At 35.4% G+C, this 57,671-nt stretch carries 42 protein-coding genes (1 of these 42 running past the window's edge); 19 read left to right on the top strand and 23 right to left on the bottom strand.

From position 1 onward, the window contains the following. A partial coding sequence (locus HHU12_RS08910) for a hypothetical protein (RefSeq protein WP_169656394.1) occupies positions 1 to 237 on the top strand: 237 nt, incomplete at its 5' end. 150 nt (positions 238 to 387) lie between these two features. Here HHU12_RS08910 and lepA read toward each other — a convergent pair. Both lepA and HHU12_RS08920 read right to left on the bottom strand, forming a co-directional pair. Continuing rightward, complete coding sequence (gene lepA / locus HHU12_RS08915; protein WP_169656466.1) at positions 388 to 2,181, bottom strand: translation elongation factor 4; 1,794 nt, start codon at positions 2,179 to 2,181, stop codon at positions 388 to 390. Between the two features lie 1,395 nt (positions 2,182 to 3,576). Further along, complete coding sequence (locus tag HHU12_RS08920; protein WP_169656395.1) at positions 3,577 to 4,620, bottom strand: dimethylarginine dimethylaminohydrolase family protein; 1,044 nt, start codon at positions 4,618 to 4,620, stop codon at positions 3,577 to 3,579. A gap of 188 nt (positions 4,621 to 4,808) precedes the next feature. Between HHU12_RS08920 and HHU12_RS08925 the strand changes: the two genes are divergently transcribed. Continuing rightward, positions 4,809 to 5,450 carry a peroxiredoxin gene (locus HHU12_RS08925; RefSeq protein WP_169656396.1) on the top strand — a complete coding sequence of 214 codons (642 nt, stop codon included), beginning with the start codon at positions 4,809 to 4,811 and terminating at the stop codon, positions 5,448 to 5,450. 320 nt (positions 5,451 to 5,770) lie between these two features. Here the strand turns inward: HHU12_RS08925 and HHU12_RS08930 are convergent, their stop codons facing one another. From HHU12_RS08930 to HHU12_RS08940, 3 genes are all read right to left on the bottom strand, one after another. Further along, positions 5,771 to 6,685, bottom strand: a complete 915-nt coding sequence (locus tag HHU12_RS08930; protein WP_169656397.1) for an oxidoreductase — start codon at positions 6,683 to 6,685, stop codon at positions 5,771 to 5,773. Between the two features lie 197 nt (positions 6,686 to 6,882). Continuing rightward, complete coding sequence (locus HHU12_RS08935) at positions 6,883 to 8,487, bottom strand: ThuA domain-containing protein (protein ID WP_169656398.1); 1,605 nt, start codon at positions 8,485 to 8,487, stop codon at positions 6,883 to 6,885. 19 nt (positions 8,488 to 8,506) lie between these two features. Then, positions 8,507 to 9,400: a 3-keto-disaccharide hydrolase gene (locus tag HHU12_RS08940; RefSeq protein ID WP_169656399.1), complete on the bottom strand. Its 894-nt coding sequence runs from the start codon at positions 9,398 to 9,400 to the stop codon at positions 8,507 to 8,509. Positions 9,401 to 9,499: 99 nt separating this feature from the next. On the opposite strand from HHU12_RS08940, the gene HHU12_RS08945 reads away from it, so the two are divergent. Beyond that, complete coding sequence (locus tag HHU12_RS08945; RefSeq protein WP_169656400.1) at positions 9,500 to 10,489, top strand: helix-turn-helix transcriptional regulator; 990 nt, start codon at positions 9,500 to 9,502, stop codon at positions 10,487 to 10,489. Between the two features lie 68 nt (positions 10,490 to 10,557). Here the strand turns inward: HHU12_RS08945 and HHU12_RS08950 are convergent, their stop codons facing one another. From HHU12_RS08950 to HHU12_RS08970, 5 genes are all read right to left on the bottom strand, one after another. Next, the gene (locus HHU12_RS08950; RefSeq protein ID WP_169656401.1) at positions 10,558 to 11,130 is read right to left on the bottom strand and encodes a lysozyme inhibitor LprI family protein; all 573 of its coding nucleotides are present in this window, start codon (positions 11,128 to 11,130) and stop codon (positions 10,558 to 10,560) included. An 8-nt stretch (positions 11,131 to 11,138) separates the two neighbouring features. Beyond that, on the bottom strand, positions 11,139 to 12,101 hold the full coding sequence (locus HHU12_RS08955; protein ID WP_169656402.1) for a hypothetical protein: 963 nt from the start codon (positions 12,099 to 12,101) through the stop codon (positions 11,139 to 11,141). Positions 12,102 to 12,106: 5 nt separating this feature from the next. Next, positions 12,107 to 14,095, bottom strand: coding sequence for a phospholipase D-like domain-containing protein (locus tag HHU12_RS08960; protein ID WP_169656403.1), 1,989 nt, complete (start codon positions 14,093 to 14,095; stop codon positions 12,107 to 12,109). 140 nt (positions 14,096 to 14,235) lie between these two features. Then, complete coding sequence (locus HHU12_RS08965) at positions 14,236 to 15,600, bottom strand: protein kinase family protein (RefSeq protein WP_169656404.1); 1,365 nt, start codon at positions 15,598 to 15,600, stop codon at positions 14,236 to 14,238. A gap of 316 nt (positions 15,601 to 15,916) precedes the next feature. Next, positions 15,917 to 16,270: a DUF2147 domain-containing protein gene (locus HHU12_RS08970; RefSeq protein WP_169656405.1), complete on the bottom strand. Its 354-nt coding sequence runs from the start codon at positions 16,268 to 16,270 to the stop codon at positions 15,917 to 15,919. A gap of 143 nt (positions 16,271 to 16,413) precedes the next feature. Here HHU12_RS08970 and HHU12_RS08975 point away from each other — a divergent pair, with 143 nt between their 5' ends. After that, a complete protein-coding gene (locus HHU12_RS08975) occupies positions 16,414 to 17,199 on the top strand; it encodes a hypothetical protein (protein WP_169656406.1) in 786 nt (261 codons plus the stop codon). On the opposite strand, the gene HHU12_RS08980 is transcribed toward HHU12_RS08975, so the two are convergent. Beyond that, the gene (locus HHU12_RS08980) at positions 17,196 to 17,654 is read right to left on the bottom strand and encodes a MarR family winged helix-turn-helix transcriptional regulator (RefSeq protein ID WP_169656407.1); all 459 of its coding nucleotides are present in this window, start codon (positions 17,652 to 17,654) and stop codon (positions 17,196 to 17,198) included. The two genes, HHU12_RS08975 and HHU12_RS08980, sit on opposite strands and share 4 nt — an antisense overlap. 105 nt (positions 17,655 to 17,759) lie before the next feature. On the opposite strand from HHU12_RS08980, the gene HHU12_RS08985 reads away from it, so the two are divergent. Continuing rightward, a complete protein-coding gene (locus HHU12_RS08985; RefSeq protein ID WP_169656408.1) occupies positions 17,760 to 18,152 on the top strand; it encodes a DoxX family protein in 393 nt (130 codons plus the stop codon). Positions 18,153 to 18,289: 137 nt separating this feature from the next. Here HHU12_RS08985 and HHU12_RS08990 read toward each other — a convergent pair whose 3' ends face one another. Together HHU12_RS08990 and HHU12_RS08995 are read right to left on the bottom strand one after the other, a co-directional pair. Then, entirely contained in the window at positions 18,290 to 21,925 is a 3,636-nt protein-coding gene (locus HHU12_RS08990; RefSeq protein WP_169656409.1) for a tail fiber domain-containing protein, read from the bottom strand. A gap of 88 nt (positions 21,926 to 22,013) precedes the next feature. Next, entirely contained in the window at positions 22,014 to 22,499 is a 486-nt protein-coding gene (locus HHU12_RS08995; RefSeq protein WP_169656410.1) for a T9SS type A sorting domain-containing protein, read from the bottom strand. 461 nt (positions 22,500 to 22,960) lie between these two features. Here HHU12_RS08995 and HHU12_RS09000 point away from each other — a divergent pair, with 461 nt between their 5' ends. Further along, the gene (locus HHU12_RS09000) at positions 22,961 to 24,481 is read left to right on the top strand and encodes a DUF4625 domain-containing protein (protein WP_169656411.1); all 1,521 of its coding nucleotides are present in this window, start codon (positions 22,961 to 22,963) and stop codon (positions 24,479 to 24,481) included. 65 nt (positions 24,482 to 24,546) lie between these two features. Here HHU12_RS09000 and HHU12_RS09005 read toward each other — a convergent pair whose 3' ends face one another. Together HHU12_RS09005 and HHU12_RS09010 are read right to left on the bottom strand one after the other, a co-directional pair. Next, positions 24,547 to 25,059: a hypothetical protein gene (locus HHU12_RS09005; protein ID WP_169656412.1), complete on the bottom strand. Its 513-nt coding sequence runs from the start codon at positions 25,057 to 25,059 to the stop codon at positions 24,547 to 24,549. Between the two features lie 25 nt (positions 25,060 to 25,084). After that, positions 25,085 to 26,596, bottom strand: coding sequence for an MFS transporter (locus HHU12_RS09010; protein WP_169656413.1), 1,512 nt, complete (start codon positions 26,594 to 26,596; stop codon positions 25,085 to 25,087). A gap of 353 nt (positions 26,597 to 26,949) precedes the next feature. Between HHU12_RS09010 and HHU12_RS09015 the strand changes: the two genes are divergently transcribed. The 8 genes from HHU12_RS09015 to HHU12_RS09050 all read left to right on the top strand — a co-directional run bounded on the left by HHU12_RS09015 (position 26,950) and on the right by HHU12_RS09050 (position 36,535). Further along, positions 26,950 to 27,954 carry an XdhC family protein gene (locus HHU12_RS09015; protein ID WP_169656414.1) on the top strand — a complete coding sequence of 335 codons (1,005 nt, stop codon included), beginning with the start codon at positions 26,950 to 26,952 and terminating at the stop codon, positions 27,952 to 27,954. Next, positions 27,947 to 28,537, top strand: a complete 591-nt coding sequence (locus tag HHU12_RS09020) for a nucleotidyltransferase family protein (RefSeq protein ID WP_169656415.1) — start codon at positions 27,947 to 27,949, stop codon at positions 28,535 to 28,537. Before HHU12_RS09015 ends, HHU12_RS09020 begins: the two co-directional genes overlap by 8 nt. Before the next feature lie 18 nt (positions 28,538 to 28,555). Further along, positions 28,556 to 29,035, top strand: coding sequence for a (2Fe-2S)-binding protein (locus HHU12_RS09025; protein WP_169656416.1), 480 nt, complete (start codon positions 28,556 to 28,558; stop codon positions 29,033 to 29,035). A gap of 17 nt (positions 29,036 to 29,052) precedes the next feature. Then, a complete protein-coding gene (locus tag HHU12_RS35795; RefSeq protein ID WP_169656417.1) occupies positions 29,053 to 31,143 on the top strand; it encodes a xanthine dehydrogenase family protein molybdopterin-binding subunit in 2,091 nt (696 codons plus the stop codon). Between the two features lie 359 nt (positions 31,144 to 31,502). Beyond that, positions 31,503 to 33,137 (top strand): hypothetical protein, encoded by a 1,635-nt coding sequence (locus tag HHU12_RS09035; protein ID WP_169656418.1) that lies wholly within the window; start codon positions 31,503 to 31,505, stop codon positions 33,135 to 33,137. A 44-nt stretch (positions 33,138 to 33,181) separates the two neighbouring features. Next, positions 33,182 to 33,754: a hypothetical protein gene (locus tag HHU12_RS09040; RefSeq protein ID WP_169656419.1), complete on the top strand. Its 573-nt coding sequence runs from the start codon at positions 33,182 to 33,184 to the stop codon at positions 33,752 to 33,754. A 5-nt stretch (positions 33,755 to 33,759) separates the two neighbouring features. Continuing rightward, positions 33,760 to 34,737 carry a hypothetical protein gene (locus tag HHU12_RS09045; RefSeq protein ID WP_169656420.1) on the top strand — a complete coding sequence of 326 codons (978 nt, stop codon included), beginning with the start codon at positions 33,760 to 33,762 and terminating at the stop codon, positions 34,735 to 34,737. Between the two features lie 262 nt (positions 34,738 to 34,999). Continuing rightward, positions 35,000 to 36,535, top strand: coding sequence for a hypothetical protein (locus HHU12_RS09050; RefSeq protein ID WP_169656421.1), 1,536 nt, complete (start codon positions 35,000 to 35,002; stop codon positions 36,533 to 36,535). 84 nt (positions 36,536 to 36,619) lie between these two features. On the opposite strand, the gene pepT is transcribed toward HHU12_RS09050, so the two are convergent. Then, positions 36,620 to 37,846 carry a peptidase T gene (gene pepT, locus HHU12_RS09055; RefSeq protein ID WP_169656422.1) on the bottom strand — a complete coding sequence of 409 codons (1,227 nt, stop codon included), beginning with the start codon at positions 37,844 to 37,846 and terminating at the stop codon, positions 36,620 to 36,622. A gap of 205 nt (positions 37,847 to 38,051) precedes the next feature. Here pepT and fabG point away from each other — a divergent pair, with 205 nt between their 5' ends. Next, complete coding sequence (fabG, locus tag HHU12_RS09060; RefSeq protein ID WP_169656423.1) at positions 38,052 to 38,798, top strand: 3-oxoacyl-[acyl-carrier-protein] reductase; 747 nt, start codon at positions 38,052 to 38,054, stop codon at positions 38,796 to 38,798. Between the two features lie 44 nt (positions 38,799 to 38,842). Here the strand turns inward: fabG and HHU12_RS09065 are convergent, their stop codons facing one another. The 3 genes from HHU12_RS09065 to HHU12_RS09075 form a co-directional block, all read right to left on the bottom strand. Then, positions 38,843 to 39,439 (bottom strand): outer membrane beta-barrel protein, encoded by a 597-nt coding sequence (locus HHU12_RS09065; protein WP_169656424.1) that lies wholly within the window; start codon positions 39,437 to 39,439, stop codon positions 38,843 to 38,845. 220 nt (positions 39,440 to 39,659) lie between these two features. Next, a complete protein-coding gene (locus HHU12_RS09070; RefSeq protein ID WP_169656425.1) occupies positions 39,660 to 40,829 on the bottom strand; it encodes a multidrug transporter in 1,170 nt (389 codons plus the stop codon). A gap of 86 nt (positions 40,830 to 40,915) precedes the next feature. Then, positions 40,916 to 43,687, bottom strand: coding sequence for a TonB-dependent receptor (locus HHU12_RS09075; RefSeq protein ID WP_169656426.1), 2,772 nt, complete (start codon positions 43,685 to 43,687; stop codon positions 40,916 to 40,918). 242 nt (positions 43,688 to 43,929) lie between these two features. Between HHU12_RS09075 and HHU12_RS09080 the strand changes: the two genes are divergently transcribed. The 4 genes from HHU12_RS09080 to priA all read left to right on the top strand — a co-directional run bounded on the left by HHU12_RS09080 (position 43,930) and on the right by priA (position 49,101). Continuing rightward, the gene (locus HHU12_RS09080) at positions 43,930 to 44,700 is read left to right on the top strand and encodes a peptidylprolyl isomerase (RefSeq protein ID WP_169656427.1); all 771 of its coding nucleotides are present in this window, start codon (positions 43,930 to 43,932) and stop codon (positions 44,698 to 44,700) included. Positions 44,701 to 44,856: 156 nt separating this feature from the next. Then, positions 44,857 to 45,402: a transposase gene (locus tag HHU12_RS09085; RefSeq protein WP_169656428.1), complete on the top strand. Its 546-nt coding sequence runs from the start codon at positions 44,857 to 44,859 to the stop codon at positions 45,400 to 45,402. Positions 45,403 to 45,894: 492 nt separating this feature from the next. After that, entirely contained in the window at positions 45,895 to 46,569 is a 675-nt protein-coding gene (gene tsaB / locus HHU12_RS09090; protein ID WP_205959833.1) for a tRNA (adenosine(37)-N6)-threonylcarbamoyltransferase complex dimerization subunit type 1 TsaB, read from the top strand. 27 nt (positions 46,570 to 46,596) lie between these two features. Next, on the top strand, positions 46,597 to 49,101 hold the full coding sequence (gene priA / locus HHU12_RS09095) for a replication restart helicase PriA (RefSeq protein ID WP_169656429.1): 2,505 nt from the start codon (positions 46,597 to 46,599) through the stop codon (positions 49,099 to 49,101). Here priA and HHU12_RS09100 read toward each other — a convergent pair. The 4 genes from HHU12_RS09100 to HHU12_RS09115 form a co-directional block, all read right to left on the bottom strand. Beyond that, complete coding sequence (locus tag HHU12_RS09100; protein ID WP_169656430.1) at positions 49,098 to 51,773, bottom strand: helix-turn-helix and ligand-binding sensor domain-containing protein; 2,676 nt, start codon at positions 51,771 to 51,773, stop codon at positions 49,098 to 49,100. The genes priA and HHU12_RS09100 overlap by 4 nt on opposite strands. Before the next feature lie 301 nt (positions 51,774 to 52,074). Beyond that, positions 52,075 to 54,432 carry a glycoside hydrolase family 3 N-terminal domain-containing protein gene (locus HHU12_RS09105; protein ID WP_169656431.1) on the bottom strand — a complete coding sequence of 786 codons (2,358 nt, stop codon included), beginning with the start codon at positions 54,430 to 54,432 and terminating at the stop codon, positions 52,075 to 52,077. A gap of 78 nt (positions 54,433 to 54,510) precedes the next feature. Further along, entirely contained in the window at positions 54,511 to 56,157 is a 1,647-nt protein-coding gene (locus tag HHU12_RS09110) for a RagB/SusD family nutrient uptake outer membrane protein (RefSeq protein ID WP_169656432.1), read from the bottom strand. 12 nt (positions 56,158 to 56,169) lie between these two features. Continuing rightward, positions 56,170 to 57,671, bottom strand: partial view of a SusC/RagA family TonB-linked outer membrane protein gene (locus HHU12_RS09115; protein ID WP_169656433.1) — the 3' portion only. 1,600 nt of this gene lie beyond the right edge of the window; the window shows 1,502 of its 3,102 coding nt (coding positions 1,601-3,102); its start codon lies off the right edge, out of view — the gene reads right to left on this strand; the stop codon is at positions 56,170 to 56,172.

Here is a 57,671-nt window from a genome sequence, read left to right on the forward strand (position 1 = left end):
CAAAAACACTCACCAAAAAGAATAAATATCCTGATTTTAGTGAGTGCTAGAGTCTATTTACCAAGACTCCCTAATTATGAAACCAAACTGATGTGCAGAACGTACCGCTTCTGTCATTTGCAAACTGAAGATTGGCTTTACTTTTTGCTGATTGGAGGAAATGAAGATGTAAATGCTAGAAAGTGGTTACTTGAAAGAGTGAAAGTTCAGTACGGCATCTCATTTCCCAAAGCATAACTTTTTTGAAGGAAGAATGTAGAATTAAGAATGAAGAGGCTCAAAAACCATCCTACGAACTACCTCTTCATTCTACATTCTTAATTCTTCATTCAAAAAAAAGGTTGCCCTCATTACAAGGACAACCTTTTTTATATCTCTAAAGTAAGACTAGTCAACTTTCAATACTGACATGAATGCCTCTTGAGTCACTTCTACGTTACCCAACTGACGCATACGTTTCTTACCTTTCTTCTGCTTTTCTAATAGCTTACGCTTACGCGAAATATCACCACCATAACACTTCGCAATTACGTTTTTACGAAGAGCTTTGATTGTCTCTCTAGCAATAATCTTTGTACCAATTGCCGCTTGAATTGGAATTTCGAATTGCTGACGATTGATAACTTCACGAAGCTTTTCACAAATCTTCTTACCTCTATCATAAGCACCATCTCTGTGTACAATTGCAGAGAAGGCATCCACAGGATCATTGTTCAATAGAATATCTAGTTTTACTAACTTAGAAGCTCTAAATCCAATTAATTCATAATCCAATGAAGCGTAACCTCTAGAAATTGTTTTCAACTTATCGAAGAAGTCAAATACGATTTCTGATAAAGGAATTTCAAAAATCAACTCTACTCTATCTGTCGTTAAGTAAACCTGATTTTTCAACTCACCTCTTTTCTCCATACATAATGACATGATTGGTCCTACGTATTCAGCTTTAGAGATGATGTTGGCTTTAATATATGGTTCTTCAATATGATCTAACTTACTAGGGTCAGGCATATCTGAAGGAGCATTGATAATTACTTGTTCCTTTTCTGCATTATTCATAAATGCATGGTATTGTACGGAAGGAGCAGTAGTAATTACTGTCATGTTGAATTCTCTTTCCAAACGTTCCTGTACAATTTCCAAGTGAAGCATACCTAAGAAACCACATCTGAAACCGAAACCTAGGGCTACTGATGTTTCAGGTTCCCATACTAAAGAGGCATCGTTCAATTGTAATTTCTCCAAAGAAGCACGAAGATCTTCATACTCTGTTGTATCAACAGGATAAATACCCGCGAATACCATTGGCTTTACATCTTCGAAACCTTGGATTGCTTCTTCACAAGGACGCTCCGTTAAAGTAATCGTATCACCTACTTTTACTTCCTTCGCTTCCTTGATACCAGAGATAATGTAACCTACGTTACCAGCAGAAATTGACTTTCTAGACTCTTGATCTAACTTTAATACACCAATTTCATCTGCTTTATATTCTTTTCCAGTGTTGACGAATTTTACTAAGTCACCTTTTTTAAGCGTACCATTTAAAATTCTGTAGTATACCTCTACTCCACGGAATGAATTATATACTGAATCAAAGATCAACGCTTGCAAAGGTTCTTTAGGGTCTCCTTCTGGAGCAGGAATTCTGTCTACAATCGCTTCAAGAATCTTATCTACACCTAAACCTGTTTTACCAGAAGCTTCAACGATGTCTTCTCTTTCACAACCTAAAAGGTCCATGATTTGATCAGCTACTACTTCTGGATTAGCGTGTGGAAGGTCGATTTTGTTCATTACAGGAATGATTTCCAAATCGTGCTCCATTGCCAAATATAAGTTGGAGATGGTTTGTGCCTCAATACCTTGTGATGCATCTACAATCAATAATGCCCCTTCACAAGCAGCAATTGATCTTGATACCTCATAAGAGAAATCCACGTGACCCGGAGTATCAATCAAATTCAATACATACTCCTCTCCATCTTGGAGGTAGTTCATCTGAATAGCGTGCGACTTGATCGTAATACCACGTTCACGCTCTAAATCCATATTGTCTAGCAACTGACTTTGCATGTCACGCTGAGCTACAGTCTGAGTAGATTCTAACAGACGGTCTGCTAGCGTACTCTTTCCGTGGTCAATGTGAGCAATAATCGAAAAGTTGCGAATATTTTCCATCTTGTCCATATGACAAAGTTACTTCTAATTCTTATAACTCTTAAATCCTTAGTAAATATCTAACAATGTTTTTATTAAAAATTGACTAGGACCGTAAAAATAATCACAAAAGTAGAGTAAAAAGATGTATTACTCATTATTTCTTCAAACGTATTATATCTTTTTAATTCAAATTATTATGAACAGAATAGGAGATGTGACAATAAAAGGCATTTTGATGTAATAATAAAGGCACACTCTACCATCTAAAGTGTGCCTTATAATTACAATTTTGAAAAGCAAATAAGCCTAAAGGTTAAATGTTGAGGTATCCTAATACATCAGAAAATTGAATGATCATAATTGGTTTCAATCTTTCATGAATACAATTTTCATGAAATCCAGCTACTGATGTTTAAACAACATTATTAAAAACCTTTACACTTTTAAAACACAAACCTAATCCAATAGACTCTGGATGTGTAATGTACTTTACTTCATGAGAAATAATAGTTAGCATTAGGTTTTCGCCTATTATTTTTAGTGAATACATAAACTTATTTTATTTATGTAATTCATTTTTTAAAATCTTGAGATGAAAGGTGAAAGAAGGGAGAGATACACCTCATTGCCCCTTCTTTGATACACCTTCTCAGGTTACAGAACCAGCTAATGTAAACAGCTATTAAGTTATTTGCTTTAAGTCATTATTTAATAACCAACCTTATTTAATTTATTTAATTCAGAGTAATTAGAAATATCTAAACTACTCAATAACAATAGTTTAAGCTTTAATTTGAAGTTAAAATCATTTACCATGAACAAATGTACACGATGCATAATTTTTTGATTTAAATTTAAATTGTACATAACTATCCCATTATCTAAAAAGATAGATTCAAGGATTTTAATATTTAAAATGTGTGATTTTGAAATTCACAATAGTTCGCTCAGAATATGTTCTAGTAAATTATATCATTTTTTAAAAATTGAAGTTTCCTTTATTTTTAATTGTTTAATTTATTTAATGCATTGCAAAGGTTTGTGAAAGAATTTAGTACTGCAAATCATGACGTTATTTTTATAGCAATTCATTGATTATGTTATATAAATTATTCCATAAGTTACATTTAAACTTAACAAATTTTCCGTATTCACATTTGTTTTCAATTGAAATTGAATGGATTTCATCAATGAATAATACCATTTTAATGAATATTTACTTCGGTAAAATGGTATTGTTAAAGCTGAAAAATTGAAAACATGATGACTCAAATGGAAACTTATGTAAGAAATTGTCACTATGGAAAATGACCAAGAAAAGTTTCTCTACTTCATCAAAAATTAAAAAACACAAAAAACGAGGTATGAAAATCACACCTCGTTAGTAACATCATTAATAATAAACTCAGAAAATTATTGACGGTAGATAGGTTGATAACTACACCTAATACCGCCTCCGAAGTAATTGGCTTTTCTAAATGGAATCTCAATTACGTCGATTCCGAAAGCTCTGATTCTTTTACTTACTTCAGGAAATGCATTTGTAACAATTACAGTATGATCATTGATCACCATACCATTTGTTGCCATGAGTTGAGCTTGTTCAGGCTTTACCTCCACCCACTCATAATTTCTTAATGATTCAGGCAATGCGTCGAAGTCAACGAAATCATCTTTACAAACCACACCTTGGTGATCGTTTAATAACATCATAGCACAATCTAAGTGCAATACGTGATGTTGTAATTTGATGCCATGTACTTTATAGTCATTACCTAGTTCTTTCTGCAACCACTCCACACCTGCTTGGTTGGAAGCGTTACCTGAAAGACCCACATAAATTTCTTTACCGTTTACGAATACGTCTCCACCTTCTAAGTAGATGTTATCTTCGTGTAAACCTGCTTTGTTGGCAGGCATATTCACAACTTCACCGTTGTAGTTTCTAGCCAAGTCCAACGCAATTCTTCTATAGTTTGCAGTTTCTAATCTACGAGCCTCCAAGTTCATGTTAGCAATAATTACTTTATTACCTATTGTAATGATTGGATCTCTAGAGTAAGGCTGAGAAGTGGCAATAGAGTGTACCTCTAACTCATCAGGTCTTCTTACTTTCACTCCTAAAGACTCCACAACTTTTACTAAATTTTCCTGCTCAGTATAAAATTCTTGATCATCTTGTGGATAAAGATCTGACAATATATGACCTTGTGCTTTTATCATATAATTAAATGAGCTGTCAGAGATATAAGGATATAAATTTTTCACTTCTTCACTAACCATTGGTATCTCAAAAGCATCCGTCACCCAACGCCCTACTACGATTTCTTCAACTTGATCCCATTCATGGTTATTTCTTATATCTTTTTTTGCATTTGGTTTTTCAACTGAGTTAAATGCCACAAAAGCGAAAATTGAAAAACAAATCACTGCGATAAAATTGCTTCTATATTTCATTGTTATATTTATTTAGTTTCCATGTTCACTTTTAGAAGGGAAAAAGAGAATGAAAACCCCTATTGATTTTAAATATTTATTTTAAAATTTTAAATTGTATCTGATTAGAGCATTGCTCCACTATTTCCAACATGCATTCTAGTACGCGATGTGCGTATTTATTTATACACCATAAACTATTTAATAACATGGCAACTATTCGATTGGGTGATGTTGCACCCGATTTCACGGCTCAAACAACTGAAGGGGAAATCAATTTTCATGAATGGCTTGGAGAAGGATGGGGAATCCTTTTTTCTCACCCTGCCGATTACACACCAGTTTGTACTACAGAACTAGGAACTGTAGCTAAGTACAAAGCAGAATTTGACAAAAGAAATGTCAAAGTAGCCGCACTAAGTGTAGACGGTTTGGAATCTCACAAAGGCTGGATCAATGATATCAACGAAACTCAGGACACTACGGTTAACTTCCCGATCATTGCGGATGAAGACAGAAAAGTTTCTGAATTGTATGATATGATTCACCCCAATGCAGATAGCAAATTGACTGTACGTTCTGTATTTGTGATTGGAAATGACAAGAAGGTAAAGCTGATTATTACTTACCCTGCATCAACAGGAAGAAATTTTGATGAGCTATTGAGAGTGATTGATTCTCTTCAATTGACAGCTTACCATAAAGTGGCAACACCTGCAAACTGGGAAAATGGAGATGACTGTGTGGTTGTTCCTGCTGTAAAAACAGAGGACATTCCTGCTATCTTCCCGAAAGGTTATACTGAGGTCAAGCCTTATTTGAGATTGACTCCTCAGCCCAACCTTAATTAATTCGATCAAGCTTTGGAATAGAATAATGATTTAAAAAGGTAAATCTCTTTGTTCTAACCAAACTTTATCAACATCTGCTAATAAGTTTTTAAAAAAAGGAGGTTTTCACTCATTATTTATTCACAAATCATGTGGACAGTGAATATAATGTTGAAAACCTCTTTCGTCTTTAGCGACTTAAGTACCAAAAATAAACTTCTTAAGCCTTATATGTTGACAACTTTTTAAAAACAAGGACTGTGAAACCTTCAAAACAAAAAAGTTATCAACACTTTTCCCCCTCAATTCTGATAAAAGGATTGCAAAAGTATAAAAAATTATCAGAACGAATAGTTAAAGTGTGTCAACCGCTCTGATTCATCCCATAATAATTTGCTTAAATCTTCCCTGTGAGAATAATCTGTGGAAGGTACTTTGATCGCATTTTTGCCTTTAACTTCTCTAAAACCATCAGGTCCTGTATAGTCTCCTCCTTTGATATCCTCTCCCAAAGCTGCATAAACCGTCGGCAATGCACCCATCTGTGCTGTATTGAACATTCCAGAAAACAAATTCTCCATCAGAAACACCATAAAACTCGGTATGTGCTGCATCAAATTAGTCATTGATCCTCCAGGATGCGCCGCCACAGCTTTCACCTGATAATTATGTGCATTCAGGCGCCTCTGTAATTCGTAAGCAAACATAATACAAGACAGCTTACTCATACTATAGGCTCCAAATTTAGAATAACTTTTCTCCGCATTCAGGTTATCAAAATCTATCTTTCCGCTTTTATGCGCCATACTTCCCAGCGCCACAATTCTTGACCCTTCTGTTTTTTCCAACAGTGGTAAAAGCAGTCCAGTCAATAAAAAGTGAGCGAAGTAATTTACTCCCATCTGACTCTCAAAACCGTCTTTCGTTTTGGAAAATGGAGGCACCATAATCCCAGCATTATTGATCAGTAAATCAAGTGAATCAAACTTTTCGGTATAAGACTGAGCAAAACTCCTTACCGATTCGAGATCACTCAAATCAAGCGGCATAGCCAATAGATCAGCATTAGGAACTGTTTTTCTGATATCCTGCATGGCACTTTCCGCTTTCTGCATATTCCTGCAAGCCAGAATAACTTTCATTTCTTTCAAAGCAAAAAATCGGGACGTCTCTAATCCCAAACCAATATTGGCACCTGTCACAATAGCAATACGTCCTTTTTGAGAAGGGAAGTTTTTAATATCTTGAATGTTCATTTTTATAGGGTGATTTAGTTTGTGTTCTTTAAGATACAGAATTTATAGATTGTAAGTAATACCAATTTCAAAATAAAGTGCTACACAATTTCATCTACAACATGTATTCATTAGTTTGGTATAAAAGAAAAACCGAAACATTGAGGGAATGTTTCGGTCTGTAAAGTTTGGGTAATAAATCTATTCGATTGTTATTGTTATTCTAATCCTGCATCGTTTTTATACTTATCAGGAAATTGGGTTATCGATTTTATTTTGATGTTTTTGTAATAAACTTCAGCCGCTTCTGATTGAAGCTGAATTTTACCTTTTTCCATCGACTGCCACTCCCCACTTATATTTGCAATTGGATTTAAAACGACCATCACTACTTCTCCATTGAGCACATGGATATTCTTTTTACCAATACAAAGAATCTCCATAGTGTTCCACTCTCCATGAGGTTTTTCAGGATTCCCCGGTTTGAAACATCTTCCGGTCTCAAAACCCTTTGCCCACGCTAGATGAACGGGGTCTGCTCCAGGTTTGAAATGATATTTTTTTTCAATTTTTTCCGCTGGACACTCCGCTCTGACATTACCCAAAGTAATAAAATCACCACAATCTGTTTCTTGCACTTCACATTCAAGGCAAGTCATCCAAACGTTCCAAAAATCAGTATAATCACCAATACTATGGTAAAGCACCCCACTGTTTCGTTTGTGGTTTAATCGAGGAGCCCATTTTTTATCACCCCACTTAAACTCCCACTTCAAATGATAATTCTCGTATTCCTTTTTTGTTACTAATCCTGCATAAATCTCACCTGTGATTTTCAGTACCTCTTCATCATTTTCATTAATCACAGAAAATACATTTTTGGGATCCTTATTTAAACCAATAGGTGTTCCCTTCGTTACATCATCAAATTTTTCATACCCTTCGATATCCGTTTTGGTATGAGGAGCACCCATAAAAATATCCCATTTCGATAAATCTTTATCTATCAAATTCTCCCACTCACCATAAGAGGTGGCATAGATAGGTTCCACTAAATTTTTTGAAGCATTGTACTTGCTTCCGCCTGCCCACTGAAAACCTCTCATCAATATTTTCAAAGCAGGTTCCACATCAAAGTCTTCAGGAGCATGACCGATTGAAAGATAAAACACTCTTCCATTTCCATAATACTTCTTCCAAGCTACAGGCATGACCGCACCTTTAATCCATGAATTATGTTCTCCACTGAAAGTTGTAGTAGCTAATACCTTCACATTAGGGTCAACATGCATATAATATTGTTCCGTACTTACGCTAAAATCTTTTAAGCCTTTGACAACAGGATCATTTTTGGCTGTAATATTGACTTGATAATCCCGTTTATTACCAGGATGAGCGACCCATTGACCTCCCACCATATATTGATATTCTACATCATTACGAAAAGCATCTGCCATACCGCCGTGACAACCGGCAAAACCTGTCCCGTTTTTTACAGCAGTAGTTAAAGCTTTTGCCTGCTCTTTAGATATTTTATCCATCGTCCAAGACTGAATAATTAAATCCGTCTCTTTCATTACCTTTTCTTGGGTATATACCCCCAATGAATCTGAAAGCGTAATTTTTGCACCTTGAGCTTCCAAAAGAGGCACTATCTTATCAACATACTCTTTTGGTTTATGACCTTTCCATCCACCGTAAACGATCAATACTTTTTTGCCTTTCAAGGAAGGCAACGCCTCTTTTTCTTCATTTTGAGCATAACCGTGTAAGCCTAAAAGGATAAGCAGACTTACAATTATTATTTTAATTCTTGTCAGCATAGTTTACTTCGTTTATGAATTATCCTTGAGTAATCGCCTTCTTATACTTCTTTGGAAACTTATTGACCGACTTAATCTGAATATCTTTGAAATAAGCCTCTGCACCTTCTGATTGTAATTGAATTTTTCCTTCAGTCAATTTCTCTTCCTTTCCGTTCACCGCTTTTCGAGCATTTTTCACTACCATCACCACTTTACCATTGACAATATGAATACTCTGATCTTCCACACAAATCACCTCAACTAAATTCCACTCACCGTTGGGTTTTTCATTATGTTCTGTGATGTGGCAATACCCCGGATTTCCTTTTCCTCCATATTGAATCACTTCATCATCAACTCCAGTTACTTTATAACCATGCTTTCCTTTTTTCGATTTCACCTCTGCCCTTGCATTGACTAGCGTTACAAAATCGCCCATATCATGTTCCTGAATTTGAAGTTCAAGGCTAGACATCCAAACATTCCAAAATGCACCATGTTCCCCATGACAATGATAGAGAATTCCGTTGTCACGTTTTTTATCCAAACGAGGTGCCCACTTTTTCTCTCCCCACTTGAATAATGCTTTTAAGTGATAATTACCAAATTCATATTTGGAAGTTAAACCAGCATAGATTTCTCCGGAAACATTTAATATAAGTTCTCCATCTTCTTCAGAAACCGTCATTATTTTTTTAGGATCGTTGTTTAAGCCTAAAGGTTTGCCCACATGCACATTTTCACTTTTGGGATGCCCTTCCAATTCAACCGAAGTATGAGGCACGCCAACAAACAGCTCCCAATAGGATAAATCTTTGTCTAATAATGCTTGAAAGTTCTTTGTGATCTTAAAATCAGATTGTGCAAAAGAAGGAAGTGTAGTTACTGAAAAAATTAGTGTGAGTAAAAAATAATTATTTATAAGTTTCATTTCATTTTTTAATTATAGATGATTAAATCTTTCCGTCTTAAAGTTATTAAATTACGGCTCTAAATATGTTAAGATTTATACACTGAAAAAAATTGAACAATGATCATTCAACCTTTTAAGGAAGGTTCCAAAATATATTACGCAGATACATGCCAAAGTTTGGTCAATGCAGGGGAAAGAAAAAAGATTAAATACAATGCACTCTCTAAATTTACCTACCCTGGAAAACGACTGCCCGATGATGTGACGGGGTTAAACTCCGTAGGGTATTGGGATGGTAATGGCGAGCAAGATTGGGGATTGGATTGGCATAGAAACGAGGGAATTGAAATTCACTTTTTAGAAAGAGGCAATATGCCTTACAGCTTGAAAGATTGTGATTTACAGCTTACTGCTAACGATATGACAATCTCTAGGCCGTGGCAATCACATAAGGTCGGAAACCCTCATGTGGGTGCAGGCAAAATGTATTGGCTTATTTTGGATGTGGGAGTTAGAAAACCGCATCAAGAATGGACTTGGCCGGATTGGATTGTTTTGACTGAAAATGATTTGAATAGACTTACCGTATTTCTTCGTCAAAACGAACAACCGCTTTTTAAAGGCAATACACAAATCAGAAACTGTTTTATAAAATTCGGACAATTGATCAACTCTGACATCGACGGCAGTAACGCTTCCAAATTACGTCATACCGTCAACGAATTACTTTTATTATTACTAGATTTATTCGATGCTGGAAGCGTAAAGCTTCATCCTGAATTGACCGATAGCCAAAGAAGCGTTCAGCTTTTCATCAATGAACTTCAAGAAACCGCACACGACCCTTGGACTACCAACGAAATGGCATTGGCAACCGGACTTGGCGTAACTCGCTTCACTGAAATGTTCAAGGAAATTACCAACCAAACTCCGATAAAATATTTGACTGATCTCAGGCTCAAATTGGCTAAAAAATGCCTAAAGGAACAGCCGGATAAAACAATCACCGAAATAGCCTATTTCTGTGGTTTCACATCAGGACGATATTTCTCTACTCTATTCAAGAAAAATTATCATTTGACGCCTAATGAGTATAGGAGAGGGTGATTAGATAAAAGAAAAACCGAGACATTGTGGGAATGTTTCGGCTTGTCTTAACCATTGATACTTCACTATTATATACCTTCAGTCCTCATATAATAATTTTCCATATAATCATAAAAGTCTTTCAACCTTTTTAAGGTTAAATCTGATTTCATAAAATTATGTGTATCTAACCATATAGTACCAATGAAAAGAGTATTTGGATCATAAAGATTAATATTTGACATAGTTTCTTTCTCAATATCTCTAAATTTTATCCATGCTCTCTGTGATTTTTTTAAGCTTTCTTTTTGATATGATTCAGGGAGCATAGCCATCAACTTGTTATAATACTTATTCAATAGTAAATCATATTCCGCTTCAAGAATAGTTGTTGCTCTATTACTCCTTCTAGGATATTCTTCTTCGGCAATCAATTTTTTAAGTAATTGATCAACTAAATATATATCTAATTCATATTCTGCTTGAATCTTATGACGATTACTTGTCGATAAATTCAATACTCTTAAAAGTGCTCTTGCTTCTGAACTATTTCTTATCTGTACTTTTAAATAATTGATGTGGCTTTCACTCAAATCTTGTGCATTAGATACCAATCCAATAAAATTTATCAAAATGGCGATTAACCAATGTTTTCCCCTCATGACATTTTTTATTGTAAGTAATCTTCAAACAACACCTTATATCTATTCAAATCATTTTGTATTGGAACAAGATGATAATCTTTACAGCCTGATTTTTCTAGAAAATCACTCCAGAATAATTTCAATATTTCCATGTCTGTAGGATTCTTTGTTGCAATACCATTTGCATTGATAGACCTATCATACATTTCTGCCACAATAACTTTACAATCAGCCAAGACAGGATTTTTTACAGGTTCTATGCCGTAACCATTTTTCTTAAAAAATTCTTTCATGCTTAATGATTTATCCGTTCTATTCAAGAAAGCGTTCCTAAAGTTATTGACCATTTTATTTGTTAAATAAGGGGCTGATTTCTTTTTGGTGTCACAATAGCCTGTTTCAATGTACCCATCAGTAAAGATTATGAAAATATTTTTAGATTGATCTTCAATAAATTTACTTTTCATAGGATTAGTAAGTTTAAAATCATGCTTATCAACTCCATTTTGTAGAAATTGCCACATATCTGCCCCTGCCTGATTTTTTAAAGCTATATCATTCATTTTTTGATAAGCATTTAGAAAATTCTTCTTCGCATCATTTATCGTATATGTCGCATTCCCATTTAAAAACTCAATTCTTTGTGCTTGACTTTTATCAAACTCTCCAAGATCTATAATCATAGAATTATTTAGGTCTGTAAAAAGTGATGTATTATTAATCGCTTTAACTGATATCCTATCTTTTTGATTTTTATTCCTATTTCCACTCTTATATAATCCTTTTGGTAAACCATTTTGATCAGTGTATGCAAAAATATCCAATATGACCGATACTATTTCTGTATCAGTATAAGGCTTTTTATGAATACTTGGATCAATTCGATTAGAAAGATCAGGAACAATTAATATGTTGTAATTTTCTTCTATTTTTTGTGCTTGGCTAATAAAAGGTAACACAAGAAACATAAACAATAAGATCTTTTTCATTTTGATTAGTAGGTAAGGTTAAATTCACTTGTTAAATCGTTATTTTTTGCAGTAAGCCACTTTTCTGTTACTTCATCTAAATCAGCTGTTTTTTCTTTAGCGATCTTTTCTGAATAAACATCTTTAAGAAACTTGTTCCATCCTGCTTTTAGCATTCCAAAACGATGTTTTAATGAAGAAATAGACACAGGTAAATGTTCCCTTTCAAGAAAGTGAAGAATTGCCTCTTTTCTGTCTGACACTTTTTTAATTCTGAGTTTCTTTAACTCTTCTAATTTCGTTTTTTTAGAAATGAAAGTCTTAGGGATAAAGTCATACTCTTCCTCAAGAATCGATTTTTCACTTTTTGAAACCAACAATGATTGATGTAACGCTGAATATTTATCTTCTTCTGCCTCTAAATCTTTTTCTAAACCTTCTAACTTCTCCTCTTGCTTATTTCTCTTATTTTCTTCCAGCTTACTTGCCTGCTTTTTGTGAGATATTTCTGGAGTGATCGTTTGATATAAGAAACCCCACAACAATGCAGACATAAAGCCCATAAAAATCACAAACCAAAAGTGAGAGTCAACAATACAATACACAAAAATATCTATAAAATCTTCAGGCCATTTTTGAACTGTATCACCATTCATATAATTTACTATATGCATTGTTTTAGCTATTTGGTAAGCCATTAACACATCAATTATAAACACAAAAGCAAGTGTAAAGTATTTTTGAAAACCTTTTAAACTTTCAAATAAATAAGCGGCTGTCATAGGTAAAAAAGGAAATAAGCTTATAATAACAAAAGCCATAAACCCTTTTTCAATTGCATCTGGAAAAGCATTAATATTAAATACAGAAATATTAGCATTACCTCCCATATCAATTGCTACTTGTGCATCTGCTAAACCATGAACAATCGTATATAATGTAGATCCATAAAAGACCCACATATAAATCGATGTCAAAATCAATAAACAAATTGGAATAATCAGTTTCTTTTGAAATTTAAACTTTTTTGACTCAATCTCAATAATAGATTCTTCAAGCCCCTCTATCTTATCTTTTGTTTGTTCTATCCTCTTTTCAATCAAAGGAACTTTTTCTTCCTTAATCTGATCTTGAGAACCAATTAATGTCTTTATCTCTCCGTCCTTTTCTGTAATTTTTCTTTTTACAGAATTTTCTGTTGCAACTTTTTCTACTTCGAGTTCATTGAGTTTTCCATCAATCTCTTCAGTAATATAATTTATTGTGAAGTTTGTTCGCTCTTCAATTTTATGTCTAAACTTATCCTTTAAACCAGTATCTGTCTGTGTATCATTCAATAATTTTGAATACAACACATCTAGTTCTTCTTTGATAATTTGAGGATCTCCATGGTTTTCTTCTGCTCTTTTATAACCAAGGTTAAAGAGTTCCTCCTCATCGATTTCTTTGACTTGGCTGTTAATAAATAAATTCCATTCAAAGTCTAAATCTTTAATGTCTTCCTCAAATTTATCAGTTTTAGGTTGCTGTATTACAATTTCCTCTTTCGCTGAAATAGGTTCAGTAACCTCTATATTTTCATTTAAAGTTTTCACCTCCTCTAATAAATTATAAAATTGTTTTTTGTAATCTTCAATTAATTGATCATCCTCTCTGATGACCATAATATTTTCATTATTATTTTTTGATGCATTAACGGTCCAGTTATAAGAGCCATTGATGAGTATTTTAGAATCAATCACACAAAACTTATGGTGCATTATTCCATAATCTCTTCCGATTTTTGTGATGTTTGCACCAATATTAGATAACTTATCAAAGTCTAACCTTTTGTTATCTTCGTTGTCTGCAATTATCAACTGTAGTTTCACACCACTGTTAACTTTCTTCTCAAGAGCTTCATAAATTATAGGATCTGTGAACCAGGCAACGGCGATGAGTATTTCATCTTTTGCCTCGGATAAAGTAGCAACTATATTTTCTCTGATATCAGAGAAATATGACTTAGTATTCATTGTTATATATTTAGATAATTAGATCTCAATCAATATTTTTAAGGGAATTTCACCTTTACAAACAAAAGTGAAATTGGAGTGACAATACCCTATCAAAAACTGTTTTGTTAAAAACTATTTAGAGTTTATTATTATTCTAATCACACATCATACCCATAAACCACCTCACCTTCCAGCAAAGCAACATCCGTCATCAACCCCAAAGAAGCTAAAGAACGTTGGTCCACTTTATTAATCGGATAATCCTTTAATAGCATGGATAATTCCGATTTCAGCTCTTCTACTGAGTTAAATCTGTCGTTTTTATCAAAAGCGAGGCAACGCTCCAAGAAGGCTCTCCACTTCGTTTTGCTTTCGGTTCCATCCTGAAATATTTTAGATTTCGGAGAGATGAAAACATGGGGATCATCTAATAGGATTTGATGCCGTACTCTGCCTTTTGTATCGGGGATGTAGTAATCAGAAGTTTTGCCGTATTGCTGTGCACCTATGTAATTGAGGATGACTAAGCCGATAAAATAGATGTCTGTTCTTTCGTCTAACTCGGCTAAAAGCAATTGTTCGGGGGCGAAATATTTGTCGTATTTTGATGGGGAGATCGCTCCTTTATTCAAACCTAGACTATCTTTTAGGGTCCATTGATTCTCTATGAAATCGATACAACCGGCATAAAAGTTACCATGTATTTTTCCTGATTGATGTGATGCTGATAGGAGATCAATACCTTGAAATAATACTTCAAAGAATGAGGTTGAATTTAGGTTGATATGGAATTGGAGGGAGTCATCAGAGTACGAATTATAGATCGCTGTAGCATACTTGTTCGTTAATGAGATGTATGCTGGATCTGTGATTTTTCCTTTGTGGCTAACGTCTTTCCCTTTTACTGAGTACTCCAATTGTAAAGGCTGAATATCAGATATTGCCTCTAGCAGTTTCAAGTAATGATACAGTCCGTCTTTTTTGGATACTTTGATAAATGTACCGGTCTCTAAGTGAATGCCAAGGTATTCCGATTTGTGATAGTCGTTCCGTAAGTCTATGATTTCATCTTCTGCATAAGCGGAAAAATTTGGATTCATCTGAAATTGAATACCGCTGTCATAACTTCTACTTGATCCACCACTATTGATTTGATTATAAAAACTTGCTTTTGGACAAAATGCCTCAAGCACTGTGGCTATAGAAATGAGATTTTCGTTGAAAGGGGAAGAAGTGACAAAATACTTTCCGGCTAAAGGCGTCTCTTCGACGGTAAATACTTTCTCTCTCAAAAGTACTTCCTGTAGTCTTTTGCCTATTACGTTGAGTTGATCGTTTTCATCTTCATTCAGATCACCTCTGTATTTGTATATTTCGTCTTTTAGAAGATCTACTTTGACCTGAAGAATATTTAAATACTCTTTCTGACCTAAAGCATTCTCTCTAAAAGGAATAAATAGGTTGTTGTTGTATTTCAAGATGTCACGATATGTTTTGACATCTGAGGGTAAAATTTCTTGCATTGTAAAGTCAATTCTAGAGACTTACTTGAAGTCTTTTCTGATCATTATTAATTATAATAAATCTCGCTAATGTATGTGATAGATTTTTTATACGAGAGATACACTATTAAGTGTGCAAGAAATCGTTCAAAACCCTATTATTTATAATAAAATAATCAATCGATCGAATAATCAAGAGAGATTTGAATAATGTTATATTACATTGAATAAAAATCTTGAATAGGAATCTACATCTAGAAAATTAGTGATGCTGTAAAACAAAAAACCGAAACACATCTCTGCATTTCGGCTTCCAATTATCTTTTGTCTTTATCCTTTATTTCCGATCCCACTCCATTGTCCTGCTTACAAAACCAAGGGATGCTTTCACTTCCATAATATCACCGTCGGGTTTAAATTTCGCTTCCAGCCATTTATCCAGCTTTATAGCATAGATTTCTCCTTCAAAACCATTTTTTGTTGGTTTAATATCTCTAATTACTTTTTTGCCGACGATATCTGCTTCACTTTCTGTAGATATTACAAATCCTTCGAAAATGCTATCTGCTTTTTTGATGGTGACAATTGTGCCGTCTTTCTTCATATCCCAAGTACCTTCTATATCAGTTTGAGCAAAGGCTGTGATTGAAGTAATTAAGATGAATAATAGTAAGGAAATGAACTTTTTCATTGCGGATAAGATTTGGTATTGAAATAAGGTTTGTAACGTAATGTACCAATTCATCAAGAGTCTGTTTCACTCTTTAATGAAATTTATGATTACAAAGCAGGAATCTGAGATGAAATTCTTAAATTGACTAAAAACTATTTCTTATGATACAACATTATAACAGCGTAGACCAAAAACTACATCAATTATCTCAAATTATTGCAAAATTCAACCGCACTTTTGTTCCCAAAAAAGAGGATGACAGTCACACCAACCTTCAGTATGATTGTATTGGGAACAGAATATTAGGCCGTTGGTTTGATACGGAAAAGGGGAAAGTGATAATAGGTTTTCATCTTGATTCTCTTACATTTCTCGTGTATGATTCACAATGGAAAGTGATATTTGAAAATAAGGCTATTGGTAAAAATCAGGTGGAAATAGAACACTCTTTTAAGCCATTTTGTGATCAGTACCATCTTAATTTTGAAGCTTTTCAACAGATATTACATTTTGATATCACAGCGTATTCATTCTTGAATGAAAAATATGAACCACTCCATCATAAAGGTATTGAAGACTGGAAAAAATGGAGAAAAATTGCTTTTAATGTATGTGGGGAATTATTAGAAAACCTTCAACTGAAAAGTGAAATCAGAATATGGCCCCACCATTTTGATACTGGCATTTATACGGAGGTAAATGAAAATATAGGAATTGGTTTTGGATTAGCAATGAAAGACACTGTTTGCAATGCCCCTTATTTTTACTTTTCGGCTTACGGGCTGAATGGATATTCTATTAATTATGATTTACTTACTCCTCTCCAAGTAGGAAGATGGAAAAACTTACCTAATTGGAAAGGAGCCGTTTTAGAAATTGAAACTGCTTCAGAAAATGATATTTACAGATTCATTAATGAGGTCAGGCCAATTTACCTTAATGTCTAATACAGATCTCTTAGCTTATCAATAATTTCACTGCACAGCTTTGCTTCTTCTTCTGAAATATCCTTAAATCGATCCATACTAAACATCTCCTGATTGTCGTCTATTCCTTTTAATAGTGCCAATCCTTTTTTAGTAATGGATAGATAAACAATTCTTCTGTCCGTCTCACTTCTTTTTCGTTTTACGAATTCTTTTTCCAATAATTTGTCAGAAAGTCTAGTAGCGTTCGGTGCCTTATCAATCATCAATGATTTAATGTCATTCATGGTCACCCATTCTTCTTTTGCCCCTCTCAAAATTCTTAAAACATTAAATTGCTGAGGTGAAATCCCAAAAGGCTTCAAAAAATCTACAAACTGATTCTGAATCCAGTTAGCGGTATATATCATATTGGTGACAAACCTGTGTTTCTCACTTGTAAATTTCGTTTTTACAACGTCGTCTATTTTTGCCATATCACACTTTTTTTTACAAATATATAAAAAATAAACTTGTAAATATTTTCCATGTAAAATATTTACATTACATTTGTTTTATCACTAAAGAAAACTTTGTTCACTATGAGTCAGAAAACAACAAAAATATTATACAGAATTACGACAGGTTTACTTACTGCTTTAATGCTAATGAGTGCTACAATGTACCTTGCACAATATGAAATGGTAAGTGAAGTTTTCGGTAAACTAGGGTTCCCTACTTTTATCATTTATCCTTTGGCTGTTGCCAAGTATTTAGGTTTAATCGCGATTTGGAGCAATATCAGTCCAAAATTAAAAGAATGGGCTTACGCGGGCTTTTTCTTTGATATAGTGCTTGCTATTGGTGCACATATCAACATCAATGATGGAGAGGCTCTTCCTGCAGGTATTGGTCTGTTGCTTGTTTTATCTTCTTATTATTTTAATAGTCAACTGAAGAAAGAAGAAGCAAAAAATGAAGTTCCTGTGGCTTAGTTTAGATTAACTCCATTGTCAATACCACTAAAATTAAAAGCTTTGTAAGTACAAATAGCCTGTGAATAAATACTACACAGGCTATTCTTTTTTAATTTTATTTCTTTAAAAGAGAAACTCTATTTTTGAATCCGCTATTACTTTTGCTCTAAACTAGCATTCGCATTTTCAAGTTCTTGAATTCTTGCTTCTAATTTTAAGAAGAGATCATTTACTTTTTCATTTTGAAGTGCATTTGCTTCGGCTTTCGCCTCTAGATCTTTCATTTTTTGTTCCAGATCATTATTCTTTTTCTCAAGATCTTCAATCATCTCTTGCTGTTCTTGTACTGCTTTTGTCAATACAGGAACCATGTGTCTGTAATTTAAAGCATAGTGGCCTTCATCATCAGCTACCCATACATTCTCAGGGAAATACTGCATTACTTCTTGAGCCATAAATCCATAATGTCTTATACTGTCTGCATCCTTAATGTAATTATATGTATATACGCCCAATTGCATAATAGCATCGATTGAGGTATTTAGAGTATCAATATTTTCTTTTAATCGTCTATCAGAAAATGAATCGCCTTGACTCAAATTACCTCCAATTCGCAAATTACCATTAGCTTCCACTTCAAGCCTTTTAACGTCAGTACCTGAATCATTACTCCATAAGGTTAAATCCCCTGCATTATTAATATAATATGTCCAACGAGAACCATTATCACGTTCTATTAAAAATCCATCACCATCTTCAATACCACCTGAACCATGTTTTACTCTAACTGCTCCTGAGTTAGAATTAGATGTAATTTTTAATCTTTCAATATTATTGGTTTTAAAGGTTATAGGGGCATTATTAATATTACGTATTTCGGCATTACCACCCGAATTCATACCTATTTGGAAAGGGTCTGATGATCCAGCAGTAGAATAAGTAGTCCAAGCATCGGTACTACCATCAGCATGTATATTTAAATTTGTACCACCAGATGAGTTTGGTTTGTTTGTACCAATACCTACATCTTTTCCATTAACAAAAAGAACTGTTTTTGATGTAGTACTGTTCATTACTTTAAAATTTCCATCACTCAAATCAATATCAAAATTATTTACTCCTGCAGTAATTGTTGTATTTGCTGTTAAAGGTCCTCCTAGTTGTACTCTATTCGCTGATGTAGTCAAGCCATTATCTGCTACTACATTTAATGTTCCGACACCTCCAGTAATACTACCTGTCATACCATTACCTCCCTGAACACCAGTGATAAGAACAGGCAGATCATTTAAATCATTATAACTGATGGCCCCAATTTCAGTATCCACATAACTTTTATTGGCAGCATCTAAATTATTAGTAGGTACAGCCAAATTTGTTATGGCCTTGTTATTTGCATTAAGTATAAACTCTGATAAAGTTGGAACAGTCCAATCAACCACCCCGTTCGTAGAAATACTTTTAAGATATTTGCCAGTTCCTTCATTCGGGGTTCTTATTCTAATTGCTCCTCCTGAAGTGGCATTAAGTGTTAAAGTATGAGTTCCATTTGTTCCGATTGTGGTGTTACTTGATAGATTTCCTCCTAATTGTATATTACTGCCTGATGACGCTAAACCATTGTTTGCAGTTATAGCATTTGTAACCCAAGAATAATTACTACTTCCATCAGTACTTAATACATAATTCGCACTTTCACTACCTGGGTTTACGATATAACCATTGTTTGCTACAAATCCATCTACTTCACTTTCTGAAAGGTTCGTATCTGTCGCTTCTAAGCTTTGAAGGAAATCGGCTTCAGTACCAGAGTTTCCTTCTCCAAGCCAAATTTGATACGCTGAGAGTCCATTTGCACCAGTAGCCCCTGTTGAACCTATATCTCCCTTATCACCTTTTAAAGATAATAACCAGCTAGCTTCATCACCTACAAAGCCTTCAGAAACAGCTAAGGCATACGCAGATTGACCTGTTGATCCGGTTAAACCAGCATTTCCTTGATCACCCTTGTCACCTTTATCGCCTTTGTCGCCCTTATCACCTTTTAAGCCTTTCAACGATAATAGCCAACTTGCTTCATCGCCTACATAACCTTCAGAAACAGCTAAAGCATACGCAGATTGACCCGTTGATCCGGTTAAACCAACATTTCCTTGATCACCCTTGTCACCTTTATCGCCTTTGTCTCCCTTATCACCCTTATTGCCTTTGTCTCCTTTTAAGCCTTTCAACGATAATAGCCAACTTGCTTCATCGCCTACAAAACCTTCAGAAACAGCTAAAGCATACGCAGATTGACCCGTTGATCCGGTTAAACCAATATTTCCTTGATCACCCTTGTCACCTTTATCGCCTTTGTCTCCCTTATCACCCTTATTGCCTTTGTCTCCTTTTAAGGATAATAGCCAACTTGCTTCATCACCTACATAACCTTCAGAAACAGCTAAAGCATACGCGGTTTGACCTGTTGATCCGGTTAAACCAACATTTCCTTGATCACCCTTGTCACCTTTATCGCCTTTGTCTCCCTTATCACCCTTATTGCCTTTGTCACCTTTTAAGCCTTTCAACGATAATAGCCAACTTGCTTCATCACCTACAAAACCTTCAGAAACAGCAACTTCATAAGCGGAAGCACCAGTAGCACCTGTTGAACCTGTTGCTCCATCACTGCCATTCAAAGAAGCTAACCAAGCGGATTCATCACCTACAAAGCCCTGAGAAACGGCTACTTCATAGGTAGATTGACCATCAACTCCATCCTTCGCTTCTTTCAATGATGTTACCCATTCCGCTTCTGTTCCTACAAAGCCTTCTTCTACGGCTAAATCATACGCGGATTTTCCGGTTTCACCTGTATCTCCTTTATCACCTTTTAAGGACGTTAACCATTCGCTTTCACTCCCAACAAAGCCATTTTCTACTGCTACAGCATAAGCAGATTTTCCTTCTTCTCCAGTTGCTCCTATTACACCTTCATCTCCTTTTAAAGATGCTAACCACTCTACTTCTGTTCCTACAAAACCATTTGTCACTGCTATTTGATAAGCCGATTGACCATTCTCTCCATCTTTCGCTTCTTTCAATGATGTTACCCATTCTGCTTCTGTCCCCACAAAACCTGCTTCCACTGCTAGATCATAAGCAGATTTTCCGGTATCTCCTTTTAGTGTTGTTACCCAATCCTGTTCACTTCCTTGATAACCATTAATCACCGCTACTTCATAGGCTGTCAAACCTCTGTCTCCTTGTAAACTTGGGGTGGTATACCATGTACCATCCGTAAAATTGAATGTAAATTTTCCATCACCCTCATAAATTGTAGAAGCAATACCAACACCATCCTCTCCATCTTCACCATCTTCTCCATCAATTCCTACAACCGTATTACCTGCTCTTTCGGCATACAAAGCATACGGAACACTCATCATCTGAGAGGTTGTTGTAATAGAATAATTCTCGTCTCCTGTCGGATCTATTTCTGTTTTGATATAATAAACATCAGCACCCCAGTCAATTTCTGAGAAAGTGCCGAGCGTTTGATTTCCATTTCCAACAGCAAGTGTCAAAAGTCCTGCATTGTTAGTTGACGGAAAATGAACTTCACTATACACTGCTGTTCCTGTAATTTCACCTTGAAGAATACTGATACGTACACCAACATTTTGGTTTGTAATTAATTCTCCATCAGCAGTTCTAACAACGGCTTGATAACTCATATAATGAGGCACTTGTGCGTAAGCACCCCAGCTAATTGTTAGTAGAAAAAGTAGAATGTAGATTGTTTTCATAGTTGTTGTTATTGAGATGAATGTAGGGGTTTAACCCATGGCAACAATACACAGCGTGATACAAATGTGATAAGTTACCGGCAATCAATTATTTTTTAATGATTTTAAAAGTTTTCACAACTGTATTGTCATGATAAACTTGTACTATATATACACCTGTTGGATAGTTCTCCAATTGTAATTTAGATTCATAATTAAACTGATCTAGTTTTGTCAGTTCCTGTCCTTGAGCAGTATGCAGTGAAGCACTTAATAACTTTGGCGAAGTGGTTTTCAAGGTTAAATAATGTGTCACAGGATTAGGAAACACATTCATTTCCAGCTCATTGACCCAATCTAAATTGGAGGTAGGGATTTCTATTTCAAATACTTCATAGGGCTGAAGTACCCCTTCTGAAATAGAATAATCATCGTTTTCGTCCATTTGAACAAAAACCTGACCTATGGATGTGGTTATGCTGTTTGAATTATTTGAAACTGTAGCACCTGATACATTAAGAGTAGTTTGAGCTTTAAGGACCACAGTAACAAGACAAAATAAACCAGTCAGAGTAACATAAAGAGTCTTATTCATAATAGTTGACAAGCTTGAGTAATTTTTGCAGAAAGTTCAATTCGGGTACCCAAATATCCTGTTTTAATAGTAAAAAGCAAAATACCTTCTCTTCATTCTTCTTTTTTAAATTCAAAAAAAACAATTTCTTTTAACATCGCACAGAACTATTGTTTACATTTATTAAATTGCCAACTGACTGAAAACATGCTTGCAACCTTATTTCTGTGAAAAAGCACCCTACAAAAAAGTGTTTAATAACTTTCTACTCTTACGAATATTCTGGTTTTGAGCATGCTAAAAGAGCATGTTTGAAACATCTCTTTTAATAAAAATTCACCCTTTCAGAACGTGAGTTTATTAATTTCATCAACTATAGAACCTCTATTTTCTCTGAAATTAATTGCCTCACAACCTAAAATGGAAAATTTTTACTTCTAAAATATATATTCCAAGCATGCTCTAAAATATTCTATGTTCTTATGAAACTTCTAACTAAAGTTCTCCTTTTCATTGTTACGCTGTCTGCTGTTTTGTCTTGTATTGCCTTAGAAGATGAGTTCTCTCCTACGGTAAGCAATAATATCATTGCCGATAAAGTATACTATTATTATGATTCTCTTCATATCAATGTGATGTTTAGAGACAATGCTTTAATTGAGGAATCCAATGTCAGAATATCTTTAATCACATCGACTCCAAGTGAAAATGATACGGTATCCTTTTCTTTTGATACTACTTATACCAATGTAGCGGCAAGATTATTACAGTTTGATTCTACTTTTATCGTTCCTCTACATGCCAAAACGGGTAAGTATATATTTGAAAGCAGCAATAAAGATGCAAGTGATAATATCATAAGAGACACCACCTATTTTTATATTGATACTGACACTATCGCTCCTTTAGTAACGGATTTTTCAGTTCAGTCAAAAAATGAAATACACCAAAACAATAATCAATTCTGCAGAGGAGATGTTGTTATTATCAATGCTTTTGTAACCGAGAATGCCGCTTTAAAAAGAGTAGGTGCAGGTATTGGCGAGAATGAAATAACCTATTTTGAAGCCAATGGTCAATCAACAAGTACCGCAACCTTACTTCAAAACAGTTTCTCAATCCCTAATGATTTGACAGACGGTTCTTATCAGCTGAAATTTGTAGTAGAAGATATGTTTGGCAACTCAACGGCATTAAGTGAAAACATTACAATACTATGTGACAATACTCCTGCTGAACTGATTTCTTTTGAAGAAGAATCCGGCATTAGTGTTCCTGCTAGTTTTATTGTTCCACTGTTCCCTGGTGAAGAATTTAATCTGAGCAGTTTAATTTTTGAAGATACAGGAGGGTTAGATTCTGCAAGATTGGAAATATCAAGAAACGGAACTCAAGGAGATGTTACTGAAACCCCTATTACTTTTGATCTAGAAGGCGTTACAAAAACAGATTTATCTACAATTTTTGATGAATATTTCTTGTTCAGCTTTGATAAGGTAAATGCTGTTGAGGGGGATGAAATCAGTGTAAATGTGCTTGTAAAAGACCTGAATCAAAGCTGGGAAAATGCTTCTTCTTTTAATTTCTCTTTAATTGCCAAAAAAGATGAGGCTCCCGAAATTGTCATAAATCATTTAGTCATTAACGACGTTCCTACTGTAGTTCCTATAAATGAAGAGTATGACATTACAGACCTGCTTGATGAAAATCAAGATCTCACGATCGCATTAGATGGTGTTATCAATGAAGAAGTGGGGTTAGCTTCCGTAAAATATAAATTCAGCAGTGATAATAGAAATATTCAATCCTTTGGAAGAATTATTGATTTATCCGACGATGAACTTTCTTACCCGGTTAGCATTAGCGATGTTATAGGTACAACTTTCCCTATTAATGATAATGAAAACCTAAGTGGTAAAATTACTTATTCCTTGGAAATAATCGCTACTGATTTTAAAGAGCAAGCAGATACTGTCAATTTTGTGTTGAGTGCAGTTTATTAGAGTATGTTTCAAACCTGCTATTAATCAAGATAGGAAGATAACTCATACGTTAAATTCATTTTCTATCAGCAACACGCTTCATAAATTATCACTTGATTGTCTACATAAGCAATACATATTCCCGAGTGTTCTAATGCAAAGCAGAAACCAATAATATCCTCATCCTTCTGAAGACGTTCCCACACCTCTTTTGAACAGGATGAATACATCGTATCATATTTATGGTCCTTTGCAATGGCTGGAGATGAAAAGCTGTTATGAAAGTAATTATCTAACAGCTCTTTTAGTGCTTCTTCTTTTGACATAGTTTCAAGGTCACATTGGGTAAGCATCATATCGTATAAACCACAAGAATTAGAGTATAACAATCGACCATCTGAAGTACTCACAGATAAATGTAACCGCGCATCTTCATAAGAATCACCTAGTACATAGACCTTAAAATTATCTTTCTGTTCTTTGTTTGAGAAATAAAAAGAAGATGTTCGCTCTTCAAAAACTGGATCGTTATTCTGATCTGAAATACCTATCACACCACCAGTAAAGAAGAAAGTGAGTATTAATAAAATTGACGTCATCTTTTAGTTTGCTTTAATGATAAAACTAATCCTTTATCATCAAAAAACTAACCACTCCTGAAAGTATTGCCAAAATCATAGCGATCATCACCACTCCATCAAAAGCTACAACAAAAGCGTTTTTATATATGAATGCAGTTTCCTCTATGATTTCCGTACTTAAATTGGATGGAGGAGTTGCTGCTGTAAAATTATCAGCTTCTTCTATTAATAATTCCTGTACATTATTTTCAATATTTAATGCCATTACTTTTTCCTTCACTTCTCCTTTAAAAGAAAATAATGCGAAAGCACCTAATAATGCAATGGCCAACACACTCGCCACCCTTGCTACTGTGTTGTTGATACCTGAAGCAATACCAATATTGGCTTCATTAACGGAACCCATCACTGCAGTGGTTAATGGAGCAACAGCAATGCCCATCCCAATTCCTATCAATAAAAAAGGAATCAAAAATGTAGTCCAATACGTGGACGGTCCGTCTGTAATCCCAATTAATGTAAAAGTGAAATAACCTACAGCAACTATCATCGGCCCTACAATTAAAGGTAATTGGTAGCCATTTTTATCAATATATTTTCCCATCAATGGAGAAATAGACGCAATGCAAATAATGATAGGCAACATAGAAAGACCTGTATTCACCTCGCTGTAGCCTTGTATTTGTATTAGGTTTAAAGGAACAAAAAACATAGCGCCACTCATAGCTGTATATAAAAATAGCGTCATTAGATTTGCTCCCGTGAAGGTTTTGGATTGAAATAATGATAAGGGCATCATAGGATATTTGACAGTTTTTTGACTATATGCGAAAGCGAATAAAGTAATTATTCCAAAGCTTACACTGCCAAAAATCAAAGGATGATGGAAGCCTAAATCTGATGATTCTGTAAAGCCGTAAGTTACCCCTGCCAACCCCAATGTCACCAATAACGCACCCAGTCCATCTAATTGCTGTGCTTCTTCGTTTTTGGATTCAGGCACTTTGGTGAATACGCCAAAAAACACAAAAATGGATAAGGGAATGTTCAAAAAGAAAATCACTCTCCAATACCCCATTCCTGCAAGCCAACCTCCTAATATAGGCCCTATGATTCCCATCAACGCACTGAATGTAGACCACAGCCCAATGGCTTTCCCTCTGTTTTCATTATCAAAATGAGCGGATAAAATGGATAAACTTCCAGGCGTTAATAATGCTCCTCCTACTCCTTGAAAACCTCTGGCAACTAATAATTGATGTGCATTTTGAGATAGACCACATACCAAAGAGGAAAGTGAAAACAAGACTAGCCCAATTAAGAAGATACGGTTTCTTCCATAAAGATCTCCTAACGCTCCACCCACCATCAATAAAGCAGAAAGAAAAAGTGCATATCCGTTGATTACCCATAGCAACTGAGTACCTGTCAGTTCCATCTCTTTCTGCAAGGCAGGCAAAGCCACATTAAGTGCTGAACCATCAATAAATACTAGGCTTGAAGCCATAATAGTGGTCAGCAACGTCCATTTTTGGGTGTTTGAGTAGGTGGTCATGGTATTATTTTACGTACAAATTCAAAATTATCTAATACTAATTCTATTTATTATTTTGTGATTACTTCCTTCAAAAAACTTTCAATAGAACCACTATTAATACGTTTTTTAGCGTTGTACTCACAAAATATAAATTAGAATTAACTATCATTTATTTTTGACTTTGTACTTAGATGAAAATAGCGATTGGAATAGATTGATTATATATAGGATAAAAATAATTCACAACCTTAAACATAAAGCTTCTAAATTATATTAATAAAATTGAAATAGTTCTATCTCTTTCTGTTTATAATTATATTCGTTGCTACACAGTCAGATACGTACAACATCATCCAACTTACTTTTTATCAATGATTCACGAACTCAGAGAAATCGTCTACTCTTCCTATCAGGCACAACAGCAACAAATCAAAACTGTTTTGGTTTCGGTGGTGGGTTTGAATGGCTCTTCCTACCGTAAGCCGGGAGTGAGAATGCTATTGTGGGAAAATCATAAAATGATAGGAGCAATTAGCGGGGGCTGTGTTGAAAAAGAAATGATAAGACAGGCGGAAAGTGTGTTTAAAAGCGGTCAGTCTAAAGTAATAGAATATGATGGGCGGTTCCGCTTAGGGTGTGAGGGTGTCTTACAGATTTTACTCGAACCTTTCTGTATTCATCAAGAAAAATTGCATGCATTTCAGAAAGCTTTGGAAGGACGAAAAGAGCTGAAACTGGAAAGCTATTTTTCTGAAGATCCTGCTTTGATGGAAAAAAGTTATACTCAGATTTTTCATCAAAACCTCCCTCTTCTACCTCATAAACCTTCTATTAATACTTTCTTTCAAAAATATCAGCAAATACTTCCCCCAGAATTCCAGCTTTTTATTTTTGGTGTAGAACATGATGCTAAAGCACTTTGTCAAATGGCGGCGCTAACGGGATGGAACGTTCAAATCATTGATACTTTAAAAGGCACATGTGATGTAACAGACTTTACTGGTGCAAAAAACCTGATACGTTTGAATGAAGATGAAATTCATAAACTGCCCATTGATCAACATACCGCAGTGGTAGTGATGACACATAGTTTTGTGAAAGATCTGACCTACTTACTACAATTGCATGATACTCAATTTGCGTATTTGGGAGTGCTCGGGGCCAAGAAAAGAATAGGAAAACTGATGGAGCAGATGATTGAGTTTAATCCTACACTTAACACTGAATTTCTGGATGCAATTCATAGCCCTTGTGGATTAGATATTGGGAGCATTACGCCGCATGAAATCAGTATTTCTATTATTGCTGAGATTATATCGGTTTATAGAGGTAAAACTCCTTTTTCAGTCTCACACAAAACATTGAGCAATGCATAGGGCTATTTTACTGCTTTGTGCAGGAAATTCCTCCCGGTTAGGAAGAGCAAAGCAATTATTAGAGTGGAACAGAAAAAGTATATTGGAGCATATTATTGAGCAGCTTCAACATTTTCAAATTCCTCTTTTTGCAGTAACAGGTGGATATCAAAAAGAGATCTCACCACTACTTCAAAAATATAATGTGAAAGAGATTTTTTGTGAAGATTGGGCACGAGGAATGGGAGAAAGTATTCGGTGTGGTATTCGATCTATTTTAATGGAAACCCCTGAGACAGAAAAAATCATGATTGCATTAAGTGATATGCCTTTGATACCACAAGCACATTTTGATGGTCTGTGGGAAAGAGCATTACATTCAAAAATAGTGATCAGTCAGTTTCAAGAAGTAAAAGGTGTTCCTGCTGTTTTTGATCGTGCTTTTTTTACTGATTTATTGAAATTAAGTGGAGATCAAGGAGCAAAACCGGTCTTACAGAAGCATATAAAAAACGTAAGTATTCTTGCTTCAGAGCAACCTTTCTTTGACGTTGATACAGAGGAGGATTATCAAAAGTTATTACATTCAAAATTAGAAATATAGAGACAAATTATAAAGAGTATGAAATTCGATTTAACAATCAATAAAAAAAACTACACCGTTGATGTGGAAGACGGTACACCTTTACTTTGGGTATTGAGGGATGAATTAGAATTAGTGGGAACAAAGTTTGGGTGTGGTATTGGTGAATGCGGTGCCTGCACTGTACATATTGATGGAAAAGCAGAACGCAGTTGTCAGCAGATGGTGGAATTAGTGGAAGGAAAAGAGATCACCACCATAGAAGGACTTTCTGAAAATGGAGAATACCCGGTGCAAGAAGCCTGGAAAACTATTGATGTACCTCAGTGCGGTTACTGTCAGAGTGGACAAATTATGACAGCTTCGGCTTTTTTAAATAAGAACCATCAACCATCAAAAGAAGAAATCAGAATGGCAATGCATGGTAATTTATGTCGCTGTGCTTCTTATAATAGAATTGAAAAAGCTGTTGGTTTGGCATCAAGTCAAATGCAGGAAAGTAAGCAAGTAAAGGTTTAATACAAAAAATTAAAAAAATGAGCAATACACATAGCCGAAGAAATTTTCTAAAACTCTCTTTACTCGCTGGCGGAGGATTACTGATTGGTGTAGGTGGTTTGAGCAACTGCAGTATGCCCACCTCTACAGACGATCTTGATTTCCAGCGTTTCAATGCTTACATAGAAATGTCTCCTAACGGGATAGTAAAAATATATTCTCCTAATCCAGAAATAGGTCAAGGTATAAAAACCGCTATGCCTATGATTGTTGCTGAAGAGTTAGATGTTCCCTGGGAAAAAGTACAAGTGGCACAGGCTCCTCTGAGTAATGATTTCAACCGTCAGGTGGCTGGTGGAAGTCAGTCGATCCGTCAGAACTTCCCTGCTTTAAGAACTGCAGGTGCTACTGTAAAACTGATGCTTCTGACTGCTGCCGCGAAGAATTGGGATGTGGAGGTTGAAACTTTAGAGGCTTCACAAGGTGTGATTTCTTCAAAAAGTGGAAAGAAAATAAAATATGAGGAGCTGATTCATGATGCTGTGAAACTTCCTGTTCCAGAAAATGCTCCATTAAAAAAAGTAGAAGAGTTCACCTTAATTGGTACAGCTGTCAATAATGTTGATATCGATCCTATCATTACCGGAAAACCACTTTTTGGCGTTGATTATAAGGAAAAAGGAATGAAATATGCAGCAGTGGCTCGACCTCCATTTGGTGCTTCATTAAAGTCCGTAGATGATACTGAAGCCAAAGGAGTGAAAGGTGTGGAGCAAGTCATTCAATTTAATCATAAAGTTGCCGTTATCGCCAGCAGTACTTGGGCGGCATTTAAGGGGAAATCAAAATTAAAAATAGAATGGGATAACCTTCAGGATGATGAAAATACGGATCTTTTTGATCAGAAAATGCATGAGACTCTCCGTAAAGGAAACTTGGAGGAAAAAATAACCCATGGAAATTTCGCGGAAGCAAAAACTAAAGCAGACAAAGTAATAGAAAAAACATACGAAGCTCCCTTCTTGCCTCATAATACAATGGAGCCAATGAATTTCTTTGCTGATGTCACTCCTCAAAAAATTAGGCTCATAGGTCCCACTCAAGTTCCAAAAGCTTCTGCAAATGTCGTTGCAAAACTTCTGGACAGAAATGTGGAAGATATAACTGTTGAAATGACTAGAATGGGAGGTGGTTTCGGTAGAAGATTAAGTACCGATTACGCTGAAGACGCTGCGATGGTTTCTCACCTTGCCAAAGCACCCATCAAACTGATGTATACTCGTGAAGATGATATGGCTGTCGGTCAATACCGCCCGAAAGTAAAATATAAAATCACGGCGGCGGTTAAGAATAATGAGCTGATAGGATACCAACTTCAAGAAGTGATTGTCAATAATAAAGGCATGAATAAAGGGATTGCAAAGTTCTTTCCTTTTGGAACAGTAGACCACTACTCGGCTACGTCTTCTAATATTCCTGCTGATGTGACGACATTATGGTGGAGAGCTCCAATTACCAACTTCCTCGGCTTCGCTACTGAAAGCTTTATGGATGAACTGGCCATCACGCTTCAGAAAGATCCTATTGCACTGAGAATGGAATTGCTGGAAAAAGCAAAAGGACAAAAGGTGCCTTACAGCCCTGAACGTATGCAAAAAACGATTCAGCTCGTTAAAGAAAAATCAAACTGGGGCAATGCTCCAAGTGGCGTTTACCAAGGCTTTGCTTGTTACTACAGTCACAATAGTTACGTAGCTGAAGTTTGTGATCTTGAAATGATAGATGGAAAGCCTGTTGCCAAACGTTTTTATGCGGGTGTAGATTGTGGTATTGTCATTAATACATCAGGTGCGAAGAGCCAAATAGAAGGTGCTATTTTAGATGGAATAGGCCATGCTATGTACGGAAATCTTGAACTGAAAGACGGCATTGCTCAATCTAAAAACTTTGATCAATACAAACTGATCCGAATGATGGATACACCTACTATTGAAACTTATTTTGTAGACAGCAATGAGGCTCCTACGGGGCTAGGAGAACCAGGTATGCCTCCTGCAGGTGCCGCTTATGCCAATGCTTATGTGAAAGCTACTGGGAAGCGGATGTTACAGCAACCGTTTTTTGGTTAGATATAAAATACAAAAGTTTAAAAAAGGGTCAGTAGGATAATCTGTTGCATTATCCTACTGACCCTTTGATTTGTAATTTTTCTTTCAAGTCAACTACCAAAAAATGTTAATAATAACTATTATTCAGTAATACTGATGAAATCTCCCCCTCAATTAATCAATTTAGTCTCTATAATCCTTGATTAATGCATTACATTTACAATTGCATTTATTGTTTCTGAAAGTAGCAATGCTTTCACTTTTTTAACTATCACTTGAGCAAATACTACTTTTTAATCTGACATAGCATAAAAGGTGTGACTTTACCAACACTTTCAGATATAGGATGCATTATTTTTTTATTTATAGACTACACAAATATGAGAAAGCTCTTTATTGTAAAGCTGATTTTACTGTTTATTACTTTCAATACATTTTCACAAGAGAAAGTAAATGTTTCATCAAAAATTAAAACCGTACAACCCGATAAAGTTAATTGGAGTGAAACTTTAGTAAACAAAGAGGGAACATTCAGACTAAAACTTAAGGATGAGAAAAAGATAAGAACAATGGGAGTCGGAAGACTGATTATTGAAATAGTAAACCATAAAACCAAAAAGAGTAAAACACACAATTTAGAAGAACACTACTGGTACTATAATGGTTTTTATTCTGATAAAGTGAACCGTTATTTTTTTGAGAAACTTCTAGAAGATGATAAAGGACAAGTATGGCTTTTCTTGTCAACCTTTGGCGGCAATAAACACAAACTATACAGAAGAGAACTGAAGGCTGATGGTTCTCTAGGAAGAAATATTTTTGTAACAGAAAGATCTATTGAAAAACATACGACTGGCGACAAGGTAGAGAATGCAATCTATTTTGCTACTACTAAACCTTGGTACTCAGAAATAAATGTAAATTATGATATTAGACAATCTGAAAATAAAAAGACATACAGTATAATCACTTATGCTTCAGACAAAAAGAAAAAGAGAACAAAATTTAATATTGAGGTAAAAGATCAGAATTTTCAAACACTATGGAAAATGTCAAATTACCTTGATGCAGAATCTACAACTGCTAAATTCAGAGATATTGTTCTCACTGATGAGGGTACTTTAATTGGTCTTTTAAAATATAGAAATTCTGAACAACGCAGTGATATTTTCTATAAACTCTATGTCTTCAAAAAAGGTGAAAAGCAATTCTTAGACTATCCTATTCATCATGATGAAAAAAATATTCACAGCCTTAGAATTACAGAAACAGTAGATCATAATATCGTTATCAGCGGTTTTTATAATCAAGCAAAGAAAAATTACCGTAACAAAATTGAAGGTTTGTATTTCTTAAGCCTTGATATGAATCCACTTCAACTGATTACAGAATCATTCACTCCTTTTACAAAAGAAGATGTAAAAACCATCACAATACCTGAAATCAGACCTTTTTATCCTAATCAAAAAGGATTCAAAGCTCATCAAGATGATCTATTAAAGGGCTGGCAAAAAAGAAAGGATAATCTAATTTCAGATAATCATTATCCACTAAAACTTATCTCACATAAAAACAACACTTTCACTTTGGTTGTAGAAAAAGCAAATTATGAAGGACATATCCGATATGGGCTTCAACTTTTCAATTTTAATAATTTCGGGAAGTTGAATTGGATAAGAAGTGTTGAGAGATGGGATCAGATTACTCAAAAAGCACCAACGAGCGCACAAGGCACTCAGATTCATAAAATGTTTGATCAATCACTTATTATTTACAAGGATAAAATCAAAACCATTATGCTTTTTGTTGACAGTGATGGGCAGATACAACAAAATGAAATCAATGATTATGTAAAAAGGGACAAATATATGCTATATCCCCTTCATATTAAGAAAATAGGAGATCATGATTTTAGGGGATTACTTTATAATAAAGCAGCGAAACCGAATAAAGGAAAAGAGTACAAATATCTTTATATCAACCTTAAAGAAACTAATAAATCGGACGCCAAATAAAGCAACAAAATATGTTTAAGAAAATAATAACGTGCTGTCTTATTATGATGGCACATTACTCTTTCAGTCAAAATAATCCTGGCATTTATTTATCTGTGAATTACGATTTACCCTTGGGAACTATGGGGCAATTGTATAACCCAGCTTTCAATTATGAGATCGGGGTGAGAAATACCAAAACTTTCTGGGTTACTGAAGCTTATTTGAATCATTCTAATTTCACTACTAAACAGGATATTTTCTACTTCCTTGAAACAGAAGATACATACGGTCATATTACCTCTTCAGATCTTAAGCTTACATCATTTGGCATGAGTACGGCTTACCTAATTATTCCTTTCAATAAAAAATTCACCATTGATGTCGGAATATTCTTAAGCTTCACTTCTGTTGGTGTTGATCTTTATTATGAGGATAATGGCAGCAAACTAACGAGAGAAATTGATACGATCTCAATAGGTGGCGGTCCCAAAGTAAATATTAATTTCTTACTTACTGATCATCTAAATTTGAGCATCAACAACCGTTTTGTATCCACTTTAATTGATGATACAACTGTATTTAATAATGGAGTTAGTTCTTTTCAATCAGGAATTGCACTGGAATATAGATTTTAAAAGTTATGTTGAGAAAATTTATCATCATTGCAGTGGCAATACTGCAATATAGTTGTTTGTCTACAGACAGAGTATATTTAACACAAGAAGAACTAGATCAGCATTTCAAAACCATAGCTGATGCCAAATTCAAACCAAAAAATGTGGCGGTTGCCGTAGATCATAGTATTTATTTTTATGATCAAATCGATCAACCTCCTCATATCATCACAGAAGAAACCTCTACCAAAAAGAGGCTGGTAAAAGTGAGTCAGGATAATACAAAATTTGCTTATTTGAATGATGATAATCTAATCGAAGTTATTGACAGAGATGGCAAGCTTATCACTACTCTTGAAGAGTATCAGAATGTGCAATCATTTGACTGGACAGAAGGCGGTAAAACGTTGTATATCCTTAATGATGGTGAGGTATCTTTCTATGGTAATACTTCTATCATTGTTCCAGAATTTGTTTATCCAGAAGAGAGTTTTAAATTCTTTAATCCTAAAGCTGTAGATGTACGTATTTCTTCTGAAAATGATTTTGCCGTATTAGTCTCTCATAGCTATTACGATACCAGAACAAGAGAGTCTAAGAGTGTATTCTTATACAAAAGTAATGGAGAGGCACTTTCCATCATGCAGTATAATTATGCAACAAATATTGCATTCACACCAGACAATTTCCTTAAGGTTTATAAATATGATTTCACTAAAAATATCATTGATTTCCCTTATACTATTGAAACATTTGACAGGAATATGCAACGTAAGGAATTCTTGAAATCAATGTATGAAATGCCGTTTTACTTAGGGCCGATATTTACGCGTGGTGAAGTGTATTACACCTATTTGGGAAAAGGTAATGAGGAAGATGATTTCCAATATTTTGTACTTAAGACAACTGATTATGGAGACGAAATCGAAACTTACAATACACTAACTTCGGAAGGTTATGAATACATATCAATGGACAGTAAATGGACAGATGATTCGTTTTAATTGAAAAATAGAATTTCTATTCAGGTAGAGAGAAAATGGTTCATATAGAGTTTAATATTCACTTCATATGAACCATTTTTTCTTCAGCAAAACACTCAACTTATGCTTTTCAAAAAATGTATTACATTTGTGTGTACATTAATTCAACAGCAAACTATATTTTATCAAACCTCTCTTTTGAGAAAGGTGTTTTTTTAGCTTAAGTATTAGATTTCCATTGTTTTAGTGTATTACATTTTTTCTACTTATAAACTTCAGAAATATGAAAAAGTATTTTATACTAAAACTCTCTTTTTTGTTGATTGCCTTCAATTCATTTTCACAGAACGACATAGACATTTCTTCAAAAATTGAAATCATTCCAACAAAAGAAAATGTACTTCATAAAATTCACACTACTCCTGAAGCTGTTATCCGCTTGAAGAAAAGATCTTACAGCAACCTGATCATCGAAATTGAAAACCTTAAAACCAAAAAGGTAAAAACCCACGATTTCGAAAATTATTATTGGTCTGGAAGCTACAAAAACAACTTTTACTATGAAGCGCTTATCGAAGATCACAAGGGTGCAGTGTGGCTTTTTCTTTCAACATACACTGTAGATAAACATAAACTGTACAGAAGGGAATTGAAAACAGACGGTACGCTTGGCAAGAATATTTTTGTTACTGAAAGAAATCTAGAGAAAAAGGGATATCACGTTATACAGTCTGAGAATAAGAAATCATACAGTATTCTCACTTACGCCTCTGACAAGAAAAAGAGAAAAACAAAGTTCATCTTAGAAGTGAGAGATCAAGATTTTCAAACATCATGGAAAATGTCGAATTACCTTGATGCAGAATCTGATAAAGCATTCTTCCAAGAAGATAATCTTGTGCTCACCAATGAGGGTACTCTTTTCGGTTTGATGAAATTCAGGAACTCTGAAAAACGTAAAGATGTTTTCTACAAGCTCTATGTTTTCAAAAAAGGCGAAAAACAATACCTTGACTACCCTATACATCATGCCGAAAAAAATATTCACAGTCTTAAGATGACGCTATCTGAAGATCAACATATCATTGTGAGTGGATTCTATTATATGGCGAAGAAAAACAACTACAATAAGATTGAAGGTGTTTATTTCTTAAACTTGGATTCTAATCCGCTACAATTGGTTACTGAAACCTTCTCTCCTTTCACAAAAGAGCATTTAGAAAAAATTATTGTTCCTGAAATAAGACCTTTCTTCCCCAATCAACAAGGATTTGCGGAACATCAACAAGACTTAATCAGAAATGTTCAGGGCAGAAAGGATACAATGATTGACGATGATTATTATTCGTTACAGTTGATTCCCCACAAAAATAATTCTTTCACCCTCGTCACTGAAAGATTAAAAATAGGAAACAATATGCTCCTGAGTGATGAATTCCAATTATTCAATTTTAATCATTTCGGCAAGTTGAACTGGATCAAGTGTGTTGAAAGATTTGACCCTATAACTGCTAAAACGCCTTATGGTGCACATGGGACACAAACGAGAAAAGTATTTGATAAAACATTCATTTTCTATAAAGACAAAGCTAAGTCAATCATGCTTTTGGTAGACAGTAATGGCACTGTGCAACAGGAACTGATCAATGATTATGCAACGAGTGGAAAGTATATGCTCTACCCTCTTCTTTTATATAAAACAAGCGACCACTCTTTCAAAGGGCATCTCTTTTATAAAGCGATGTATCATAAAAAAGGAAAAGACGCTAAATATATTTTTATAGATCTTAAGGATAAGAATGATACTGATGCTAAGTAGGGTGTTGGGAATCTGACATTCACATAAAAAGGCTCAACGATCATCAAAACCGTTGAGCCTTCTATATTATTTACCAGAAAGGAATTATCCTCTTCCTACAATCTCAGCAATTTTTACAATAACCTTCGTTGCCGCTTCCATTGTCGGTACTGGCACATACTCATAGCGGGCGTGCATGTTGTGGCCACCTGCAAAGATATTTGGACAAGGTAAGCCCATAAATGACAATCTTGCACCGTCTGTACCACCACGGATAGCTTTTACATCTGGCTCAATTTCTAATGCCTTCATTGCTTCCAACGCAATATCAACAATATGCATATTAGGTTCTACCTTTTCTTTCATATTGTAATATTGATCCACTAAAGAAAGCTGTACTTTATCCTCACCATACTCTCTTTGGAAATCTTTGACCAATGCTTCCATGTGCGCTTTTCTTGAGTTGAAAAGTTCACCGTCATGATCTCTGATAATGTATTGTAATTTTGATTCTTCTACAGAACCACTCATTGTCAATAAGTGGTAGAAACCTTCGTATTTCTCTGTCTGTTCAGGAGTTTCGCTGTCAGGGAATTTTGTTGCAAACTTGGCAGCGATATTCATAGAATTCACCATTTTACCCTTTGCAGTACCAGGGTGAACATTCTGTCCTTTGAAAGTCACTTCAGCATAAGCCGCATTGAAGTTTTCATATTCAAACTCACCCATTGGACCACCGTCCATAGTGTAGGCCCATTCAGCTCCGAATTTCTCTACATCAAATAAATCAGCACCTTTACCTACCTCTTCATCTGGCGTAAAACAGATTCTGATTTTACCATGCTTGATTTCAGGATGCTGAATCAAAAAGTCCATTGCTGTAACAATCTCCGCTACACCTGCTTTATCATCTGCTCCTAAAAGCGTTGTTCCGTCAGTTGTAACGATCTGCTGTCCTTTATAAGCTTTGATTTCAGGAAACTCTTTTGTAGTCAATACAATATTCTGTTCCTTATTCAATACTAGATCATTTCCATCATAATTCTCCCAAACAATAGGGTTTACGTTGGCTCCAGTTAAATCAGGAGTAGTGTCTACGTACGCAACAAAACCAATAACAGGTACTTCCTTGTCAATATTAGAAGGCAATGTGGCCATGACATAGCAGTTTTCATCTATGGTTACATCCTGCATTCCAATCTCTTTCAACTCCTCAACCAGTAAGTTGGCCAAATCAAATTGCTTTTTAGTACTAGGAATTTGCTCCAAACCAGGAACAGATTCAGTGTCGATTTTCACATAGCGTAAAAACCTTTCCAATAACTTCTCCATGAATCTTTGATTAATAATTTATGCTTATAATTCTACCTCAATGCGGTATTGTTTTCATTTATGGAGTTCGAATTTACAATACTTGGTAAAACTTTGAAAAAAAACGGGCTTTTCTAAAGGATAAATAAGAATTAAACTTGTTCATAATGACTTTTTTGTAACTTGCGACCTGAATTTATTCTAACAACTTAGAAATACACACACCATGAAACTGCTAGAAGGCAAAAACGTATTGATCACAGGTGCGTCTAAAGGAATTGGACGTTCAATCGCAATTCGTTGCGCGGAGCATGGCGCAAATATAGGTTTCACTTACCTTTCAAGTGTTGAAAAAGGTGAGGCTTTAGTAGCGGAATTAGAAGCATACGGAGTAAAAGCAAAAGGCTACCGTTCTGATGCCTCTGATTTTGAAGCTGCTGAGCAATTAATCAAAGATTTCACAACTGATTTTGATTCTCTTGACAGTTTAATAAACAACGCTGGTATCACTAAAGATACGTTGTTGATGCGTATGTCTGAAGAGCAATTTGATGATGTAATCCGTGTCAACTTAAAATCGATTTTCAATCTTACTAAAGCAGCTACAAAAACGTTCTTAAAACAACGTAGCGGATCTATTATCAATATGAGTTCTGTTGTAGGTGTTTATGGTAATGCGGGTCAAGCCAACTATGCTGCTTCAAAAGCAGGTATTATTGGTTTCACTAAGTCAGTAGCAAAAGAACTTGCAGCTAGAAACGTTCGTTGTAATGCTGTTGCTCCTGGTTTCATTGAAACTGAAATGACAGAAACATTAGATCAGAAAGTAAAAGACGTATGGTTAGCTGATATCCCTATGAAACGTGGAGGTCGTCCTGAAGAGGTTGCAGATCTTTGTGTATTCTTATCATCGGATATGTCTACTTATATTACTGCTCAAACTATCCAATTAACGGGTGGTATGAAGAGCTAGTACTATTTGTTACTTATATAAAAAGGTTTGAATGGATAAGACAATTATCTATTCAAACCTTTATTTTTATCCATACTTTTCAGCGTGAAAATAGAACCAATGGTAATAGCATTATAAGAGATTTCTGCTTTCTGAGCTATCGATTCATACTCTAAACGCAGTGCTAACTTTTTTGACAAGGCAATCTCTCCACCAAATCCCCAAAGAAACCCTCTAGATAAATGGTTTCTATAAAAAGTGTTTTTCTGATTATAGGCTAATGTATAATAATTACGGTTACTCAAAAAGATTGCTCCAGCTTTTCCAAAAAGGGATATATTTCCAAAGCTGTACTTTCCCCGAATAGATGCTTCCCAGCCCTTTTTCACAACGTTTAATGCATAATTCGAGGTTTGTTCTGAGACATTTCCTAAAGTACGATAACCTAATTCAATGCCGATAAAGCTTTTCTGGTAGCCCAATGTGACTTTATGGGCAAATGTAGTCCCTTTCACCTTATAGCTTTGCTGGAAGAATTCAATGTTCTTATGTTCGATAAAGCCTAAACCACCACTTACTCCTAGATAAATCTGACTGTTGGCATTGTGTATTGAAAGCAGGGTAATGATAGTCAAAAAGAAATAGTTTTTTAAAGTTTTCATAAAATAAGTTAATAATTTATTAACTTAGCAGAAATCTTTAGCTTACATAAGTAACAGTCAACCTGTTATTATCTAATTTATTGATAGAATATTTCAAAAAATAAAAAACCCTAGGTCGAAGGGTTCAACCTAGGGTACTCACGGATTTGGTTTTTTGCGAGTTTATAGTATTAGCTTATGGTTATAAGCTAATACTATTTATATTTTAAACGAGTTCTAATTATTCAGAATCATCTACATATTCTACTTCAGAAGCAACATCTTCGATAGAGTAGTTTGAAACTGTTAATTCATCAGATAAAACGTTTCTGATTGTAACGTCGTTGTGAATATCAAAACCTTTCTTAGCATTTTTCACTAAGATGTTTGAGAATGAACCTTTAGCACCTTCTCTTACTCTGAAAGCAGTTGTTTCACCAGATTGCCCCATTACAGTAACGTTTTTAACAGTAGCGTTAGAGTAAGGAGTAGCTGAGTTATCTTTAGAGTTGTTGTCAATTTCAAATGCTTTGTCGTGGTCTCTTGCAGCATCATGCTCTACCCAAAGGTTAGTTAAGCTACCTACGAAACCGTGAGCCCAGTCAAATGAATCATCTTCGTTACCTACTGAAACTAAGTCAGTACCGCTTACAGTACCACCAAACCACTCAAGTCCGTCATCTGAACCTTTGAATGCTTGTAAGTAAGATAATTGTGTTCCTGAACCAACACCTGAGAAAGTGAAACCGTTGTGCTCAGACTCTGAGTCATACTTGTAACCAGTGAACTCAACACGTACATATTTTAATACACCTGAGTTGTCATCAGCTACAGTACCACCGTACATAACACCTGAAGCAACTTCGTTATTAGCTTGACCGTTTGCATCTCCGTTGTTGATAGGAGCTTTACCGTTGATTAAGATACCACCCCAATCACCAGGAGCTTGAGTAGCTTGACCTGAAGTAAATACGATCATGTTTTCCGCTGTACCTTCAGCCATGATTTTACCACCTTGTAAGACCATTAAGTATGAGTCATTTTCAGTAGCTACAACTTGAGTACCTGCTTTGATAGTAAGTGTAACACCACTAGCAACAGTAACAGGACCTGCTAAAACAACAACACCTTCTAATGTCTTATCTGCATCAATTGAACCACCAGCTAACGTTTCAGATGGGTTAGAGATGTCAACAACAGTACCTGCATAGCTAGCTTCTTTTGCCCATGATGGAATAGTTTCACCAAAACCTGTAGCACCTTCTACTGCAACAATTTTCTTAGCTGCATAAGCTGAATCTTGTAAGCTGTCAGTTGGATTATCAGGAGTAGTCGTGTTATCATCAGAACAAGAACCTAAAGATACTGCTAAAGATGCAACAACAATCGCGTAACGGAATTGCTTTTTCATAATAAAAATTGTAATTTTAAAGTCGAATTGAAAAAAATTATTTTTGAGAGGGTTGGAATTTTTCCATCCCTCTTTTATTTTGTTTGTTAGAAACTATAAGTAAATCCTAATTTAGCCTCTACACCTCTCTTGTATGTCTCAACAATTCCTGTCGTTCCATTTGAGAATTCTTGGTATAAAGTAATATCAGGGTTCAATAAGTTTTTCACTGATAAGTCTAAGCTCATGTTACCTTTAATCTTGTTTTTCATCACAAAGTTTAAAGTACCGTATGATTTCTCATAGATATCTCCTGCACCTTGAGAACCTGCTGCCGCAAGACGATCTCCGAAAGTACTGTATGTGATAGAGAAGATTGAAGTAACGTTTTCTGTGAAGATGTTTGCCTCATGTGAAGCGTCTACATTCAACATGTAAGGAGATGCTCCAAACATTGCTCTTTTCTCATTTGTGAATAGTCCGTTAGATCCTGACAAGTCTGTTTGTGAAGCTAATAATGTAGCGTTCATTCCAATATTACTTCTATCTAACCAGCTTCCACCATTTTTGAAGATGTTTGATAATCTTTTAGTTGCTTCAATTTCAATACCTGCTACAAAAGACTCACCTGCATTCACATAAGAGAATTCTGTAATTGATGAAGCTACTGTGATTAACTCGATTGAGTTGTTGATCTGCTTTCCGAAAACACCTACTGAGAATAATTCACCAGAGTTAGGGAAGATTTCATACTTTAGATCTACGTTGTATACCTCTGAGTTTTCCAAGTCTGGGTTACCTGAGATTTTTTGTCCATTTGCAAAAGTGAATCTAAAAGGAATCAATTCTGACATCATTGGTCTAATAAGCGTTTTTGATGCTGCAAATCTTAAGTTTGATTTATCATTCACTGTGTATTTGAAACTCAATGAAGGAAGTAAATCACTTGTTTCTTTGATACTGAATTGATCAGGAGCGTTTGGATCTACTGTACCTTGCTCTTTGTAAACTACCTCTTGGTAACCTTTTTCAAAACGTGCTCCCACGTTTACTTTTAATTTACCTGGTAGAATCTCGTATCCATAATCAGCATAGAATGCATTCACATTTAACTTTGCTGTAAATCTTGTATCGTATCTTGCAATTGGGTCATATTCAATAACTCCGTCAGCAACATTCTTATCAATACCTGGCTGAGGATCGTTTACGTCAATTCTTGGAGAAGCTTTAGCGTTGTCCAATGAAACCATCCACCACTCGAAAGTTCTGTCTTTGAATACACCGTTGTATCCTACTGAAAGATTGCTACGGTAAGTATCTTCATACTCATTGTAAGCACCTAAACCATATACTACACCGCCTCTAGCAGAAAATGTTGTCTCATCCATGTTACTCCAGAACCTGTGTGAATCATCAGGAGCATTTGTAAATAACTTACCATTTTCTACTTCACCTGCTTCATCATACTCTAAATCTCTGTAAGTTAACTGTCTACGATCTGGCTCTTGAGCATTTGATAATGAGTATCCAACACCCCAAGTCGCTTTCAATCTATCGTTTTCTCCGAACTTATGATCACCAATCAACTGATGAATTCTTACAGTGCTTTGTTCGTACGTATTTCTTTCTTTAAAAACTTTGTTTTCATCACCATTTCCAAGTTCTTCATGCTTACCGTAAAGATCTAAAGTAGTGTTTGAAGATTCGTTGATGAAAATATTGTTGAATGAAATTTGATTCTTGTTGTTGATCTTGAAGAACATATTCGCCATACCTGTAGTATTCGTGCTGTAGATATATTCTTTTGTATCGTACTCTGTAATTGTAGTTCCTTGAGCTCTGTAAGTATTTTGTTGACCATCTCTGATGTCATACTTATTTTTGAAAGATGCAGAAGCTACAAAACCAAAAGCGCTTTCTTCTCCAAATTCATATAGTTTACCACCAGATGCTTTAAAGTTGAAGTTAGGACCTGCCTTCTTTGTTGTTGGAGAGAATGAGTTTTTATAAGACTGAGGAGCTTCACGACCTTCTAATTCTGAAGGTAATGCTCTACCGTTACCAGAGAAACCTAAAAATTCAGCGTCACCGTCTTCGAAAGTTTTGAAATCTTTACCTGTTGATTGTGTATTGTAAGCACCTGATACACCTAGTGTAAAGAATCCTTCATCTGGGTAATCCTTTGTTACGATGTCTACTGTTGCACCTGCAAAGTCTCCATATAAACCAGGATTAAATGTCTTGTTAATATCAATATTTCTAACTACACCTGTTGGGAATAGACCTAAATCGATAACTTTTTTGTTTGGATCAGTAGAAGGAACTACTAAACCATTTACTGTTGCATTGTTGTATCTATCGCCTAAACCTCTTACGAAAAGACCTTTAGACTCTACTTTTGTAATACCTGTAACGTTTGTTACAGCTGACTCTACATCTGAAATACCTTTCACTGACATTTCCTCAGCACCAATTGCCTGAATCATTACATCAGCATTTTGTCTTTCTACCATCAAGGCTCCTGCTGACTCTGTGTTTGCTTTCGCTACAATCTCTACTGCTTCTAGCTCTTGTGCATCTGAAGCTAACGTAAAGTTGATTACTGTTTCTTGTCCTGCAGCAACTGTAATCTCTTGCGTTGTTTTCTTATAACCAATAAAAGAAGAAACTAACGTATATGTACCAGGATCTGCGTTGAATTGGAAATTACCAAAAATATCCGTTGAAGCTCCTGTTGTTGTTCCTTGCAAAGAGACACTTGCTCCAATTACGTCTTCGCCAGTGTCGGCGTCTTTCACGTTTCCTTTGACAATACCCTTCTGAGCAAAGGCCGATAATGAAAGTAAGATAAGTGCGAATGAAATGAAATAATGTTTCATTGTAGAGTTTAAAAATTCTTAATACTAAAACTGTGTTAACCAAATCACGTTGCAAAAGTATGTGGTCAATGTGTTGTAGTATTTTAGAAATCTTAAACTTGATGTTAAATAAATCCTATCATATATGAACGCATTGTTACGTATTTTCTAAAGAAAAGTTATAAACAAAATATACACTTCTTTAAAAAAATTATTTTTCTTTGTTTCAAGGTAGATAAATGAACTTTTAAAGAAAATAACGAATGTTAAGAGATTATAAACTTAAATTAATTCTACTTTTTATAGGTTTTGTACTTTTTTCTTGCAATGAGAAGAAAAAAGACCAATTCAAGGAGCAAGAATTCGAAAAACAGAAGAAGGTAAAGCGCAAAATGCCTAAACTGGATGATGACAATGCTATGCAAGAACTGGCTTGGTATGGTCCTGAAAACCCTGAAACCATCGTGCAGGTTGAAACGAAATACGGCAACATTAAACTAAAACTGTATAAAGAAACTTCAAAACACAGAGCTAGCTTTATTATGTTAGCAAAAAGAGGGTACTTCACAGATGCCCAATTTTACCGTGTCGTAAAAAACTTTATTGCACAAGGTGGCGACTCTGATGATCCTGATTTCAGAAAGAAAAAACGTTCCTTCGGCAAATATCATATCCCAAATGAAATTGATCCCCGTCGTTTTTATCATAAAAGAGGTGCACTTTCAGCAGCAAGGGCCTATAAAGACAACCCCACTCGTCAGTCTACCCCTTTTGATTTCTTTATTGTTCAAGGCCGTCAGGTAACAGAAGGTGATTTAGCACAGTCAGAGTTAGACAATGGTTTAAAGTATACAAAAGAACAAAAAGACGAATACCGTAAAAATGGTGGCGACCCACATTTAGATGGACAACATACCGTTTTTGGTGAAGTGATAGAAGGAATGGATGTAGTGGATAAAATCTGTGATGTGGAAACAGATGAGGGAGAATGGCCATTAGAGGCTATATTAATGAAGATAAAAGTGATTGAATAAATCTCCGTTCGTAGGGGTAGACCTATGTGTCTACCCAATGTATGGCATACCCAATGCCAATCCAATCTATATTATAACATCAAAACGTCATTATGTATTAAACATGGTGGCGTTTTTTCATTAAATTGAATTATTATAAATCAAAACTAACTAAAAATGCCACGCTTAACGAAGAAAAGACAATCTTACAGGTTGTCAACATGGAACTATGATTGGTCGGCCGATTATTTTATTACGATCTGTGTAAAAAATCATCAATGTTTATTAGGTTCCATAAAAGATTCAAAGTTTCATTATTCATCAATTGGAATCATTGCTGAAATTTTATGGGAAAAGATTCCTATTCATCATCCAGAAGTTTCCTTAGGAGAATATATTATAATGCCCAACCATATACACGGTATATTACATTTGAATAATAAAGAGGATGAAAATAAGATCTTAATCGAAACTGATTATCATAGTTTAAAGCATTCTGAAAACTGGCACTCAAAAATTTCACCACCGAAAAACAGTATCCCATCTATTATTAGATCTTATAAATCTTCTGTCAAAAGATATTGTAACCGTTTCGACCTTCAATTTGAATGGCAGAAAAGATATTATGATCATATCATCAGGGATGGTAATGATTATTTAAGAATAGAGAATTACATCCTTAATAATAGGAATAAATGGGATGAAGATCGTTTCCACCCGTAGACGCGTAGCCTGCTACGCTTTGCTATATTCATAAAACAATATCAATAATTGAATTCTTAGAAGTAGATTTTTAAATAACTACATAAACCAACAAACGTAGCAGGCTACGTCGCTACAGGATCTGCACAAAATCACGTAGGTGCGTAGCCTGCTACGCTAAACAACAAGCATAAAGCAAAATACACAATTGGAATTAGAAGTAAATTTTTAAATAACTACATACACTAACAAACGTAGCAGGCTACGTCGCTACAGGACCTACACAATATAACGTAGATGCGTAACCTGCTACGCTTTACTACATTCATAAAGCAAATTTGACAATTGAATTCTTGAGAGTAGATTTTTAGACAACTACATTCTCTCAGAAACGTAGCAGGCTACGTGGCTACATATGTTTTTCATTAATTATTTCTAACCACCCTTCTATCTTATTAATAAGTATAGTTACTTTGCATTTGAAATATTTCGAGGATATAAATTCAAATCGGTTTGATTTTAAGCATAGATACTTCCACTACTGTTTGTTCAGTGGCATTACATACATTAGAAGGTGAATTGGTTTCTTATTATGAACAGCATATTGACAAGTCTCATTCAGAGTATTTGGCTGTGATGATACAGAATGTAATAGACAATGCGGGCATAGAAATGTCGGAATTGAGAGCCGTTGCAGTTTCGGAGGGACCGGGTTCTTATACGGGCTTGAGAATTGGGGCTTCTACGGCAAAAGGATTGTGTTATACATTAGATATTCCTTTGATGGGGGTAAGTACATTGGAATCTATGGCATTACAAGTTTCTTATTCTATTGATGAAGGTGATTTGATTTGCCCTATGTTGGATGCCCGAAGAATGGAAGTCTATACCGCTTTATATACTTCTAGTATGGAAGAAAAGCTTTCACCACAACCAATGGTGATGGATGAAAATAGCTTGTCAGAATATACTGATCGATTGGTTTACTTTGGGAATGGAGCTGAAAAATGTACGCCATTATTTGAAGGTCGATCAACTAAGTTGATCAAGAACATTGTTCCTTCTGCTCAATATATTGGTGAATTGGCCATTGAACTTTATAAGAAAGAGGAATTCAAAGATGTGGCGTATTGGGAACCTGAATATTTGAAAGAGTTCCAAGCTACCACTCCACGTAAACGTTTATAATCCTCCTTTCACACATCATCCGCTTTCATGTCTCTATTTGAAGAAAAACATCAATTTGCAGAAATCATCCTTCCTGTACCTGTACCGAAGACGTTTTGCTACTTTATTTCTCCTGCTTGGGATTTAGAGGTAGTGGTAGGTCAGCGTGTGTTGGTGGAATTTGGAAACCGTAAAGTGTATACGGGGATTATTGCAGAAATCCATCAGAAGAGACCTGAAGAATATGATCCGAAACCTATTCTTGAGTTGTTGGAAGACACTCCTTCTGTGACTCCTGATCAGATCAAATTATGGAAATGGGTGGCGGAGTATTATATGTGTACGATTGGTGATGTAATGAATATTGCGTTGCCTTCTGGATTAAAATTGAGCAGTCAGTCTTTTATTCAGTTGCATCCTGATTTTTCTATCGACGATAATTTAGAAATGCTCACTGACCGTGAGTTTACTTTTCTGAAATTACTCGAAAAAGAACAGACTATTCCTTATACCAATGTAGCTTCTATTTTAGAGCTCAAAAATCCTTATAAAGCGGTAAAGGATTTAATTGCTAAGCAGGCGATTCTTTTAATAGAGAAAATCAAAGAGAAATATAAACCGAAGATGGAGAAAAGAATCCGTCTTCATCAAAGTTTAGTAGATAATACAGCCTTGTTGGATGGTGTTTTTGATATCATTGCCAAAAAAGCCAAACAAGAAGATGCTTTATTGAAGTACCTTTCTATGGTTCCTGTTTATGAGGACCCGATGACGAATTATCATGGCGTGAGTAAAAGTGAGTTTATTAAAGAAAATAAACCGCTTTCTGCTAGTTCGGTGGGTACAATGACCAAGAATGGTATTTTTGAAGAGTTTGAAAGACAGGTTCCTCGCTTTGAGTTGAGCATTGCCGATAAAATGATGCCTACTCCTGAACTTTCAGAAGCTCAAAATGAATGTCTTCAGAAAGTGGTGACGGGTCTGAATGAAAAAGGCACTTGTTTACTACATGGCGTTACCGGAAGTGGAAAAACAGAAATCTATCTACAGCTCATTCAAAATGTTATTGAAAACGGCTCTCAAGCTTTATTTTTAATACCTGAAATTGCACTGACAAGTCAATTGGTACGCAGACTTAAAGTTTATTTTGGTGATGTTTTAGGTATTTATCATTCTAAATTTTCTGATAATGAAAGAGTAGAAACTTGGAAGGGTGTGCAAGAAGGAGACTATCAAGTGATTGTGGGTACACGTGCTTCTTTATTTCTTCCTTTCTCTGATCTGGAATTAATTGTGGTGGATGAGGAACATGATTCTTCTTATAAAGCACAAGACAAGGCTCCAAGGTATCAAGGGAGAGATGTGGCGTTGGTTTTAGCTCACTTGCATCATGCTAAAGTGATTTTAGGATCAGCAACTCCATCTTTAGAATCGTTTTACTTGGCGGTGAAAAAGAAATATGCATATGCTCCTTTGACGGAAAGATACGGCGGTGCTCAACTTCCTGAAGTGAAAATTGTCGACATCAAAAGAATGCGTAAACAACGCAAGATGAAAGATGAGTTTTCGGATGATTTGCTACAAGCTGTTCATGAAACAACAGAAGAAGGTTATCAGGCTATTTTATTTCAAAATAGAAGAGGATATTCTCCTTATGTGAGTTGTGAAACATGTGGTTGGGTGCCCGAATGCCCAAGTTGTGCCGTAAATTTAACCTATCATATTTATAAAAATGAATTGAGATGTCACTATTGCGGTTATAAGGAACACGTACCCAAAACATGTGTCAATTGTGGCAGTACGCACCTTCAAACAGTGGGGGTTGGTACACAAAAAATTGAAGAGAGCTTAAAAACCTACCTGACTGATCTTCGAGTGGGAAGAATGGATTTAGATTCTACCCGAAGAAAGCATAGTTATGAACAAATCCTTACCGACTTTGAGCAAGGTCATCTTGATGTTTTGGTAGGAACACAAATGATTACGAAAGGCTTGGATTTTGGCAATGTAAGAGTTGTGGGAATTTTGGATGCCGACCGTTTATTACATTTCCCTGATTTCAGAGCACACGAACGAGCTTTCCAATTATTAACGCAAGTGAGTGGTAGAGCCGGAAGAAGGGGAAAAGAAGGTACTGTAATTCTTCAAACCTCAACACCTGATGAAACCCTTTTTGCTAAAGTAGCAAGACACGATTATGCGAATTTCTATCGAAAAGAAATACAAGAACGTCAGCAATACCACTACCCTCCTTTCACTCGATTAATCCGACTAACAGTAAGAAGTGAAAAGCAAGATCTTACACGTGAATCAGCGGAATGGCTCGCACAACGCTTGACACATTGGATTGGGGCTAACAGAATTTTGGGACCTCAAGAGCCTGTGATCAACAAAATCAGAAATTATTTTCTTTCAGAGATTCTGATCAAACTTGAGCGTGAGAATTACGATCTCAAAAAAGCGAAAAGTCTGATTCAACATGCTGTGAATAATCTTCGTGAGGAAAAACCTTTTAAGAGGGTTTGGGTGAGTATTGATGTGGACCCTGCTTAAAACTCTCTAATAAATTTATTCAGATCTTCTCCTTGCTCAAGATTAATTTTCTTTCTTAATCTGTATCTGCTTGTATCCAAACTTCTAGGAGTAATATTCATCAAATTAGAAATTTCTCTATTGCTTAAATTAATGCGGATAAAAGAAAGAATCCTGATATCATTGGCCGTTAACTTAGGGTAGGCTTCTGTGATGTTTTTGATAAAATCCTGCTGTACTTCAGTAAACAAATTCGAGAATAATACATCTTTTCTTTCCTGATGTATTTCTTCTTCAATCATTGCCGACCATTTATTGGATTCATTGTTTCTCATCTTGTCCAGCCCCGTTTTCACTTTGCTGAGGAAAGCATCTTTTCTATTAATGATTTCCATATATTGAAGCAATTGTTCCTGTTTTAATTCCAGCAGTTCTTTGGCATTTTCCTGTTCCAAGTTTTCTTTTTGTACTTGTAATTTTTTCTCGTTGAAATATTTATTAATTCTATAAAGAATATAGTTGAACAGTATAAAAAGGAGTGACATCGGAAGGATCACCCATGTGGATTGATACCATACTTTATTAATGGTAAAAGGTAATGCTACTTCATTGATTTTACCATCATTGATTCTATTTTGAACTAACAATGTATATTCCCCTCCTCGCAAATTAGAAAGCAGTAAGCCATCGTTCCACTCTCCCCATGAAGACCATTCTTTTGCATCCGATAATTTATATCTATACTCCACAATATCAGAGGTATATTTATTCGTAAATAAATCAAACTTCAAATTATTTTCCTTTGCTGAAAAGGTCAATTTCTTATCATTAAATGGATAAGTATTCTTTCTATGATCAGTTCCTACCACTTCGATACTGGAGATCACAGGGTCGTCATTACGTTCAAATTGATTCTGATGCTTTATTTTAAAATAAGTGACACCTCTGTCTGTGGCCACCCTCAATGTATTATCCTGTATATCAATAAACTTACTCTCATTATTCAAATCTTTCCCTAAGGATTTAAGCAATGAGTTATAAGAATGTATATTTCCATCAGACAACTGTTCTATCAGTTTAACTTCATCATTTTGAATATAAGCAAGTACACTGCGGTTTTCGTTCTGAATTAATGCATCAATATTAGAAGCCTCTATTTCTTTTAAAAGATTATTTTTTGAATCTGAAAACTTACCGTTCTGATAGCTCTTAAAGCGTTTTCCATCTGTAAAAACAATCTCATTGTTGATATCATAAGCTTTCTTGATACCATAACACACCTTTTTATCTACTGTAAAGTCCGCTGCTATTTTTAATTGAACAACATCTGAGTCTGGAATGTTGACCCAAATGCACTCATTTTCTTTATCATTTATCAACTTCGCTTCTCCCCATAAATCTATATCACTGACATAAAGGTATTGGCCATCTAGCTTCAAATAATTTTTCAAGCCTTTGTAAGTAGACACAAGGTAGCGGTTAGTATTTCCATACTGTGCCACATCAAGTACCCCTGTATGATCTAATATGACGGTATATTTTTCACCATCAAAAACATAAAGTCCTCCGTTATAACATATAAACAGCTCTTCATTGATGTTTTTAAGATTCCAAATGTGTCCCATCAATCTTTTTTCCAGTTCAAAACCTTTGTAGGGTTTAGAAATAAACAATCCTTTGTTTGTAGCCAGGTACTCTTTGTCTTTGTAATCCACCACAGAAAAAGTTGCGGCACCTCTAAACGGTTTTGATATCGCACTTTGCAATTCAACTTTTGCTATTCCATAATCCAACCCCAGCCATACATTTCCCATTTTATCTCTTTTCATGGAAAGAATTGTATTATCCAGCAGGCCATCTGAAGTGTTGACGTCGTTAATAATACTGTTAGCGGTATCCAGCATGACAAAGCCTTCTGTGACAGTTCCAATACAGTAGGATTCATTATTATAAGGAATGGCGGCAAATAATACTTTTCCTTTTAGTGTCTCAGGAAGCCGTACCTCGGTCAATTCTTTTCCATTGTATCTATACAGCTGTCCATCATAAAGTAATATATAAAGGTCTTTTCCTCTTTGGAAGAGCCTTCTTACCTCACGGTTATATAATTCTTGAAATTCATGTTTGATATTGAAAGTATTATTGAAAACACAGCCTATTTTACCAGTTTTCATCACTGCCCAAATCCGTCCTCTCCACTTTGTCATGGTGCTGATCCCTTCAAAATATTCTAAAATATTTGAAGAGCGGTCTTTCAAATTATAGACAACGAACTTATCCTCCAGCTGAAAAATAATATTCTCATCATCGGTCTCTATTTTCCACACATGACGAAACTCCAATACTCCCAAACTATGGAAAGTCAAATCTCCTTCTTCTTTCAGAAAATAACCATATTCTTTGCCCCCTACCCAAAGGGTGTCTCCAATCACTTTCAGAGATCGTATAGCACTTTGAGAAGGGAGAGGGTAAAGCTTCCACTCGCCATGATTGTAGGTTAACAATCCGTCCGAATTGCCAAAATATACAATGCCGTCTTTATCAATGTCTATATCCCAATTTTGTCTTCCTGCCTGATAATCTGACTTCCCAAAACTGATTACATTTGGGGTAGATACCTGACCTGAAGCCATCAAAGAAAAGAAAAAGAAGAAAGTAATAGATAGTAAAAATCGAAATTTGATAGTATGCATTAGATTATTTGAATCTTACAAAGAGAGGCCTTGAAAGGCTCATTTCATTCCATGAATTAAAAAATAGTAATCCTAACTTTAACTTGGTAAAATCACATTATCAATCATATGATTGACATTCAGCTATTTTAGTCAATATCCATAAATTTTCCAAATTGATAATCGATAATAACGCAAACCTCGAAATAACATTATGCACCCTTCTTTTATAAAGAAATTCATAACCTAAGTCTGTATATCCAAGCTTCATTAAATGATGATCTAAGACTAAATTTGTCATCAAATATTTCTAACCTGTTCCTTATTGATATTTATTCATATCGGTTACTTTAAACACTTCTGACTGATCCGCAATCATTAGTTTAAACTCCCCCTTTTCAATGGTTTTCTTTAGGTCGCTACCGATAAAAGCAAGTTCTTCAGCTTTCAGTTTAAAGTTTACGACCTTCGATTCGCCAGGTTTTAAATGAACTTTCTCAAATTTCCTTAAGCGTTTATTGTCAGGAGTAATGGAAGCATAAAGGTCTTTCACATAAAGCTGTACTACTTCTTTTCCTGCCACAGGTCCTGTATTTTTCACTTTTACCTGCACCATAAGGTTTTCATCCGGATCTATTTCCTTTTTGGATAATAATAAACTAGAATATTCAAAAGTGGTGTAGCTCAAACCGTAGCCAAATGAATACTGTAAAGGCAGTACGGAATTGTAACCGTAAATTCTCTGCATATTCTCTTGTGCCTGTGAAAGCTTATGATCATATGTGCCCAATGCATTCGGGTACATTGGATAAGAATAAGGTAATTTTCCGCTGGGGTTGTTTTCACCTATCAGAATACTAGCCAATGCATCACCACCAAAATGACCTGGAAGATAAGTCTGAAGGATTGCAGTCATTTGTGTTTGAAATTGAGAAATCAACCGCGGACGTCCTTCATTCAATGCCAAAATTACAGGCTTGTCAGTTGACGCCATTGCTTCTGCCAGTGCACGCTGATTTTGGGAAATATAAAGATCATGTAAATTACCTGAGGACTGCGTATATGTGTTTTCACCCAAACACAAAAGAATGACATCAGCCTTTTTTGCATTTTCTACAGCGGCTTGAATATCAATATTCGTTTCCTCATCAAATCGCCCTCCTTGTTTGTATTCTACACCTGCTTCATAGTATACATTTTCCTTTCCGAACCTATTTTGTACAGCTTTTAAAATGGTATTATATCCATAAGTAAGCAGTGCTGTTTTTGAATTTTGTCCATTACTATTCTTTCCGCCATTCAATGTACACATCAAATTAGCATTAGGACCTGTCACTAAAATCTTTGTTCCTTTTTTCAGAGGTAATAATTTTTGCTCATTTTTCAGTAAAGTAATCGATTCTAAAGTCGCTTGATATGCAATTTCTTTATGCTTTTCGCTCCCAAAATCAGTGTAGTGATCAGCATCTGATACAGGCTTATCAAAAAGTCCTAAATATAATTTCAGCTTGAGGATTCTTTTAACCGCTTCATTAATTCTGATCATGGATACTTCCCCTTCATTGACTAATTCAATCAGGTATTTGGTGAATGCGAAATCAGACGGAACTATAGACATATCCACTCCCGCATTAATTGCTTTTTTTATCGCCTCTTTATGATTAACAGCTACCCTGTCTCTGTGATACAAATTCTTAATTGCTGTCCAGTCAGTCACGGCTACTCCTTTAAAACCCAATTCATCGCGAAGCAACTCCGTAAGCAAACTAGAATGAACAAAGGCACTATTAATAATGCCAGAATTGACCATAACAGCGTGTGCTCCAGCATCAATAGCTGCTTTATAAGAAGGCAGATAATATTCTCTTAATTCTATTTCCGATAAGTAAGAGGGTGTGCCATCCTTTCCTGATTTTTTTGCTCCTTCTCCAACAAAATGTTTGATACAAGAAGCTACTTTATTGGAATGGCTTATTTCATTATTCACTCCCTCAAAACCATTGACTGCCGCCTTTCCCATTTGTGATGCCAAATAAACATCTTCACCGTAGGTTTCCCATAAACCAGGCCACAGAGCACTTCTCCCCATTTCCATAGTAGGAGCAAATAACCAAGGAATAGAACTTGCTCTTGTTTCATAAGCTATGATTTCAGCACTTTTACGTACTAAATCTGTATTCCAAGTGGCTGCCATATTTATTTGCTGTGGAAAAAGTGTTGCTTCTTCCGTATAAATAGATCCATGTTGAACATCAGTCCCAAACAACACTGGAATTCCTATTTCTTGAATTGCTTCCTCTTGAATTTGAGTAATAATATCATTCCACTCCTTTTTAGGTCTTGCTTTATTTTTAGCCGTATTCAACACGGCTCCTATCTTATATTTAGCGATTGCCTCTCTCACTTTTTTCTGATTGAGTACCGCCGGTTCATCACTTACATCTGTATTTTCATTTCTTGTAATCACATCTAATGTAATCTGGGTCATCTGCCCCACTTTTTCTTCCAGTGTTAACTTCTGAAGTATTTGATCTGCTTTCTTCTCTACAGAAATGGTGCTGTTTATAATTTCTGCAATGGATTCCTCTTTATTTTCATCTCTTGCGTTTGTTGAATTGGCACTCCAGAAGTAACAGAAAAAAACAATTCCTAAAAAAGGAATAGTCAGTTTCTTTACCATAATAAATCGATTCTTTAAATAGTAGAACAGTAGTTCTGCACAAAAAGCACAGAACTACTGTTGATGTAATTTTAGGAATTAATTATACCCATCGTTTTGTTTCAGTGCTGAATGCAAATCCAACTCGTATTGAGGAATTGGCAGAAAACCTTTCTTTGAAGGATCAAAAGACACTTCATATATTGAGGGGTCTCCGTTTTGAGAAACATCACCTGTGAAATTATATCCTGAATCATCAATGTATTTTTCTTCTGTATCCGTAGGCGGTACTAGCTGATAATTACTTACACTAAGCTCTGCATCTGCTTCTGCCAAACCTCTTCTTAAAACATCAAAATAACGATGACCTTCAAACGCTAACTCCACTCGGCGTTCATGCTGTATATCCTCTAATGTTACACTTGAAAGAGCCTCTAAACCTGCTCTTTCACGAACAATATTTACAAATTCTGTCGCCTTGCCATTGTTGGTATCCAAGTATAATTCTGCGGCCAATAAATACACATCAGCCAAGCGCAAGTAATGATAATTCTGCGCCCAGTTCAATGGTGTTTCAGACCCTGCCTTATTCCAGAAATGTGTGGTGTATTTGTTGGCATGCATGGATGTAAACTGATAGTTCAGCTCGTAGGTTTTTCCTGTTAGGTCTATCAATTCTTTGGCATATACAATCGTTGCGCCCTTTCTTGTATCTCCCTCTTCAAACTGTGCTTCAAGATCTCTTGTAGGAGCAAAAATTCCCCAACCTGGAGCAAAACGAGCACTGGAATGTTCTCTTGGGCCTGACATCTGACAGAAAATACTACCAAATGACCAATCACCCCAGTGACCTGAACCTGTATTAACGAACGTAATTTCAAAGATTGCTTCCTTAGAAAAATTACCGTTTTCATTGAATAAATCTGCGTAGTTTTCCTCCAGTTCATAATTACCGCTGTTGATAATCTCTTCTGCATAAGAAATTACCATGTCTTTGGTAATTGGATTACTTCCTGCCACAGGCAAACTCTCCTGCTTATAATACCCTGTATAGAACATATATACTTTTACAAGCTCAGCCATTGCTGCGTATTTTGTAAGTTGTCCGTCAAATTCTGGCTCCACCTCATCCGTCATAAATGCAATACCTGTCAAGATATCTTTGGCAATTTGAGCATATACTTCCTCTGGAGCCACTTGTGTAATTGAAGTCCAAGATTCCCCTTCTAGTGGTTCTAATATCAAAGGAATATTTTCAAAATAACGCACCAATTCAAAGTAAAAATGAGCGCGTAAAAAAGTCGCTTCTCCTCTAATGGTTTGTTTCAGATCTCCATCTTTAGCCACAAAGTTGATTTGATCATAATTGGCTAAAAGTGTATTGGCTCTTTGAATGGCCTCATAACATTTACTCCATGCCGCCAATGCGGTCGCTGAATTCGTAAATGCCTTAAAATGACTCATTCGCTGTAAAGAAAGCATATCATTGCCATCTGGAGAACCTGCTACGTGGGCATCATCACCAAGTGCCGCTTCAAGGATAGGATTACTGTTGGGAACTGTATTCTTATAATCTGATCTCAACTTTTCATATACCCCAAACAAGGCTTGCTGTGCTTCGGCTGAAGTGGCAAAAAAGGTTGATGCTGTTTGTGATTGTGTAGGATCAACATCCAATACGCTATGACAAGAAGTCACCGACAAGGCTGTTGTAATACCTGCAATTAATATATTTTTAAGTCTCATGATTCTGATTTTTTAGAAAGAAATGTTTAATCCAAGTAGGTAAGATTTTGCTTGCGGATATGAACCGTAGTCATAGCCTGTCCATATTCCTCCATGCCCTACTTCTGGGTCCATTCCTGAATATTGTGTAAATGTCAATAAGTTGTTGGCCGATGCATAAACTCTTAGTTTGTTCATTCCTATTGCGGTAGTGATATGCTGTGGCAAAGTATAACCCAATTGAATATTTCTAAGACGTAAGTAAGAGGCATCTTCAACGTGTACCATGTCATTCAAGCGGATAAAGTTTCTGTTATTATCTTCATAAGAGAAAATCGGGAAACTGTTTGTAGAATTTTCACCAGTCCATCTGTCCAAGTAACGCGTCGGGTAGTTTTGTGATTTTGTAAGATCAATACGCTGATTACCATTGATCAGCTTACCACCTGCTTGACCTTGCCAGAACATTGCAAAATCAAACCCTTTATATTCCATTCTAATATTCAAACCATACATCCATGAGTGTACAGGTGAACCGATATCTGTTCTGTCATCATTATCAATTACATTATCTCCATTCAAATCTACAAAACGGATATCACCCGGAACGGCTTTGTCATTATTGTCTTTGTTGAATTGCTCATTATAAGCATCTGCTTCTGCTTGATTCTGAAGAATTCCATCTGTTTTCCAACCAAAATAAAATGGCATAGCATGACCTTCCTGTATCATCAGCTGTCCTTCACCAGAGTGCATTGAAGGTCCGCTGAACCTTCCATCTTCATTGGCTACTTCTACCATTTTATTATCGTTGTACGCAAAGTTACCTGTGATATCAAAAGTCAGTTCTCCACTTCTTTTTGAATACGTCAATGCAACTTCAACACCTTTATTAGAAACTGTACCTAAGTTAAAAATAGGACCGCCCACACCTGTAAACGCTGGTACTGGCTTAGTGCCTAAAAGGTCTTTTCTTTCACGAGAGTATAAATCAAGAGAGGCTGTAATGTGATCGTTGAAGAAACCGGCATCAATACCCAAGTTAATTTCTTCGGCTGTTTCCCATTTCAATCCTGGGTTAGGCATTCTTGTGATACCAAAACCTGGATTCAAACTTTGATTCTCACTGCTGCCATAAGAATACCAAGGCGTCTGATCGAATAATTCAAGATAACCGAAATCCCCAATTCTTTCATTTCCTACTCTACCCCATGATGCTCTCAGCTTCAAGAAATTTACCGTTTCATTGTACATCAAGAAGTTCTCTTGTGAAAGAATCCAACCTGCCTGAACTGAAGGGAAGAAACCAAACTTATTGTCTGCTCCAAATCTTGATGAGCCATCATAACGGGCAATCACTGAAAGCAAATATTTTTCTTTATAATCATAAGATGCCTTGCCAAAGTAAGAAACCAAACCGTGCTTGGCCATTCCACCACTTGTTCCTTGTGTTCTATCAGCAGTACCATTGTTGACCCATGCATATTCCCATCCATTAATCTGCAAGCCTGTTCTTGCCGCATTGTTGTCTTCAG

Origin of the sequence: Flammeovirga aprica JL-4, from assembly GCF_012844305.1 — a bacterium.
Taxonomy (GTDB): domain Bacteria; phylum Bacteroidota; class Bacteroidia; order Cytophagales; family Flammeovirgaceae; genus Flammeovirga; species Flammeovirga aprica.

What these genes read in the sequence shown, in the direction of transcription:
- HHU12_RS09020 (WP_169656415.1), top strand. Translation starts at nt 27,947, where the DNA reads ATGCATAGGGCTATTTTACTGCTTTGTGCAGGAAATTCCTCCCGGTTA.
- HHU12_RS09035 (WP_169656418.1), top strand. Translation starts at nt 31,503, where the DNA reads ATGAGAAAGCTCTTTATTGTAAAGCTGATTTTACTGTTTATTACTTTC.
- HHU12_RS09100 (WP_169656430.1), bottom strand. Translation starts at nt 51,773, where the DNA reads ATGCATACTATCAAATTTCGATTTTTACTATCTATTACTTTCTTCTTT.
- priA (WP_169656429.1), top strand. Translation starts at nt 46,597, where the DNA reads ATGTCTCTATTTGAAGAAAAACATCAATTTGCAGAAATCATCCTTCCT.
- HHU12_RS08945 (WP_169656400.1), top strand. Translation starts at nt 9,500, where the DNA reads ATGATCATTCAACCTTTTAAGGAAGGTTCCAAAATATATTACGCAGAT.
- HHU12_RS08950 (WP_169656401.1), bottom strand. Translation starts at nt 11,130, where the DNA reads ATGAGGGGAAAACATTGGTTAATCGCCATTTTGATAAATTTTATTGGA.
- pepT (WP_169656422.1), bottom strand. Translation starts at nt 37,846, where the DNA reads ATGGAGAAGTTATTGGAAAGGTTTTTACGCTATGTGAAAATCGACACT.
- HHU12_RS08930 (WP_169656397.1), bottom strand. Translation starts at nt 6,685, where the DNA reads ATGAACATTCAAGATATTAAAAACTTCCCTTCTCAAAAAGGACGTATT.
- HHU12_RS08940 (WP_169656399.1), bottom strand. Translation starts at nt 9,400, where the DNA reads ATGAAACTTATAAATAATTATTTTTTACTCACACTAATTTTTTCAGTA.
- HHU12_RS08970 (WP_169656405.1), bottom strand. Translation starts at nt 16,270, where the DNA reads ATGAAAAAGTTCATTTCCTTACTATTATTCATCTTAATTACTTCAATC.
- HHU12_RS08935 (WP_169656398.1), bottom strand. Translation starts at nt 8,487, where the DNA reads ATGCTGACAAGAATTAAAATAATAATTGTAAGTCTGCTTATCCTTTTA.
- HHU12_RS09005 (WP_169656412.1), bottom strand. Translation starts at nt 25,059, where the DNA reads ATGACGTCAATTTTATTAATACTCACTTTCTTCTTTACTGGTGGTGTG.
- HHU12_RS09070 (WP_169656425.1), bottom strand. Translation starts at nt 40,829, where the DNA reads ATGAAAAAGCAATTCCGTTACGCGATTGTTGTTGCATCTTTAGCAGTA.
- HHU12_RS09000 (WP_169656411.1), top strand. Translation starts at nt 22,961, where the DNA reads ATGAAACTTCTAACTAAAGTTCTCCTTTTCATTGTTACGCTGTCTGCT.
- fabG (WP_169656423.1), top strand. Translation starts at nt 38,052, where the DNA reads ATGAAACTGCTAGAAGGCAAAAACGTATTGATCACAGGTGCGTCTAAA.
- HHU12_RS08995 (WP_169656410.1), bottom strand. Translation starts at nt 22,499, where the DNA reads ATGAATAAGACTCTTTATGTTACTCTGACTGGTTTATTTTGTCTTGTT.
- HHU12_RS09050 (WP_169656421.1), top strand. Translation starts at nt 35,000, where the DNA reads ATGAAAAAGTATTTTATACTAAAACTCTCTTTTTTGTTGATTGCCTTC.
- HHU12_RS08925 (WP_169656396.1), top strand. Translation starts at nt 4,809, where the DNA reads ATGGCAACTATTCGATTGGGTGATGTTGCACCCGATTTCACGGCTCAA.
- HHU12_RS08985 (WP_169656408.1), top strand. Translation starts at nt 17,760, where the DNA reads ATGAGTCAGAAAACAACAAAAATATTATACAGAATTACGACAGGTTTA.
- HHU12_RS09025 (WP_169656416.1), top strand. Translation starts at nt 28,556, where the DNA reads ATGAAATTCGATTTAACAATCAATAAAAAAAACTACACCGTTGATGTG.
- HHU12_RS35795 (WP_169656417.1), top strand. Translation starts at nt 29,053, where the DNA reads ATGAGCAATACACATAGCCGAAGAAATTTTCTAAAACTCTCTTTACTC.
- HHU12_RS09045 (WP_169656420.1), top strand. Translation starts at nt 33,760, where the DNA reads ATGTTGAGAAAATTTATCATCATTGCAGTGGCAATACTGCAATATAGT.
- HHU12_RS09105 (WP_169656431.1), bottom strand. Translation starts at nt 54,432, where the DNA reads ATGGTAAAGAAACTGACTATTCCTTTTTTAGGAATTGTTTTTTTCTGT.
- HHU12_RS09010 (WP_169656413.1), bottom strand. Translation starts at nt 26,596, where the DNA reads ATGACCACCTACTCAAACACCCAAAAATGGACGTTGCTGACCACTATT.
- HHU12_RS09110 (WP_169656432.1), bottom strand. Translation starts at nt 56,157, where the DNA reads ATGAGACTTAAAAATATATTAATTGCAGGTATTACAACAGCCTTGTCG.
- HHU12_RS08980 (WP_169656407.1), bottom strand. Translation starts at nt 17,654, where the DNA reads ATGGCAAAAATAGACGACGTTGTAAAAACGAAATTTACAAGTGAGAAA.
- HHU12_RS09040 (WP_169656419.1), top strand. Translation starts at nt 33,182, where the DNA reads ATGATGGCACATTACTCTTTCAGTCAAAATAATCCTGGCATTTATTTA.
- HHU12_RS08990 (WP_169656409.1), bottom strand. Translation starts at nt 21,925, where the DNA reads ATGAAAACAATCTACATTCTACTTTTTCTACTAACAATTAGCTGGGGT.
- HHU12_RS08920 (WP_169656395.1), bottom strand. Translation starts at nt 4,620, where the DNA reads ATGAAATATAGAAGCAATTTTATCGCAGTGATTTGTTTTTCAATTTTC.
- HHU12_RS09065 (WP_169656424.1), bottom strand. Translation starts at nt 39,439, where the DNA reads ATGAAAACTTTAAAAAACTATTTCTTTTTGACTATCATTACCCTGCTT.
- HHU12_RS09085 (WP_169656428.1), top strand. Translation starts at nt 44,857, where the DNA reads ATGCCACGCTTAACGAAGAAAAGACAATCTTACAGGTTGTCAACATGG.
- lepA (WP_169656466.1), bottom strand. Translation starts at nt 2,181, where the DNA reads ATGGAAAATATTCGCAACTTTTCGATTATTGCTCACATTGACCACGGA.
- HHU12_RS09015 (WP_169656414.1), top strand. Translation starts at nt 26,950, where the DNA reads ATGATTCACGAACTCAGAGAAATCGTCTACTCTTCCTATCAGGCACAA.
- HHU12_RS09075 (WP_169656426.1), bottom strand. Translation starts at nt 43,687, where the DNA reads ATGAAACATTATTTCATTTCATTCGCACTTATCTTACTTTCATTATCG.
- HHU12_RS08960 (WP_169656403.1), bottom strand. Translation starts at nt 14,095, where the DNA reads ATGAATACTAAGTCATATTTCTCTGATATCAGAGAAAATATAGTTGCT.
- HHU12_RS08965 (WP_169656404.1), bottom strand. Translation starts at nt 15,600, where the DNA reads ATGCAAGAAATTTTACCCTCAGATGTCAAAACATATCGTGACATCTTG.
- HHU12_RS09080 (WP_169656427.1), top strand. Translation starts at nt 43,930, where the DNA reads ATGTTAAGAGATTATAAACTTAAATTAATTCTACTTTTTATAGGTTTT.
- HHU12_RS08975 (WP_169656406.1), top strand. Translation starts at nt 16,414, where the DNA reads ATGATACAACATTATAACAGCGTAGACCAAAAACTACATCAATTATCT.
- HHU12_RS08955 (WP_169656402.1), bottom strand. Translation starts at nt 12,101, where the DNA reads ATGAAAAAGATCTTATTGTTTATGTTTCTTGTGTTACCTTTTATTAGC.